The following is a 57,671-nucleotide window of genomic DNA, read 5'->3' as shown; positions in this document are numbered from 1 at the left end:
CGGCTGCACGACCGCTACGGCATCACGCTCCGCCGGGCCCTCGGCCGGGAGAGCGTACGAGGGTGAAGACCGCGCCCTCCGGATCGGCGACCGTGGCCACCCGGCCGCCGATCCCGTCGCGGGGCGGGTCGATGATCCGTCCGCCCAGGTCGATGACCCGGCCTGCGGCCTCGTCGGTGTTCTCGACCTCGAAGTAGGTCATCCAGTGCGGCCCCCGGTCGTGGGGCAGCGAGCGGCCGACGCCGTGCACGGCCGCCACCGGGCGGTCCTGCAGACGGAGCGTCACGTAGTCGAAGTCGTCGGAGGCCGTCGCGTGGGTCTGCGCCTCGTGGCCGAAGACGTGCTCGTAGAACTTGACGACCGCCGAGGTGTCCTGGGTGAGCAGCTCGTTCCAGACCGGGGTGCCCGGCGCGCCGTGCAGCCGGGTCCCCATGTGGCTCTGCGCCTGCCACAGGCCGAAGATCGCGCCGAGCGGGTCGGAGCAGATCGCCACCCGCCCCGCGATGCCCGCGTCCAGCGGGCCCACCGCGACCGTCCCGCCGCACGAACGGATCGTCTCGGCCGTGGCGTCGGCGTCGTCGGTGGCGAGGTACGTGGTCCAGGCGACCGGAAGGTGCCGGTCCGGCGGCATCTCGCCGATGCCGGCCACCTCGCGGCCGTCCAGCAGGGCGCGTACGTACGGGCCCAGCTGCGCGGGCCCCGGTACGTACTCCCAGCCGAACAGGTCCGCGTAGAAGTCCTCGGTGGTCCCGAGGCCGTGGACCATCAGGCTCACCCAGCACGGGGTGCCGGGCGTGCGCCGCGTTGCTTCCGCTGCCTCGGTCATGTCAGCCGTCTCCTCCGTCGCCTCGGATGCCGGTGCTGATGCTTCCACTCCGGAGGGCTCGGCGCGCCCCGACCGCGCCGCATCGCGGGGCCCCGGGGAGAGATGACCGGATCGGTGCGGCCCGCCGATGACGGGCTTGTTACGCGGGTGCCGGGCGGGGAGGAAGATGGCCCGCATGACTGCGAATTCTGCGATCCTCTCCGTCGCCGATCTGAAGAGCGAGCTGGCCGGTTCCCGGCCGCCGGTGCTGCTGGACGTCCGCTGGCAGCTCGGCGGCCCCGACCAGCGGCCGGCGTACGAGGCCGGGCACCTGCCGGGCGCGGTGTACGTCGACCTCGACCGCGAACTGGCTGGTCCGCCCGGGTCGGGCGGGCGGCATCCGCTGCCGGACCCGGAGGCGTTCGGGGCGGCGATGCGCAGGGCCGGGGTTTCGGCGGACGTGCCGGTGGTCGTGTACGACGGCGGCCTGGGCTGGGCGGCCGCCCGGGCGTGGTGGCTGCTCAGCCGGACGGGGCACCCGGACGTGCGGGTGCTGGACGGCGGCCTGGCCGCGTGGACCGCCGAGGCGGGTCAGCTGTCGGCCGAGCGGGTGACTCCTGCGGAGGGCGATTTCAAGCCAACTTCGGCGCCGGTGGGGGTGCTCGACGCGGACGGGGCGGCCGCGCGGGCGCGCGCCGGGGTCCTGCTGGACGCCCGGGCGGGGGAGCGGTACCGCGGGGAGGTCGAGCCGATCGACCCGGTCGGGGGTCACATTCCGGGTGCGGTGTCCGCCCCGACCACCGAGAACGTGGGCCCGGACGGCCGCTTCCTGCCGGCGGACGCCCTGCGGGAGCGGTTCGCCGGGCTCGGCGTGTCCGGTGACGCCCCGGTGGGGGTCTACTGCGGGTCGGGGGTCTCCGGTGCGCACGAGGTGCTGGCGCTGGAGGTGGCGGGCATCGCCTCGGACCTCTACGCGGGCAGCTGGTCGGAGTGGTCCTCGGACCCGGACCGCCCGGTGGCCACGGGGCCGCTGCCGCAGTAGCGGCCCGGGAGGGCCCCCGGGCCGGGGGCCCTGGGGCTCAAACGCCAGCGGGGCTGGATGTGCCCGGCCTGAGTGCGCGGGTGTGGCTCCAAGACCGGGGCTTTGTCCTGCGCGGGGCTCGGACTCGGGCGGGCGTCGGTTACTCCTGCTTCTTGCGGCGGGTGCCGAAGACGATTTCGTCCCAGCTCGGGACCGCCGCGCGGCGGCCGGGGCGGACGCCGTCGGCCTCGGCCTGGCGGTCGGTGGTGCCGGTCAGGCGGTCGCGGTGGCCCGCCACGGTGCGCGGCATCAGTACGTCGGCGTACGCGGCGCCCGCGCCCGCCGAGGCGGCCGGGGCCGGCGGCTCCTCCGCCTCGGCTTCCTCCGCCGGGGGTTCGGTCCGGTCCGGTACCACCATGTCGCCGCGGAAGCTCGGGACCGCCTCCAGCAGGCTGGTCAGGGTGTCCCGTTCCTCCTCCGGCTCCGGCGGGGGCGGCGGCGCGGGCCGCTCCAGCTGCCGGTCGAGGGCGCGGTCCAGCGGCCGGTCGCGCGGCAGCCGCGCGATCCTCGGCACGAAGGGGAAGCTCGGTTCCGGCGCGGCCGGCAGGTCGTCGGCCTCGCCGATCAGGGAGCGGGCCTCGTCGTCCACGGCCACGACCAGCCGGCGCGGCGGGTCGTACGTCCAGCTCGCCGAGTGCGGTTCACCGGCGACCCGGTAGACGAGCAGGACCTCCCAGGTCCCGTCGTCGCGGCGCCAGGAGTCCCACTGGACGGATTCCTTCTCGGCCCCGCGCAGCGTCAGCCGCTCCTGCACCGCCTCGCCCAGCTGCGGACCGGTGTTCTCGCCGGGCCGGCGCACGGGGGTCTTGCGGGCCCGCTCGGCCATGAACGCGCGCTCGGCGAGCACGGGGCCCTCGAAGCGGCGTACGCGGTCGACGGGGATGCCGGCGAGTTGAGCGACCTCCTCCGCGGAGGCACCGGCCCGTATACGGGCCTGGATGTCGCGGGGGCGGAGGTGGCTCTCCACCTCGATCTCGATCTGGTTCAGGCGCGCGCGGTCGTTGCGCACGGCAGCCCGCAGCCGCTCATCGATCGGAAGCGTGTACTCCGTGCTGTCCCCAGCCTTGAGCACCAGTCGTGTGCCGTCATTTGAGACGGCCACGACACGCAGTTCGGGCATGGGGACCTCCCGGGTGGTGCCTGCCGACGTCACGTGCGTCGCTGCTTCCGCTAGTCGAGTGTGGCCTGCCCGGGTGCAGCCTGCCACAACCTTGCCGAGTTAAACCGGCGTGTCGGGCATGCGCCCTTGATCGCCGTTATGGCACGGTTACCTGTTGGGCACGCACAGTGACCGAACGATTACTGTGCGCAGCAGGAGCCCGTGCGATACCGCGGCATCACCGGTCTGCGAGTGCCGTTCTCCATCCGCCGGCCCCCTCTCCCGAGTCCGGACATCCGTAAGGAAGGACGGCCCCAGGGCTCGCCACAGTACTCCATTCGGGCCACCTGGGTGGACCGCCGCGCCGCCGAAGTTCTCCCGGACGGCGGGAGTTGGGCTGCCCTCCGACAGGGCCCACCAGCACCCGCGTCCGATTCATGGTGTCTTGCTTCACAGAATCCCCAGAAACGGAACTATCCGTTTCGCCCAGGTGTCAGTAACTGCAGGAGCGTCAGGCGCGCGAGAGGCAGGACACACAGGGGATGGCGATGGGTCAGAAGGCGACGCACGCGACGGACGGGGCCGAACCGGAGAAGAAGAGGCTCGACCTGAGCGCGGCTCAGGTGGCCGGCAGCTCCCTCGCGACGGTCGCGGCCGCCCTCCTCGCCTCGAAGATGGGCGTCTACGGGACCATCCTCGGCGCCGGTGTGGTCAGCGTCGTCGCCACCGCGGGCGGGCCCGTCATCCAGCACTTCTTCCGGCGCACCGGCGACCGGCTGCGCGGGACGGCCCGGCCGGGGGCCCGCCGGGCGCCGGTGCCCCCGCCGGGGGAGGCGCTTCCCGACGGGGAGTTCGGCGAGGCCACCGTGCACGGCACCCGCGTACGGGGGTGGAAGCGCACGGCCGTCGCCGCGGGGGCCGCCTTCGCCATCTCCCTGGGCGCCCTCGGAACGTACGAGGCGGTCGCCGACACCTCGGTCAGCAAGGGCGGCGGGACCATCTTCTCCGCCGGCACCCGCAAGGTGGGCCACGACGAGCGCGCCCCGTCGGGCAACGAGTCGGGGACCGGCGAGAAGGAGAACGGGAAGACCCCGGGGTCCGGAACCTCCCCGGCCCCCTCGGGCCCACCGAGCGGGGGCGGCGGCCGGAGCCCGAGTCAGGACCCGAGTGCCTCGGCCTCCGGGGACCCGTCGCCCGGCCCGTCCCCGTCGAAGCAGACCCCGACCCCGACCCCGACCCCGACGCCCACGCCCACGCCGACGTCGGCCCCGAGCACGGACGGGCCGACGCCGTCGGGGCGGCAGAACACCCCCTGAGGTCAGTCCCCCAGGACGCGCCGCAGGTAGTCGTTGCCGAACACCCGGTCCGGGTCCAGCCGGTCCCGGAGCGCGGTGAACTCGGCGAACCGCGGGTAGGCCTGCGCGAAGTACTCGGCGTCCCGCGTGTGCACCTTGCCCCAGTGCGGCCGGCCGCCCAGCTCGGTGAAGATGCGCTCGGCCGCCGTGAAGTAGGCCTGGTACGGGGTGCCCTTGTACATGTGCACCGCGATGTACGCCGTCTCGCGCCCCGAGGCGGTCGACAGCGTGATGTCGTCCGCCGGCGCCGTCCGCACCTCGACCGGGAAGCTGATCCGCAGCCGTGAGCGGTCGACCATCGCGCGCAGCTCCCGCAGCGCCTCGACGACCCGCTCGCGCGGGAGTGCGTACTCCATCTCCACGAACCGCACCCGGCGCGGGCTGGTGAACACCTTGTACGGGATGTCCGTGTAGGTGCGCGCCGACAGGGCGCGGCTGGCCACGCGGGCGATGGAGGGGATGGTGGCGGGGACCGCGCGGCCCAGCGAGTTGACCGCCTGGAAGAGCCCGTTGGACAGCAGCTCGTCCTCGATCCACGCGCTGACCGGTCCGGGTGGGGCGGCGGGGCCCTGGCTGCGGTTGTTCCGCTTGGTGTTGCAGTTGCCGGTGTGCGGGAACCAGTAGAACTCGAAGTGCTCGTTCTCCGCGAAGTGTTGGTCGAACTCGGCCGTCACCCGGTCGAAGCCCATGGGTTCCTCACGGGCGGTCAGGAAGAAGACCGGCTCCACCGCGAAGGTGAGGGAGGTGACGATGCCGAGCGCGCCGATGCCGACCCGGGCCGCCGCGAAGACCTCGGGATTCTCCTTCTCCGAGCACGTCAGCAGCCGGCCGTCGGCCGTGACCAGCTCCAGGGCGCGGATCTGGGCGGCTATGGAGGCCGAGTCGCGGCCGGTGCCGTGGGTGCCCGTGCTGGTGGCGCCGGAGACCGTCTGCTCCATGATGTCGCCCATGTTCGTGAGCGACAGGCCCTCCCGGGCCAGGGCCGTGTTCAGGTCCTTGAGGACCGTGCCCGCCGCCACGGTGACCGTGCCGGCGGCCCGGTCGATGGACCGGATCCCGGCCAGCGCCTGCGGGCGTACGAGCACCCCGTCGGTCGCGGCGGCCGCGGTGAACGAGTGGCCGGTGCCGACCGCCTTCACCCGCAGGCCCTGCTCGGCGGCCCGGCGGACCGCCTCCTGGAGCTCCCCGACCGAGGTCGGGGACACGGTCCGTACGGGCGTGGCGGTGACGTTGCCCGCCCAGTTACGCCACGCGGCCGGCGCGTTCTTCCCTGCTGTCCCCGCTGTCCCCGCTGTCGCCATCGGCATCGCTAGAGGGCTCCTCCCCTTGCGCCGGCCTCGTCAGCCGGCGGAATCCCGCGAACGCAACCGCCGCCGCGGCCGCCCCCGACGAGATCGCGACGACGTACCCGCTGCGCGCCCCGGCGGCGTCGATGACCAGGCCGGTCACCGAGGAGCCGACCGCGACGCCGACCGCGAGGCCGGTGCTGATCCAGGTCATGCCCTCGGTCAGCTTCGCGCGTGGTACGTGCGCCTCGATCAGGGCCATCGTGGTGATCATCGTGGGTGCGATGGCGAGGCCCGAGACGAAGAGCGCCACGGCCAGAAACGGAAGGTTCCCGGCCAGTAGGAGGGGGATCATACTCACGGCCATCGCACATACGCCCAGTATCCAACGGCGTTCGGTCCGGCCCTTGAGATGCAGCAGGCCGAAGACGATGCCCGCGAGGCAGGAGCCGAAGGCCCAGATCGCCAGGATGACCCCGGAAAGGTTCTTGTGGCCCTGCTCGTCGGCGAAGGCCAGCGTCGCCGCGTCGATGGACCCGAAGATCGCGCCGGTGGCCACGAACGTGGCGGTCAGCACCTGGAGGCCGGGAGAGCGCAGCGCCGAGGTCCGGTCGGCCTGCTGGTCGCGCGGATGCGGCTCCGGCTCGGTGGCGCGCTGCGCGGTCAGCGTCCACACGCCGACCAGCAGGCAGACGGCCGCGATCAGCGGGCCCGCCTCGGGGAACCAGGCGGTGGACAGGGTGATGGCGAGGATCGGGCCGAAGATGAAGCAGACCTCGTCGATCACGGATTCGAAGGAGTACGCCGTGTGCAGATGGGGGGTGTCCCGGTAGATCACGGTCCACCGGGCGCGGACCATCGAGCCGACGCTGGGGACGCAGCCCGCCACGGCCGCGCAGACGAAGAGGGTCCAGTCGGGCCAACCGTTGGCGGCGGCCACGAGGAGGAGGGCGACCGAGGCCACGGAGATCAGCGTGGCGGGCCGCAGCACGCGCCGCTGGCCGTACTGGTCCACCAGCCGGGACACCTGGGGGCCGATGACCGCGGCGGCCAGGGCGAGGGTGCCGGTGAGGGCGCTCGCCATCGCGTAGCGGCCGGTGATCTCGGAGATCATCGTGAGGATGCCGACGCCGACCATGGAGATCGGCAGTCGGCCTATGAGGCCGGCGGCGCTGAACCCCTTGGTGCCAGGGGCCGCGAAGATCGCGCGGTAGGGACTGGGCAAGGGCCCTCCGTAAGGGACGTCATCGGCCCATACAGGTTACGACCGCCGACCGGGCACCCGCACGGGGAAGATTCCGGACATCGGAACTTAGGGTCACCTTACCTGCGCTGCGGGGGGTGCTCACGGCCGGGCCGGTTCCCGCCGGCGGAAGCCGGGTGGCAGGATTCGATGCATGTCAGACCAGCTCCGCCCGCCCGCCGGCGGGCCCGCCGCCCCCTACGACGCCCTGCTGCTGCTCTCCTTCGGCGGCCCCGAGGGACCCGACGACGTCGTGCCGTTCCTGGAGAACGTCACGCGCGGGCGCGGGATCCCCCGCGAGCGGCTCAAGGAGGTCGGACAGCACTACTTCGGCTTCGGCGGGGTCAGCCCGATCAACGCGCAGAACCGCGAACTGCTGGACGCGCTGCGCAAGGACTTCGCCGAGCACGGGCTGGACCTGCCGGTCTACTGGGGCAACCGGAACTGGGCGCCCTACCTGACCGATGTCATGCGGGAGATGGCCGCCGACGGGCGCCGCCGGATCGCGGTGCTCGCGACCAGCGCCTACGCCTCGTACTCGGGCTGCCGCCAGTACCGCGAGAACCTCGCCGACGCGCTGGCCGCGCTCGCCGAGGAGGGGGTCGCGGAGCTGCCGAAGGTGGACAAGCTGCGGCACTACTTCAACCACCCCGGCTTCGTGCAGCCCATGATCGACGGCGTGCTCGCCTCGCTGGAGTCGCTGCCGCAGGAGGTGCGCGCCGGAGCGCACCTCGTCTTCACCACGCACTCCATCCCGAACGCCGCCGCCGACACCTCTGGGCCGGCCGAGGAGCACGGCGAGGGCGGGGCGTACGTCAAGCAGCACCTGGACGTCGCCAAGGTGATCGCGGACGCGGTGCGGGCGGAGACGGGCACGGAGCTGCCCTGGGAGCTCGTCTACCAGTCGCGCAGCGGCGCCCCGCACATCCCGTGGCTGGAGCCGGACATCTGCGACCACCTGGAGGCGCTGCACGGGGCCGGCGCCCCGGCGGCGGTCATGGTGCCGATCGGCTTCGTCTCGGACCACATGGAGGTCCTGTACGACCTCGACACCGAGGCGACGGCGAAGGCGGCCGAGCTCGGCCTGCCGATCGCCCGGTCGGCGACGGTCGGGGCCGACCCCCGGTTCGCCGCGGCGGTACGGGAACTCGTGCTGGAGCGGGCCGCGGCCGAACGCGGCGAGCCCGTCGAGCGGTGCGCGCTGGGGCTGCTCGGCGCGAGCCACGACCTGTGCGCGGTGGGCTGCTGCCCGGCGCGGGCGCCCCGGCCGGCGGCCGCGGGCATGGACAGTCCGTACGCGTAGCGAGGGGGCGGGACCGTGATCTCCGACGAGCTGAAGGCCGAGCTGCTGGAAGTGGGCCTGGAGGCCGCCCGGCAGGCCGGGGCGCTGCTGCGCGACGGCCGGCCGGCCGATCTGGCGGTGGCCGCGACCAAGAGCAGCCCGATCGACGTGGTGACCGAGATGGACATCGCGGCGGAGAAGCTGATCACCGGCATCCTCGCGCGGCGGCGGCCCGAGGACGGGCTGCTGGGCGAGGAGGGCGCGGACAGCCCCGGCACCAGCGGGGTGCGGTGGGTCGTGGACCCGCTGGACGGCACCGTGAACTACCTGTACGGGCTGCCGAGCTGGGGGGTGTCCATCGCGGCCGAGTACCGGGGCGAGACCGTGGTCGGGGTCGTGGCGGCGCCGATGCGCGGGGAGACGTACCACGCCGTGCTCGGGGGCGGGGCGTGGCTGGGGACGGCGCGGCTCGCCTGCCGGGGGCCCGCGCCGCTGGACCAGGCGCTGGTCGGGACCGGCTTCGCGTACGTCCAGGCGCGGCGGGCGCACCAGGCCGATGTCGCGCAGCGGATCATTCCGCTGGTGCGGGACATCCGGCGGGGCGGGTCGGCGGCGCTGGACCTGTGCGACGTGGCCGCGGGGCGGCTGGACGCGTACTACGAGCGGGGGCTGAACCCGTGGGACCTGGCGGCCGGGGAGCTGATCGCCCGGGAGGCCGGTGCCGTGACCGGCGGCCGGCCGGGCGAGGCGGCGTCGGGTGAGCTGGCGCTCGCGGCCGGCCCGGCGGTGTTCGCCTCGCTCCAGCCGCTGCTGGAGGAGGCCGGGGCCTGGCACGACTGACCCTCGGGCCGGTATGACGGAACCCCGGCCGCCCTCGGGGCGGCCGGGGTTCGGGGTGGGGTGGGTCAGCAGGCCGGGGCGGACACGGGGACACCGTGCTCGGCGGCGAGGCGCTGGAGGTCTTCCAGCTCCGCCTGTTCCACTTCCGCGAGGAAGTCGTCGCCCGACTCGCGGGCCTGCATGAGGTCCGACTGCGTGGCCCTGATGCGCTGCAGGAGACCCGCGGTGAATGCGTCCATGATGGGTTCGCCCCCTCTTCGTGGGTCGGCGGCGGCACGTGGCAGACCGCCGTCAGGGAGTGGATGGGGTGTCCTCACGTCCTCCCCGGCACCCTGGGCCCAGAAACCTCGGAAGGCCGGGGAATCCTCACTTCCGTCCCGCCCGACCCCTGCGAGCAGCGTCTTACAGCCGGTTTACGGCCGAAACGGGCAGGATGGACGACGCAACACACGTGCGCCCTGACGGGCTCGGAGGAAGGAAACGACGTGCGCGTACTCGTCGTCGAGGACGAGCAGCTGCTCGCCGATGCGGTGGCCACCGGCCTGCGCCGGGAGGCCATGGCGGTGGACGTCGTGTACGACGGCGCGGCCGCCCTGGAGCGCGTCGGGGTGAACGACTACGACGTGGTCGTCCTCGACCGGGACCTCCCGCTCGTGCACGGTGACGACGTCTGCCGGAAGATCGTCGAGCTCGGCATGCCCACCCGCGTGCTGATGCTGACCGCCTCCGGCGACGTCAGCGACCGGGTGGAGGGCCTGGAGCTGGGCGCCGACGACTACCTGCCCAAGCCGTTCGCCTTCACCGAGCTCACCGCCCGCGTGCGGGCGCTCGGCCGGCGCACCACGGTCGCACTGCCGCCCGTGCTGGAGCGGGCCGGCATCAAGCTGGACCCGAACCGGCGCGAGGTGTTCCGCGAGGGCCGTGAGGTGCAGCTGGCGCCCAAGGAGTTCGCGGTGCTGGAGGTCCTCATGCGGAGCGAGGGGACCGTCGTCTCCGCCGAGCAGCTGCTGGAGAAGGCATGGGACGAGAACACCGATCCCTTCACGAACGTGGTGCGGGTGACGGTCATGACCCTGCGGCGCAAGCTGGGGGAGCCGCCGGTCATCGTGACCGTCCCCGGCTCCGGGTACCGGATCTGACGCGCGTGGCCACGACCCCGGCGCCACCACCGGCGCCACCGAAACCGACCTGGGACCCCGGCCAGCCCGAGGGTCCCTTCCCTTGGCTGCGGCCGACCATCCGGATACGCCTCACGCTGCTGTACGGCGGGATGTTCCTGATCGCCGGGATCCTGCTGCTGTCGATCATCTACCTGCTGGCGGCGCAGGCCCTGCGCGAGGGCAACGCCCTCCCGTACAAGATCGTCAGCGGGCAGAACATCGAGGTCACCAGCACCACCTGCCCCGGTGTCCACGAGATCAGCCCGTCGCTGGAGCAGTTCAACGCGGCGATCAACCAGTGCGTGCTGGAGCAGCGCAAGCGGGCGCTGGACGACCTGCTGAGCCGGTCGCTGATGGCCCTGCTCGGCCTGAGCATCATCGCCTTCGCCTTCGGCTACGCGATGGCCGGCCGGGTGCTCTCCCCGCTGGGGAAGATCACCCGGACCGCCCGCCGGGTGGTCGGCTCCGACCTGACCCGGCGGATCGAGCTGGACGGGCCGGACGACGAGCTCAAGGAGCTCGCCGACACCTTCGACGAGATGCTCGACCGGCTGGAGCGGGCCTTCACGGCGCAGCAGCGGTTCGTCGCGAACGCCTCGCACGAGCTGCGGACACCGCTCGCGATCAACCGCACCCTGCTGGAGGTGCACCTCTCCGATCCGGGTGCCGCGGTCGAGCTCCAACAGCTCGGCAAGACGCTGCTGGCCACCAACGAGCGCAGCGAGCAGCTGGTCGAGGGCCTGCTGCTGCTGGCCCGCAGCGACAACCAGATCATCGAGCGCAAGCCCGTGGACCTGGCCGAGGTCGCCTCGCGCGCCGTCGACCAGGCGCGGGCCGAGGCCGAGGCGAAGGGCGTGGAGATCCGCGGCGAGCGGGCGCTCGCCGTGGTGCAGGGCAACGGGGTGCTGCTGGAGCGGATCGCCCTCAACCTGGTGCAGAACGCCGTCCGGTACAACGTGCCGGAGGACGGCTGGGTGGAGGTCACGACCGAGATCCAGCACGGCCAGGCGGTGCTCCTGGTGTCGAACACGGGTCCTGTCGTTCCGGCGTACGAGGTGGACAACCTCTTCGAGCCCTTCAGGCGGCTGCGTACGGAGCGAACGGGCAGCGACAAGGGTGTCGGGCTCGGCCTCTCCATCGCGCGCTCCGTGGCCCGCGCACACGGCGGAAGGATCCAGGCGATCCCGCGGGAAGGCGGTGGACTCGTGATGCGTGTCACTCTTCCTTTGTGAGACCAGGACCCCGTGTTCGCTCTTGGCTGAATGCTTGCCATGTGAAAACAGTCGCCCCTGTGTGATCGATCACAGTGGCCAGTGTCGGTGCATGTGCGTTCAGTGACCCCGGGGCGGCCGGAACGCCCGGGAAGTCCGGGTTTCCGGCCCCCCTGATGGCGGGAAATACACGGGGTGGCGTTTGTGCAAGACGGCCCCCGGACCGTGTACGGTCCCGGTCGTCATCCCAGCCAATCGCTCCTTCAGGCGTGCGGCTGGGTGTCGATTGAGTAACAGACCTTGATGTGAGGCAAAATCTCCGCCTCAGGTCGGGCACAAGTCCGGCCTCTCGCGCGTTACGTGCGCTGAGACACCGCTAACACCCAGAGGGGGAGAGCGAACAATGGCAACGGACTACGACACCCCACGCAAGACGGACGACGACGTCGACAACGACAGCATTGAAGAGCTGAAGGCCCGGCGTAACGAGAAGTCCACCTCGTCCGCGGACATGGACGAATTCGACTCGGTCGAGAGCATGGAGCTGCCCGGCGCGGACCTCTCCAATGAGGAGCTGGCCGTTCGGGTCCTGCCCAAGCAGGCCGACGAGTTCACCTGCATGAGCTGCTTCCTGGTGCACCACCGCAGCCAGCTGGCGCGCGAGAAGAACGGTCAGCCGATCTGCCGCGACTGCGACTGAGAGGCGTCGGCCGTGGCTGGCTCGACACCTTTCCGCAAGCGGCGCTTGCGGACATCGGGTGACCCGGCGGAGGCGCAGGCGGGAACCACGGACCCGGAAACGGGTCCTGGAGCTCCCGGCGGCCCCGCCATCGAGGAGAGTGCCGTGCCCTCCACAGAAGTCGACGAGGTGTCCCGGCAGCGGTCCGGGGCTCGTCGGCTGCAAGCCGTCAAGAACGGTGTACGCAAGGGCGGCGGAAGCGTCAGGGACGCCGCCCTGTACATCACCGACAGGATCATCGAGAACGCACCGCGCGTTCCGGTTCGGGACCTCGCGACCCTGCGGGCGCAGTTCCCGGGCCTCAATCCCGATCAGCTCGCCGACAAGCTGATCGCGGGCGCCACGAACGCCACGTCCGCCGTCGGTGCGGGCATCGGAGCGGCGGCCATGCTGCCCGTCCCACCCGCGATGCCGGCGGAGCTGGCCGCGGAGATCACCGGGGTCGCGGCGATCGAGCTGAAGCTCATCGCCGAGCTCCACGAGGTCTACGGCCTGCGCCCGCCCGGCACCCTCCGGGAGCGCAGCCTCTCCTACCTGACCGCGTGGACCGAGGAACGCGGGGTGGACCTGACCAAGCCGACGACGCTGAACGCGGCGCTCGGCGGTCAGATGAAGCGCGAATTGCGCCAGCAGATCATGAAGCGGATGTTCCGCAACCTGCCCAGCCTGATGCCGTTCATGGTGGGCGCGGCCGTGGGGGCGGTCATGAACCGCCGGGACACGCGGAAACTCGCCGAGAAGGTGCGTGGTGACCTGCGGGGGCGGGCGGTGGCGTGGGATGCCCTTCCGGCGCTGCCGGGCCTTGAGCAGCCTTCCCAGCCCCTTCCTGAGGCCGTCAGGGCCGCCCTTGAAGGGCCGGATCGTCGTTCGCAGGGCTGAGAGGCGGTCTGCCGGGGCTCGGCCCCGGACCCCGCGCCTCAAACGCCGGCGGGGCTGTTCTTCGCGGCGCGCACCGCTGCCGCCAGGGCCTCGGGCTCGCGGGTGGAGACGTACACGTACGGGGTCGGGTCCGAAGCGTCGGTGATCTCGATGCGGACGGCCGTCGGGACGTAGCTGCGCATCAGCATGAACGCGCGGGTGTCGGCCTTGTACGTGCGCCAGGCGCGCGATTCCTCGGCGTCCAGGACCTCGGGCTCGCCCAGGGCCGTCACCGGGATGCGGGCGTCGCCGGCGGCCAGGGCGCCGTTCACCACGCGCACGCGCGCGGAGCCGTACGAGCTCACCAGCATCCCGGCCAGCGCGGTGCCGCCGACCAGGCCGGCCAGCAGCGGCAGGGTGCCCAGCGGCAGCAGCGTCAGCGCGCACGCGAGACCGATGAGTACGGCGATGCCCCACCAGGAGCGGGGGGCGGTCAGACGTTCGTCGTGGTGCGCGGGGGAGAGCTGCATGGGTTCAAGCCTGCCACGAGGCGACCGGCGGGTAGCCGCGCGGGTAAGGTCTGCGCCTGTGAGTGGACGAAACACAGCGTTGACGCCCCCGGCCGATGCCACCGCGCCGGTCCGGCACCCCGATGCCCCGGCACCCGGTGAGCTCCTCGGCGCGCACTACGAGCACTGCGTCGGCTGCGGCGAGGGCCAGGCGCACGGACTCCACCTGGAGGCCCGGGCGGGCGAGGGCGTGCGCGTCACCGCCGAGTTCACCGTCAAGCCCGCGCACCAGGGCGCACCCGGTCTCGCGCACGGCGGCGTACTGGCCACCGCGCTCGACGAGACGCTCGGCTCGCTGAACTGGCTGCTGCGCGTCATCGCCGTGACGGGACGGCTGGAGACCGACTTCCTGCGGCCCGTCCCCGTGGACACCGTGCTCCACCTGGAGGCCGAGGTCACGGCCGTCGCCGGGCGGAAGATCTACTCCACCGCCGTCGGCCGGATAGGCGGGCCCGACGGCCCCGTCGCCGTGCGGGCGGACGCGCTCTTCATCGAGGTGAAGGTCGACCACTTCATCGACAACGGTCGGCCCGAGGAGATCCGGGCGGCGATGGCCGACCCGGACCAGGTCAGGCGCGCACGCGCCTTCGAGGTGAACCCCTGATGGCTCTGAACAACCACGCCCCGGTGGACGTGCTGATCCGCCGCATCGACCCCGAGGTTCCGCTGCCCGCCTACGGTCACCCCGGCGACGCCGGCTGCGACCTGGTCACCACGCAGGCCGCCGAGCTGGAGCCCGGCGAGCGCGCCGTGCTGCCCACCGGCGTATCCATCGCGCTGCCCGACGGGTACGCCGCGTTCGTGCACCCGCGCTCGGGCCTGGCCGCCCGCTGCGGGCTCGCGCTCGTGAATGCCCCGGGGACGGTGGATGCCGGGTACCGTGGGGAGATCAAGGTGATCGTGGTCAATCTCGACCCTCGCGAGAGCGTCCGGTTCGAGCGTTTCGACCGCATTGCCCAGCTGGTTGTCCAGCGGGTCGAGAAGGTGCGCTTCCACGAGGTGGCGGAACTTCCCGGCTCGGCCCGGGCCGAGGGGGGTTTCGGCTCCACCGGCGGTCATGCGGCCGTGGCCGGATCAGGCGCTGGTCAGCAGGGTGGGAATGGCTACGCTTCGGTCGTAACCGACCGGGAAGGACAGTGACGTGTTCGGACGTCGCAAGAAGAACGACTCCGCCAAGGACGGCGGCGCGGCCGAGCAGGTCGTTGACGGCGTCGGCGCCGAGGAGCTCGACGGTGCCGAGGAGCAGCCGCGCCGCGTGAACCTGCCTCCGGCCCCGCGTCCCGACGGCCCGTGGGACGTCTCCGAGGTGCTCGGCAACCCGGCCGACGGCCGGGTCGACCTGGGCGGCATCCTCGTACCGGGTGTCGAGGGCATGGAGCTGCGCGTCGAGGTCGCCGGTGACGCGATCGTCGCCGCGACCGTCGTGCTCGGCGACAGCGCCGTGCAGCTGCAGGCCTTCGCCGCGCCCCGCAAGGAAGGCATCTGGGGCGAGGTCCGCGAGGAGATCGCCGCGGGCATCACCCAGCAGGGCGGCATCATCGACGAGGCCGAGGGTCCGCTGGGCTGGGAGCTGCGCGCGCAGGTGCCCGTACCGCTCCCGGACGGGCAGACCGGCGCGCAGCTGGTCCGCTTCGTCGGCGTCGACGGCCCGCGCTGGTTCCTGCGCGGGGTCATCTCCGGCCAGGGCGCGGTGCGCCCCGAGTCGGCGGGTGTCCTCGAGCAGATCTTCCGCGACACCGTCGTGGTCCGCGGCGACGGTCCGATGGCCCCCCGCGACCCGATCGTCCTGAAGCTGCCGAACGACGCCCAGATGGTGCCGGACGGCGTGCAGACGGAGGAGCAGGAAGGCTCCCGCTTCGGCGGCGGCATGGGCCAGCTGGAGCGCGGCCCGGAGATCACCGAGGTCCGCTGACACAGGTCCGGCGCCCTCGCACAGGGGCCGTCGTACGTTTTCGGCCGGTGGGCCCCACTCCTTCGGGGTGGGGCCCACCGGCTTTTGCGCGGCCGCCCCGCGGCCGTCGCGTAGCCGCGTCAGGGATGCGCTAGGGATCTGCGCGCGGGCCCCCATCGGTGCGTGCACGGGACAAACGTCCCCGAGAATGGGCGCATGGGACGCGGCAGGCTAAGGATCTATCTCGGCGCGGCACCCGGTGTGGGCAAGACCTACGCGATGCTCTCCGAGGGCCACCGCAGGGTGGAGCGGGGCGCCGACTGCGTGGTCGGCTTCGTCGAGCACCACGGGCGGCCGCGCACCGAGGTCATGCTGCACGGCCTGGAACAGGTGGAGCGGCAGGAGCTGGCGTACCGCGGCGCGGCGTTCACCGAGATGGACGTGGACGCCGTCCTCGCCCGCAGACCCGCGATCGCCCTCGTGGACGAGCTCGCGCACACCAACGTGCCGGGCTCGCGCAACGCCAAGCGCTGGCAGGACGTGGAGGAGCTGCTGCGGGCCGGCATCGACGTCGTGTCCACCGTCAACATTCAGCACCTGGAATCGCTCGGGGACGTGGTCGAGTCGATCACCGGGGTGCGGCAGCGGGAGACCGTGCCGGACGAGGTGGTGCGGCGGGCCGACCAGATCGAGCTGGTCGACATGTCCCCGCAGGCGCTGCGCCGGCGGATGGCGCACGGGAACATATACAAGCCCGACAAGGTCGACGCGGCCCTGTCGAACTACTTCCGGCCCGGCAACCTCACCGCCCTGCGCGAGCTCGCGCTGCTGTGGGTGGCCGACCGCGCGGACGAGTACCTCCAGCAGTACCGCGGGGAGCACGGCATCCGCTCCACCTGGCAGGCACGGGAGCGGATCGTCGTCGGGCTCACCGGCGGGCCGGAGGGGCGCACCCTCATCCGGCGCGCCTCGCGGATGGCGGCCAAGGGCTCGGGCAGCGAGATCCTCGCCGTCTACATCGCGCGCAGCGACGGCCTGACCGCCGCCTCGCCGAAGGAGCTCGCGATCCAGCGGACCCTGGTCGAAGACCTGGGCGGAACGTTTCACCATGTGATCGGCGACAACGTTCCCGAGGCCCTGCTGGAGTTCGCGCGCGGGGTCAACGCCACCCAGATCGTGCTCGGCTCCAGCCGCCGCAAGGCCTGGCAGTACGTCTTCGGCCCCGGGGTCGGCGCCACCGTGGCCCGCGATTCGGGCCCCGACCTCGACGTCCACATCGTCACGCACGAGGAGGTGGCCCGGGGGCGCGGCCTGCCCGTCGTCCGCTCGGCCGCCCGGCTCGGGCGCCCGCGGATCGTGGCCGGCTGGCTGGTGGGCGTGCTCCTCCCGGTGCTGCTGTGCCTGCTGCTCACGCACGTGGACGCCGACCCCGGCCTCGCCAACGACATGCTGCTCTTCCTGGCGCTGACGGTGGCGGCCGCGCTGCTCGGCGGGCTCTGGCCGGCCCTGGCGTCGGCCGCCTTCGGCTCACTGCTGCTGAACTACTACTTCGCGCCGCCCCTGCACCGGTTCACCATCTCCGACCCCAAGAACATCGTCGCCATCGCCATCTTCTTCTGGGTGGCGGTCTCGGTGGCCTCGGTGGTGGACCTGGCCGCCCGGCGCACCCACCAGGCGGCGCGGCTGCGCGCCGAGTCCGAGATCCTCTCCTTCCTGGCGGGCAGCGTGCTGCGCGGCGAGACCACGCTGGACGCGCTGCTGGAGCGGGTCCGCGAGACCTTCGCCATGGAGTCCGTGGCCCTGCTGGAACGCGCGGGCGAGGTCGAGCCCTGGAAACCGGCCGGCAGCGTCGGCCCCCGGCCCGTCGCAAGGCCCGAGGACGCCGACGTGGACATGCCGATCGGGGACCACATGGCGCTCGCCCTCTCCGGGCGGGTGCTGCCCGCGGAGGACCGCCGGGTGCTCGGCGCCTTCGCCGCCCAGGCCGCCGTGGTCCTGGACCGGCAGCGGCTGGTCGGGGAGGCCGAGGAAGCCCGCCGGCTGGCCGAGGGCAACCGGATCCGGACCGCCCTGCTGGCCGCCGTCAGCCACGACCTGCGTACGCCGCTGGCCTCCATCAAGGCCTCCGTCAGCTCCCTGCGCTCCGATGACGTGGAGTGGTCCGAGGAGGACCGGGCCGAGCTGCTCGAAGGCATCGAGGACGGCGCCGACCGCCTCGACCACCTGGTGGGCAACCTGCTGGACATGTCCCGGCTCCAGACCGGCACCGTCACCCCGCTGATCCGCGAGATCGACCTCGACGAGGTGATCCCGATGGCGCTGGGCGGCGTACCGGAGGACAGCGTGGCGATGGAGGTGCCCGAGTCGCTCCCGATGGTGTCGGTGGATCCGGGGCTGCTGGAGCGGGCCGTGGCCAACGTGGTGGAGAACGCCGTCAAGTACAGCCCGCGGGGGGAGCGGGTGCTGGTCGCGGCCAGCTACCTCGGCGACCGGGTCGAGGTGCGCGTCGTCGACCGCGGACCCGGCGTGCCCGACGAGGCCAAGGAGCGGATCTTCGCCCCCTTCCAGCGGCACGGGGACGCGCCCCGCGGAGCCGGGGTGGGCCTCGGGCTCGCGGTGGCCCGCGGCTTCGCCGAGGCCATGGACGGCACCCTGGCCGCCGAGGACACCCCAGGAGGCGGCCTGACCATGGTCCTCACCCTGCGCGCGGCGACCCGCGGCGCGGCACCCGTGGATTTCGATCGTGACCGGATACGACAGAAGGCAGGACCTCAATGACCCGGGTGCTCGTGGTGGAAGACGAGCCGCAGATCGTCCGAGCCCTCGTGATCAATCTGAAGGCACGCAAGTACGAGGTCGACGCGGCCGCCGACGGAGCGAGCGCCCTGGAGCTGGCCGCCGCCCGCCACCCCGACGTGGTCGTCCTGGACCTCGGCCTCCCCGACATGGACGGGGTCGAGGTGATCAGGGGCCTGCGCGGCTGGACCAGGGTGCCCATCCTGGTGCTCTCCGCCCGGCACAGCTCCGACGAGAAGGTCGAGGCCCTGGACGCGGGCGCCGACGACTACGTCACCAAGCCCTTCGGCATGGACGAGCTGCTGGCCAGGCTGCGCGCCGCCGTCCGCCGGGCCGAGCCGGCCGCCGGCGCGGGCGGGGACGAGGTGATCGTGACGACCGAGAACTTCTCGGTGGACCTGGCCGCCAAGAAGGCCGTGCGCGAGGGCCGCGACGTACGGCTCACGCCCACCGAGTGGCACCTCCTGGAGGTCCTGGTCCGCAACGGCGGCAAGCTGGTCAGCCAGAAGCAGCTGCTGCAGGAGGTGTGGGGGCCCTCGTACGGCACCGAGACCAACTACCTGCGGGTCTACATGGCGCAGCTGCGCCGCAAGCTGGAGGCGGACCCCTCGCGTCCGCGGCACTTCATCACCGAACCGGGCATGGGATACCGCTTCGAGAGGTAGTGGGGGCGCCGGTACGCTTCTTGGTATGAGTGCTGAACCGCGTCCCGAGAAGTCCGCCAAGCCGGCCCGGCCGGCGGGCCGGTTCCGCCGGATGATCGAGCGGCTGTCCACCTCGCAGGAGGAGCTGCATTCGGCGGAGCTGCAGGAGGACGCAGAAGCCGCGGGCTGTACGCGGATCTGCGACTGTCACGACCGGCAGATAGTCAAGGTGACCGGGACGCTGCGTACCGTGACCCTGCGGCCGCGTGCGGGCGTGCCCGCTCTGGAGGCGGAGCTGTTCGACGGCTCCGCCGCGCTGGACGTGGTGTGGCTCGGGCGTCGCTCGATCGTGGGAATCGAGCCCGGTCGCCGCATGATCGCCTCGGGGCGCATCTCCCTGACCCACGGCCGTCGGGTCCTCTTCAACCCGAAGTACGAACTCCGCCCGCTCGGACAGGAGCACTGAACCGGTGACGTCATTCGACAAACCGACCACCCCGCCGGACCCCGCCCCGGCTCCGCCGCCGGCGCCCTCCGAGGTCGTCGCCGACGACCAGAGGGCGGTGACGCAGGCGGCGCTGTTCGACGCCTTCGGGGGCATCCGGGGCACCGTGGAGACGATGCTCCCCGGGCTGCTCTTCGTCATGATCTACACGATCAACAAGGACGTGAAGATGTCCGCCCTCGCGGCGGGCGCGGTCGCGGTCCTGCTGGTGATCGTGCGGCTGCTGCGCAAGGACACGGTGAAGCACGCCTTCAGCGGGGTGTTCGGCGTGGGCGTCGGCGTGGCCTTCGCGCTGTTCACGGGCACCGCGAAGGGCTTCTACCTGCCGGGCATGATCTACGGCGCGGGCCTGGGCGTGGCCTTCACGGTCTCGGCGCTGGTGGGCTTCCCGCTGCTGGGCGTGATCCTGGGGCCGGTGTTCAAGGAGAACCTGTCCTGGCGGACGCGCAATCCCGGGCGCAAGAAGGCGTACACCAAGGCCAGCCTGGCGTGGGGGATCATCTTCCTCGCCAAGTACGCGATCCTCTTCCCGCTGTACTGGTGGGGTGACGCGACGCAGCTGGGCTGGGTGCTGATCGCGCTGAAGCTGCCGCCGATGGTGCTCGCGGTGTACTTCACGTGGGTGTTCCTGGCGAAGGCGCCGCCGCCGATCGATGTGATCGCGGAATGGGAGGCCGAGGAGGCCGCCGAGGCTGCCGCCGGCGAGCGGAAGCCCTGACCGGAGCGACCGAGGGGCGGGGGTGACCGGTTGGTCACCCCCGCCCCTCGTGTTGTGCCTGTGCGGCGCCGCTGCCGGGGGCTCTGCCCCCGGACCCCCGCGCCTCAAACGCCGGCGAGGCTGGGGTTGCCCGCAGGGCCTAGCGGCGGGACTGGAGGAGGTCCTCCAGTTGTTCCTCGCGGGCCTGGGCGGCCACGAAGAGGAGTTCGTCGCCCGGTTCCAGGGTTTCCTCCGCGTGCGGGGTGAGGACCCGGTTGCCGCGGATGATGGTGACCAGGGAGGTGTCCTCCGGCCAGCTGATCTCGCTGATCTGGGTGCCCGCGACCGAGGAGTCGGCCGGGAGCGTCAGCTCCACGAGGTTGGCGTCGCCGTGGCTGAAGCGCAGCAGCCGCACCAGGTCGCCGACGCTGACGGCCTCCTCGACCAGCGCCGACATCAGGCGCGGCGTGGAGACCGCGACGTCGACGCCCCAGGACTCGTTGAAGAGCCACTCGTTCTTCGGGTTGTTGACCCGGGCGACGACGCGCGGGACCCCGTACTCCGTCTTGGCCAGCAGGGAGACGACCAGGTTGACCTTGTCGTCGCCCGTGGCTGCGATGACCACGTTGCAGCGCTGGAGCGCCGCCTCGTCCAGCGAGGTGATCTCGCAGGCGTCGGCCAGCAGCCATTCGGCCTGCGGCACCCGCTCCACCGAGATGGCGGTCGGAGCCTTGTCGACCAGGAGCACCTCGTGCCCGTTCTCGAGCAGCTCGCCCGCGATGGAGCGTCCCACCGCGCCTGCCCCGGCGATCGCGACCCTCATGCGTGTGCCTCCTCGGGCCCCTCGGCGAACGCCGCTTCCACCTTGTCGATCTCGTCCGTGCGCATCATCACGTGGACGAGGTCGCCCTCCTGCAGGACCGTCGCCGACGTGGGCAGCATGGCCTCGCCCAAGCGGGTGAGGAAGGCGACCCGGACGCCCGTCTCCTCCTGGAGCTTGCTGACCTTGTGCCCGATCCAGGCCGCGGAGGTGTGCACCTCGGCGAGCTGGACGCCGCCGCTCGGGTCGCGCCACAGCGGCTCGGCGCCCGAGGGCAGGAGCCGGCGCAGCATCTGGTCGGCGGTCCAGCGCACGGTGGCGACCGTCGGGATGCCGAGGCGCTGGTAGACCTCGGCGCGCTTGGGGTCGTAGATACGGGCGGCGACGTTCTCGACTCCGAACATCTCGCGGGCCACCCGGGCGGCGATGATGTTGGAATTGTCACCGCTGCTGACGGCGGCGAATGCGCCCGCGTCCTCGATCCCGGCTTCCCGCAGGGTGTCCTGGTCGAAGCCGACCCCGGTGACGCGGCGCCCGCCGAATCCGGCTCCCAGCCGCCGGAACGCGGTGGGGTCCTGGTCGACGACGGCGACTGTATGCCCCTGCTGTTCCAGGGTCTGGGCGAGGGCGGAGCCCACTCTTCCGCAGCCCATGATGACGATGTGCACGGCCGTCCTTCCGGCTGTCAGCGACTCGCTGGTTCCCAGCCTCATTGCATGCTCTGGCTTAACAGGGTCTCAGACCATGGCCCAAGCTACACACGGGCGGTCACCAGTGTGACCTCTTGTGGTGCTCCAGAGGTCCAGTCGGGGTCCAGTCGGGGAGGAATTGCGGCGGGATTGCAGTGTGAAGGGGTGGGGGGTTCGTCAGCCTGATTTCGAACGCTTACGATCCTCTGCGTGTCCAAACTGACCGACGTGCCCAAACGGATCCTGATCGGCAGGGCGCTGCGCAGCGACCGCCTCGGAGAAACACTCCTCCCCAAGCGGATCGCCCTTCCCGTCTTCGCCTCCGACCCACTCTCCTCTGTGGCATATGCCCCTGGCGAGGTCCTGCTGGTCCTGTCGATCGCGGGTGTGTCGGCGTACCACTTCAGCCCGTGGATCGCCGTCGCGGTCGTCGTGCTGATGTTCACGGTGGTCGCCTCCTACCGGCAGAACGTCCACGCCTATCCGAGCGGCGGCGGTGACTACGAGGTCGCCAACACCAACCTCGGACCCAAGGCCGGTCTCACCGTGGCGAGCGCCCTGCTCGTCGACTACGTCCTGACCGTCGCGGTCTCCATCGCGTCCGGAGTCGAGAATCTCGGCTCGGCCGTGGACTTCGTCGTCGAGCACAAGGTGCTCTCGGCCGTCGCCATGATCCTTCTCCTGACGCTGATGAATCTGCGCGGCGTGAAGGAATCCGGAAAGCTCTTCGCCATTCCGACGTACGTGTTCGTCGCGGGCGTGTTCATCATGATCGCCTGGGGTGCCTACCGGGGAATCGTCCTCGACGACACCATGAAGGCCCCCACGGCCGATTTGGAGATCAAGGCCGAACACCAGGGCCTGGCCGGCTTCGCGCTGGTCTTCCTGCTGCTCAGGGCGTTCTCCTCGGGCTGTGCCGCACTCACCGGCGTCGAGGCGATCAGCAACGGCGTCCCCGCGTTCCGCAAGCCCAAGAGCAAGAACGCGGCGACCACCCTCGCCCTCATGGGCGCCCTGGCCGTCACCATGTTCTGCGGCATCATCGGCCTGGCCATGACCACCAACGTGCGCATGGCGGAGAAGCCGGCCACCGACCTCCTGCGGAACGGCACCCCGGTCGGTGACGGATACGTCCAGAACCCCGTGATCTCGCAGGTCGCCGAGGCCGTCTTCGGAAACGGCAGCTTCCTCTTCGTGGTCCTGGCGACCGCCACCGCGCTCGTCCTGTTCCTGGCCGCCAACACGGCGTACAACGGCTTCCCGCTGCTCGGCTCGATCCTCGCCCAGGACCGCTACCTGCCGCGCCAGCTGCACACGCGCGGCGACCGGCTCGCCTTCTCCAACGGCATCGTGCTGCTGGCGGGCGCGGCCATCCTGCTCGTCTGGATCTACGACGCGGACTCGACCAAGCTGATCCAGCTCTACATCGTCGGCGTCTTCGTCTCCTTCACCCTGAGCCAGATCGGCATGGTCCGGCACTGGAACCGGCACCTGAAGGCCGAGCAGGACCAGGCGGTGCGCCGCAAGATGTTCCGCTCGCGGGCCATCAACGCCTTCGGCGCCTTCTTCACCGGCCTCGTCCTGGTCGTCGTCCTCGCCACCAAGTTCACGCACGGCGCGTGGGTCGCCCTGCTCGGCATGGTGATCTTCTACGGCACGATGACGGCGATCCGTAAGCACTACGACCGGGTCGCCTCCGAGATCGCCGCCGCCGAGGGCCCCTCCGAGGACAGCATCCGCCCCTCCCGGGTCCACTCCATCGTCCTGGTCTCCAAGGTCCACAAGCCCACCCTGCGGGCCCTGGCCTTCGCCAAGCTGACCCGCTCCGACACCCTGGAGGCGCTGAGCATCAGCGTCGACCCGGCGGAGACCAAGGCCCTCAGGGACGAGTGGGAGCGGCGCGGGATCAACGTCCCCCTCAAGATCCTCGACTCGCCCTACCGCGAGATCACCCGCCCGGTGATCGAGTACGTCAAGGGCCTGCGCAGCGAGAACCCGCGCGACGCGGTCAGCGTCTACATCCCCGAGTACGTCGTCGGACGCTGGTACGAGCACGTCCTGCACAACCAGAGCGCGCTGCGCCTCAAGGGCAGGCTGCTCTTCACCCCCGGTGTGATGGTCACCTCGGTGCCCTACCAGCTGGAGTCCTCGGAGATCGCGAAGAAGCGGGCCAAGAAGCGCCAGGAGTGGAACGCCCCGGGCGCGGTGCGCCGCGGTCCGGTGACCACCCCGCGCGCCCCCAAGGACCCCGCCGCGAAGGGCTGACCCGGTTGGTGAACGGCCGGACGAGATCCACGTAAACTGGTGGGTCGGCCGTCCGGCCGTTCTTTGCCTCTTCCCTTTCCCTTCCCTTTCTCTTCCCTTCCGTGACTTTGGAGTCTCCCCACCATGACCGAGCAGAACGAGAAGCAGTCACTGGTCGGGGAGGAGTACGAGGTCGAGGTCGGCCCCGTGGCACACGGCGGTCACTGCATCGCCCGGACCGCCGACGGCCGGGTGCTCTTCGTCCGCCACACCCTCCCCGGGGAGAAGGTGATCGCGAAGGTCACCGAGGGCGACGTCGACTCCCGCTTCCTGCGCGCCGACGCCATCACCGTCCTCACGGCCTCCAAGGACCGCGTCGAGGCCCCGTGCCCGTACGCCGGCCCCGGCAAGTGCGGCGGCTGCGACTGGCAGCACGCCAAGCCCGGCGCCCAGCGCCGGCTCAAGGGCGAGGTCGTCGCCGAGCAGCTGAAGCGGCTCGCCGGGCTCACCCCGGAAGAGGCCGGCTGGGACGGCACCGTCATGCCGGCCGAAGGGGACAAGCTGCCGGCGGGCCAGGTCCCGCAGTGGCGCACCCGCGTCCAGTACGCGATCGACGAGGACGGCAACGCGGGCCTGCGCAAGCACCGCTCGCACGACATCGAACTGATCGACCACTGCATGATCGCGGCGCCTGGCGTCAGCGAGCTCGGCATCGAGAAGCAGGACTGGCCCCAGATGGCCACGGTCGAGGCGATCGCCGCGACCGGCTCTCAGGACCGCCAGGTGGTCCTCACCCCGCGCCCCGGCGGCCGCCTCCCGCTCGTGGAGCTGGACAAGCCGGTCTCCGTCCTGCGCGTCGAGGAGAAGGACGGCGGCGTCCACCGCGTCCACGGCCGCCCCTTCGTCCGCGAACGCGCGGACGGCCGCACCTACCGGGTCGGCATGGGCGGCTTCTGGCAGGTCCACCCGCAGGCCGCCGACACCCTGATCAAGGCCGTCATGCAGGGCCTGATGCCGCGCAAGGGCGAGATGGCCCTCGACCTCTACTGCGGCGTCGGCATCTTCGCGGGCGCCTTGGCGGAGCGCCTCGGCGACACGGGCGCGGTCCTCGGCATCGAGACGACGAAGCGCGCGGTGGAGGACGCCCGCCACAACCTGGCGGACTTCTCCCGGGTCCGCATCGAGCAGGGCAAGGTCGAGCAGATCCTCCCGAAGACCGGCATCACCGAGTGCGACCTGGTCGTCCTGGACCCGCCCCGCGCGGGCGCCGGCAAGCAGACGGTCCGCCACATCGCCGGCCTCTCCGCCCGCCGCATCGCCTACGTGGCCTGCGACCCGGCGGCCCTCGCCCGCGACCTCGGCTACTTCAAGGAGAACGGCTACAAGGTCCGCACCCTCCGCGTCTTCGACCTCTTCCCGATGACGCATCACGTGGAGTGCGTGGCGATCCTGGAGCCCGTCGCGAAGGGCGACTGAGCCCGTGGGGGGTCAGGCGAGGGTCAGGGGGAGGGTCGTCAGGCCGCGGGTGAGGCGGGAGCGGTGCCGGGGCGGGGGTTCCTCGGGGGCGGTCAGGCGCGTGTTCGGGTAGCGGGTCAGGAGGGCGCGGAGGGCGATTTCCGCCTCGGCCCGGGCCAGGGGGGCGCCCGGGCAGCGGTGGATGCCGTGGCCGAAGGACAGGTGGCCGCCGGCGTCGCGGCCGAGGTCGAGGCGGTGCGGGTCGGGGAACGCCGCCGGGTCGTGGTTCGCGGCACCGGGGGCGATGAGCACCGGGAAGCCCGCAGGGATGTCGACGCCGCCGACGCGCAGGTCCTGCGTGCTGTGGCGGAAGGTGGCCACGCTCAGCGGTGAGTCGTAGCGGAGCAGTTCGTCGAGTGCGCCGGGGATCAGGTCCGGGTCCCGGCGCAGGCGGTCGAACGCCTCCGGGTGGCGGAGCAGGGCCAGGACGGCGTTGCCGATGAAGTGGGTCGTGGTCTCGTGCCCGGCGACCAGCAGGAGGGCGGCCAGGGAGACGGTCTCGTCCCGGTCCAGGCCGGCCTCGTCGCAGTCGCGCAGGAGGGAATGGAGCGGGCCGTCGCCGGGGGTGGCGCGGGCCGAGTCGATCAGGTGGGTGAGGTAGTCGCCGATGTGGTGCGACGCGGCGTCGATGCGGTCGGTGCCGGTCGCGTCGAAGAGGTCGTGGGATCGGGCGGCGAGGGTGGCGCGGTCGGGTTCAGGGACGCACAGGAGTTCGCAGACGACGGTGACCGGCAGGGGGACCGCCAGGTCCGCCACGAGGTCGATGTCCGTGCCCGGTCGCCACGTGGTCATGAGGTCGTCCACGACCCGGGTGATGTACGGGCGCAGTTCCCGGACGCGGCCGGTCGTGAACAGGCGGGTTGCCACGCGGCGGTGGCGGGTGTGTGCCGGGGGGTCGCTCGCCAGCATGTTGCGGGAGAGCGCCGGGTGCAGGTCGCGGTTCGAGGGCCGGTCGGCGAAGAAGCGGGCCGTGTCCTTGGACAGGCGGGGGTCCGTGAACGCCTCGCGGGCCTCGGGGTGACCGGTGATCAGGTACGCGTGGTGTCCGCCCGAGCCGGTGGGGATCCGCTGGACCGGGCAGCCTTCGCGCAGCCGGTCGTAGGTGGGGTGGGGATCGGCGAAGAAGCGTGGGTCGCGCAGGGGGTCCTGTCGCCGGGCGGTCACGATGCCGCGCCCGCGCGGTGGGGGAGTCCGGCGCGCCTCGCTTCGACGGGCGGCGCGATTCGACCTGTTGCTTCCTCGGCGTGCTTCGTTCTCATTCCTCAACGATGACCCATTGCGCCCTGGTTCAGTGGTCGATGACCACCGATGTGGTGAGCAGGGACCTCGCGACGAGCCAGCGGCCCGTCATCGAGGTGAGCGGGCGGCCCCGCAGGGTGGGGCCCGTGCGGTGGAGCGTCGCGTGGAAGGTCCGGGTGGAGCGGTCGAACTCCAGGGTGGCCTCGAGGAAGTCGAGGCGGCGGCGGGCCAGGGGGAACCAGGCCTTGTAGACCGATTCCTTGGCGCTGAACAGCAGGCGGTCCCAGTGGACTTCGGGCGCCGATGCACGGAGAGACGCGAGGTGGGCGAGTTCCTCGGGGCGGGCCACGGCCTCTAGGACGCCTTCGGGCAGCGGGAGATGGGGCTCGGCGTCGATGCCGAGGGAGGCGATGTGGTCGGCGCGGGCCACGGCCGCGGCGCGGTAGCCGGAGCAGTGCGTCAGGGTGCCGAGGACGCCCTCGGGCCAGACGGGTTCGCCCTTGTCGCCGGTCGGGATCGCGACGGGCTCGTGGCCCAGGTCCCGTAACGCCAGCCGGGCGCAGTGCCGGGCCGTGGTGTACTCGCGGCGCCGGCTTTCCACGGCCCGGGCGACGACCGCCTCCTCGCCGGGGTACAGGGCTGCCTCGGGCGGGTCCCCGAACGCCTCGGCGGACGCCGCGCCGCGGGGCAGGATCACCTCGATCACGACGTCAGCCGTCGGTGCGGCAGGGGTGCGGCCATCGGCGGACCTCTCTTCTCGGGTGGGAGGGGGAGGCGGCCGCCGCGGCGCCCGCACGCGCGGCCCGTATCGCTCCGGATGCCGGCGGCACACCGGCGTGTTCACGCCCCGCTCAACACCACCATGAAGATCCTTCTTCCGGGATGCCAGTAGGGATTCGGCCGGTTCCCGACGGCCTCGCCAGCCTGGTCCAGGGCCGGTTGAGGCTCACTCGCACATGTTTGGACCGCCTCGTGACAACCGTGTTGACTGTGTAGTACACGAAGAATCGATCACCGGGAACCGGAGTGTCAGCCATGCAGTTCAACCTCATCGGCCCGTTCGAGATCATCACTGATGACGGCAGAGCACACATGCCCCAGGCCCCGAAAATTTGCCAAATGCTTGCGGTTCTCGCCTTACAACCCCGCGAACTGGTACCGGCGGACCTCCTGATCCAGGAACTGTGGGGGGACGGGCCCCCGCCACGCAGCGCGCGCAAGACGTTGCAGACGCACGTCTACCACGCGCGCAGGATGCTCGAGGAGGAGAACCTGACGGCTCCCGGGCGGGAGCTGCTCGTCACCAAGGCGCCCGGATACGAGTTCCGGGTCAACGACGACGAGGTCGACGCCGGCCGGTTCGAGCGACTGGTCCGGCAGGCCCGCCGGGAGGTGGAGGACGGGCAACTGGAGGGCGCGGCCCGCCTGGTGAGCCGCGCCCTGGCCCTGTGGCGCGGCCCGGTGCTGAGCGGTGTGCCGGTCGGTTCGGTGCTCGTCAGCCGGATCGCGCGGCTGGAGGAACTGCGGATCAGCGCGCTCGAACTGCGCATCGAGATCGAGTGCTGGCTCGGCAGGCTGCGCGAGGTGCTGCCCGATCTGCGCTGCCTGGTCGAGGAGTTCCCCCTCCACGAGCGCTTCCACGGCCAGCTCATCATGGCGCTGAACCACGCGGGACGCCGCAGCGAGGCCCTGGAGGCGTACCGCACGCTCTACCGGCTCCTCAAGCGGGAGCTGGGCCTCGAACCCTCCGAGGACCTGCAGCGCCTCCACTCCGAGATCCTCAACCCCACCCGGTGCGACGAGCCCTTGAAGGTCCTTCACCTCCCCGATGCCGGCCGCGGCCTGCACACCCACCCGGACAGACCCGTGGTCGCCTGATGCCCGGCCAGTGGGGCGCGAGTGGGGGCGGCGGGTGCTCGGGAGTGACGCGGGTGTTGACGGTCGGCGCGCAGCATGGGGCGTAGGGGCGGCCGGGCCGGCCGCACGGTGTGACGGTGATCGGGGAGTGGCATGGGCAGTGAGTGGTTCCGCAGGTTCGCCCCGGCGGACGGGGAGCACCGGGCCGGGCGGGGCGGTGTGCGGCTGTTCTGCTTCCCGCACGCGGGCGGCGCGGCCAGCACCTTCACCCCCCTGTCCAGAGAGCTGTCGGGGAGCGTCGACGTCCTGGCCGCCCAGTATCCGGGCCGCCAGGACCGCCGGCGCGAGGAGCCCGTCGCCGACATCGGACGGCTCGCCGACGCCCTCGCCGACGCCGTGCTCGTGCAGGCCGAGGAGGAGCCGTACGCCTTCTTCGGGCACAGCATGGGCGCGGTGCTCGCCTACGAGACGGCCCGCCGCATCGTGCGGCGCCAGGCGGCCGGCCCCCTCCGGCTGTTCCTCTCGGGCAGGGGCGCACCCGCCGCCACCCCCGACGCGCGTGACCGGCTGCGGACGGACGCCGACATCATCGCCGCCATACGCAGCCTGGGCGGAACCGCGCCCAAGGCCGTCGAGGACCCCGAGCTGCGGGCCATGGTCATGCCCGCGCTGCGCGCCGACTACCGGGCGATCGGCGCGTACGCCTGGGAGCCGGGCGAGCCGCTCGACATCCCGTTCACCGTGCTGATCGGGGACAGCGACCCCGTGGTCGGCGTGGCCGAGGCCGACGCCTGGCGGGACTTCACCACCGCCCCCGCGTCGACGAAGGTCTTCGCCGGGGGGCACTTCTACCTCGACGCGCACATCGAGGAGGTGGCGAGGACCGTCACCGAGGCCCTGGGGGTGCAGATTCCCGTACGGACCTGACGGCGGCCGGACGGGCCCTCCCCCGGCCCGTCCACGCGCAATGGTCCGGTCCAAAGGGCACAGTCGAACAACGTTGCAGGTGGTCGGGCCCTTCCGGCCGACTGATTTGTCTGCGCTTGGACCGCCCCCGTGCACCATAGTGACCGGATCTTGGCCGATATGGCAGGCGGCTGTGGCGCCGGCGCCGGCGCGCATCACGGGCCGCCCAGAGGTCCGTTCATTGCTCGGATCATCGAGTTGGGGGAATTGATGCAGTTCCGGATGCTGGGGCCGCTGGAAGTCGTCGACAAGGGGAGAACGGTCGGACTGGGGGGTACCAAGCAGCGGGCCACGCTCGGCTTCCTGCTGCTCCAGGCGAACAAGGTGGTGGCCACGAGCCAGCTGATGAACGCCCTGTGGGGGGTCGACGACGCCCCCACCACGGCGCGCAAGATCCTGCAGAACGCGGTCTACGGCCTGCGGGGGGCCCTGTTCTTAGGACAGACGGAGCGAGATCCGGGTGCCACGGCACTCCTGACACAGCCGCCGGGCTACATGATGCGGGTGGACCCTGACCAGGTGGACCTGTACCTGTTCCAGAAGTGGGTGACCCAGGGCCGCGAGCAACTCGCCATCGGGGCCGCCGAGTCCGCCTCGGCGCTGCTGAGCGACGCGCTCGCGCTGTGGCGCGGGCCCGCCCTCGCCGACCTGGTGGAGGCGGGCATCCAGTGGCCCGAGCTGGCCGCCGTCGAGAACACCCGGCTGGAGGTCATGGAGGACTACTTCGACGCGCAGCTGGCCAGCGGCGGCCACCACTCTGTCCTCGTGGAACTGGAGACGATGGTCCAGGCCGAGCCGCTGCGGGAGCGGTCGTGCGGTCAGCTGATGCTCGCCCTGTACCGGTGCGGGCGGCAGGCGGACGCCCTCAACGCGTACAGCAGGGTCAGGGCCGTCCTCGTCGAGAGCCTGGGCCTGGAACCGGGCCACGCCCTGCAGCAGTTGCAGCAGGCGATCCTCGTCCAGGACCCCGCCCTCACCCTGGCCGAGACCGGCACGCGCGGCCCCGTCACCGCGGCGGCCGAGGCGCCGCCGGCCCTGCGGGAGAAGGGGTCCTCCGGCGGACCGGCCGGCCCGCCGCGGGGCGCCGAGACCACCGTGCCCGAGCAGCGCACCGGCTCCGAACGCCGCAGGGTCAGCGTGGTCTCCGTACGCACCCGGCTCGCCCCCTCGCTCGCCGACGGTGCGACCCCGGACCTCGACGCCCTGCTGGAGGGCGCGGGCCAGCTGGTCAAGGAGCAGATCGAGCGGTTCGGCGGCACCGTGATGGCCACGATCGGCTCCGTCTCCCTCGCCCTGTTCGGGCTCCAGGCGCCCGGTGACGACGACGCGCGGCAGGCGGTCCTCGCGGCGCTCGCGATCCGCGACGTACTCGACGTCTCCGCGGGGGCCGGCCCCGAGGCGGCCCAGCTGACCGTGCACTGCTCGGTGACCAACGGCGAGGTGCTGCTGCGCCGCAGGGGCCCCGAGGACGCCCCGACCGTGGTCGGCACGGTGCTCGACGAATCCCAGGCGCTGCTGTCCGAAGTGCCCGCCGGAGCGGTCCGGGTCAGTGACGCCGTACGCCGGGCCAGCGAGGACGCCGTACTGTACTGGCTCGCCGACCCGGCGGCCGCGGGCTGGCAGGCGCTGGGCGGGCGCGACGAGGAGCACACCGAGGCCGGTGGTGGCGAGGCGTACGAACTCGACATCCTGCGCGGGCTCGTGAAGCGCGGCCAGCACCGGGGCGTGCCCCACCTGGCGACGGTCCTGGGCGAGGGCGGTACGGGGAAGAGCAGGCTGCTGCGGGAGTTCGGGCGCTGGGTCACGGTGCGGGGCGCCGGTTCCCGGGTCCTCACCGCACGCGTTCCGGCGCCCGCGGAGGACGCCTGCCTCCTGCGGGCCCCGGCCCAGATCCTGGACGCCTACTGCGGCATCCGTGCCGGCGACGACGAGGCGGCGGCGCACGGCGCGCTCGTCCGCGCCGTGCGGTCGCTGTTCCAGTCCGAACGGACCTCGGAGCTGTTGATCTCCCGGCTGCGCCCGCTGGTGGCCTCGGGCGACTCCAATGCCGACATCCACTTCGGGGAGCTGTGTCCGACCGAAGTGCTCGACGCCTGGGGGCAGTTCCTCCAGGAGGCCGCGCGGCAGGAGCCCCTCGTGCTGTGCATCGACGACCTCCACCGCGCCGACGACGTGGTCCTCGACGCCGTCGAGGAACTCGCGGAGACCGCCGGCTCCGGGCCGCTGCTGGTGGTCGCCGCAGCCGGCCCCGAGCTGCTGCTGCGCCGTCCGAGCTGGTCCGGGGGCAAGAGCCACGCCACCACGGTCACCCTGGGCCGGCCGGAGCGCGTCAGCAACGAGCAGCTCGTGGAGCTCCTCCTGTCGGCCGCGCGCAGCGAGGGCACCGAGAGCGTCACCGGATGACCGGCGGCGCGGTAATGCCGTGTGCCCGGTCCGCGTCCGGCACCAGGGAACTCACCTTCCGGTAATCGCCCCGCGTCCGGGCGCCGCGTGTTCACCTTCGGGTAATCGCCGCCCATCGGGAGAGCGGACGCACACCCCTTTTCCGTACGTGAATGAACCGGGACCGGGCGCCTCCCCGCCCGCCCCTTGCAAGGCCCCACTGCCCGGTCCGCGCCCCCGCGCGGACCGGGCAGTGTGCGTGTACGGGCCGGTGGGCGGGCCGTTTTCCAGTTACCGGCCCGTGGCCCGGCATTGGGGAATGGGTTCCCGGGCGCTGCGTAGGGTCGGATTTCTGGGATTGCGTCACATTCGCCTCAGGAGTGAATGGGGCTTGTGCCATGGGGAACCCGGTTACGAAAGGGCAGCGGAAATTCATGAAGAGTGAGCATGCTCCGGCGGTCGACGGCCGTACCGAAAAGAGTGAGCCGATCGCTGTCGTCGGACTGGCCTGCCGGCTTCCCGGCGCGCAGAGCCCCGCGGCCTTCTGGGAGCTGCTCAGCGGCGGTACGAGTGCCATCACGGACGTCCCGGCGGACCGGTGGGGCCCCGACGCCCCGGCCGCGATCAGGCGCGGCGGATTCCTCGACGCGGTGGGCGACTTCGACGCGGCCTTCTTCGCGGTCTCGCCCCGCGAGGCGGCCACCATGGACCCCCAGCAGCGTCTCGTCCTCGAACTCGCCTGGGAGGCCCTGGAGGACGCGGGGATGGTGCCGGCGTCCCTGCGGTCCACCGCCACCGCGGTGTTCGTGGGCACGCTGCGGGACGACTACACCAACCTGCTGTACCAGCAGGGCGCCGAAGCCGTCACCCAGCACACGATGACCGGCGTGAACCGCGGCGTCATCGCCAACCGCGTCTCCTACCACCTGGGCCTGAGCGGCCCCAGCATGACCGTCGACGCCGCCCAGTCCTCCTCGCTCGTGGCCGTGCACCTGGCCTGCGAGAGCCTGCGCAACGGGGAGTCCACCGCCGCGATCGCCGCCGGCGTGAACCTCAACCTCCTCGCCGAGAACACCGTGACCGAGGAGCGGTTCGGCGCGCTGTCCCCCGACGGGGTCACCTACACCTTCGACGCCCGCGCCAACGGCTTCGTACCCGGCGAGGGCAGCGGCGTCGTCGTCCTCAAGCCGCTGCGGCAGGCCCTCGCCGACGGCGACCGCGTCTACGGCGTCATCCGCGGCAGCGCCGTGAACAACGACGGGGCCACGGACGGGCTCACCGTGCCCAGCGCCCGGGCGCAGGAGCAGGTCCTGCGGACCGCCTACGAACGGGCGGGGCTCGACGCCGACGCCGTGCAGTACGTGGAACTCCACGGCACCGGGACACCCGTGGGCGACCCCATCGAGGCCGCCGCCCTGGGAGCCGTGCTCGGCGCCGGACGGCCGCAGGACGCGCCGCTGCGCGTCGGATCGGTCAAGACCAACATCGGTCACCTGGAAGGCGCGGCGGGCATCGCCGGCCTCATCAAGACCCTGCTCGGCATCCACCACCGGCAGCTGCCCGCCACCCTCAACTTCGAGACGCCGAACCCGGCCATCCCGCTCGCGGAGCTCGGGCTCGCCATGCAGCGCGAACTGACCGACTGGCCCCGCCCGGACCGCCCGCTGGTCGCGGGCGTCAGCTCCTTCGGCATGGGCGGCACCAACTGCCACGTCGTGCTCTCCGAGGCCCCGCCGGCGGCGCGGCCGCAACCCGCCGAGGAAGCGGCCCCCGCCCCCGCCGTGGTCCCGTGGGTGCTCTCCGGAGCGGGCGGCGCGGCACTGCGGGGGCAGGCAGAGCGCCTGCACGCCCACCTGACCGCCGGCGCCCCGCCGTCGGCGGTGGACGTCGGCTGGACCCTGGCCGCGCACCGGACCTCCTTCCGGCACCGTGCCGTGGTCCTGGCCCCCGACGCACCGGGGCTCCTCGACGGCATCGACGCACTCGCCACGGGCCGTCCCGCCTCCGGGCTGGTGACGGGCGCCGCGGTCACACCCGGCCGCACCGCCTTCCTGTTCACCGGGCAGGGTGCCCAGCGCCCCGGCATGGGCCAGGAGCTGTACGAGGCGTTCCCCGCCTACGCGGCCGCCTTCGACGCCGTGGCGGCGGCCTTCGACCCGTACCTGGACCGGCCGCTCGCCCAGACCATCGCCACCGGCCACGGCCTCGACGACACCGTGCGCACCCAGCCCGCGCTGTTCGCCGTGGAAGTGGCCCTCTACCGGCTGCTCGAATCCTTCGGGGTACGTCCCGACATCGTGGCGGGCCACTCCATCGGCGAACTGGCCGCCGCCCACGTCGCCGGGGTCCTCGACCTGCCGGACGCGGCCTCGCTGGTCGCGGCCCGGGGCCGCCTCATGCAGTCGGCACGGGCCGACGGCGCCATGATCGCCGTGCAGGCGGGGGAGGACGAGGTCGCCCCGCTGCTCGTCGGCCGCGAGCGGCAGGTGGCCATCGCCGCCCTCAACTCGCCGTACTCCACCGTGATATCCGGCGACGCGGACGCGGTGGAGGAGGTGGCGGAGCAGCTGCGCCGGCGGGGCCGCAAGACCAAGCGGCTCACGGTCAGCCACGCCTTCCACTCGCCGCACATGGAGGAGGTGCTCGACGAGTTCCGGCAGGTGGCCGCCCGGCTCACCTACCACCCGGCGCGCATCCCGGTCGTCTCCGACGTGACGGGCACCCTCGCCACCGACGAGCAGCTCACCTCCCCCGACTACTGGGCGCGTCACATCCGCGAGGCCGTCCGCTTCACCGACACCGTGCGCCACCTGGAGGCCCACGGCGTCACCACCCTCCTCGAGGTCGGCCCCGACGGCGTGCTGTCCGCGCTGGCCGAGGACACCCTCGCCGACCCCGGCGCGGTGACGGCCGTACCCGCCCTGCGACGCGAGCGGCCCGAGGCGCAGTCGGTGCTCACCGCGCTCGCCACGGCGTACACCCGGGGCGCCGAGGTGGACTGGGCCGCGCTCTACGGGGGCCTCGGCGCCCGGCGCGTCGACCTGCCCACCTACGCCTTCCAGCGCAGGCGGTACTGGCTGGACGGCCCGGCGCGCACGGCCGGGGAGCGGCCGCACCCCGCGGACGCGGCCGTCGCCGAAGCCCCGTACACCACCGACGAGCCGGCCTCCGTACTGCCGCACGGCGAGCTGGGGGCGCGCCTCGCCGGCCTGTCCGACACCGCCCGCCGGCATGCCGTGGCGGAGCTCGTCGACGGGCACGTCGCCGCGGTCCTGGAGTACGGGCAGGGCGAGCGCGTCGACCCGCACACGACCTTCCAGGAGCTGGGCTTCAGCTCCCTGATGACCACCGAGCTCCGCTCCGCCCTCGCCCGGGCGACCGGGCTGAGCCTGTCGGTCGGGCTGCTCTTCGACCATCCGACCCCGCGGGCCCTCACCGAGTTCGTCGAGGCCGCGCTGCTCGGCGAGGACGGCGCGGGACCCGACGCCGGGGCCGCCACGGCCCAGGACGGCGAGCCGATCGCCATCATCGGCATGGCCTGCCGCTACCCCGGCGGCGTCACCTCCCCCGAGGACCTGTGGCGCCTGGTGGCCGAGGGGACCGACGCCGTCTCCGCCTTCCCCGTCGACCGCGGCTGGGGCGAGGACCTGTACGACCCCGACCCCGAGCGGCAGGGCACGAGCTCGGTGCGGCACGGCGGATTCCTGCACGAGGCCGGCGAGTTCGACGCCGCCTTCTTCGGGATCTCGCCCCGCGAGGCCCTCGCCATGGACCCCCAGCAGCGGCTGCTCCTCGAAACCTCCTGGGAGGCCGTCGAGCGCGCGGGCGTGCTCCCCGAGACGCTGCGCGGCAGCCGTACCGGCGTCTTCGTCGGGGCCACCTCGCTCGAATACGGGCCCCGGATGCAGGACGCGCCGCCGAGCGTGCAGGGCAACGTGCTCACCGGCTCCACCGCCAGCGTGATGTCGGGACGCATCGCCTACCAGCTCGGGCTCATCGGGCCCGCCGTGACGGCGGACACCGCCTGCTCCTCCTCCCTCGTCGCCCTGCACCTGGCGATCCGCTCCCTGCGGTCGGGCGAGACGAACCTGGCCCTGGCGGGCGGCGCGGCCGTGATGTCCTCGCCCGGCATGTTCGTCGAGTTCTCCCGGCAGCGCGGGCTCTCCCCGGACGGCCGGTGCAAGTCGTTCGCGGCCGGCGCCGACGGCACCGGCTGGGGCGAGGGCGTCGGCATGCTGCTCGTGGAGCGCCTCTCGGACGCCCGCCGCAACGGCCACCGGGTCCTCGCGGTCATCCGCGGCTCCGCGATCAACCAGGACGGCGCGAGCAACGGCCTGACCGCGCCCAGCGGCCTCGCCCAGCAGCGGGTCATCCGCCAGGCCCTGGCCGACTCCCGGCTGACCGCCGCCGATGTCGACGCGGTGGAGGCGCACGGCACCGGCACCAGGCTCGGCGACCCCATCGAGGCGGAGGCGATCATCGCCACCTACGGCAGCGGCCGCGAGGGCGCGCAGCCGGTCTACCTGGGCTCGCTCAAGTCCAACATCGGGCACGCCCAGGCCGCCGCAGGCGTGGGCGGCGTCATCAAGATGGTGCAGGCGATGCGCCACGGCACCCTGCCCAGGACCCTGCACGTCGACGAGCCGTCGCCCCACGTGGACTGGTCCGCGGGCGCCGTCGAACTGCTCACCGAGTCCCGGGACTGGCCCGCGGACGGGCGGCTGCGGCGCTCCGCCGTCTCCTCGTTCGGCATCAGCGGCACCAACGCCCATGTGGTCCTGGAGTACGACCCCGCCACCGCCGAGGCCCTTGAGGACGCGGCTGTGGAGGGCCGGGCCGGCGTGCCCGCCCCCTGGCTGCTGTCGGCCCGGGACGAGCAGGCCCTGCGCGCCCAGGCGGCACGGCTGCGCGCCCACCTCGCCGAAGCCGCGGACCCCGCCGCCACGGTGGAGTCCGTGGGGCTCGCCCTCGCCACCCAGCGCACCGCCTTCGAGGAGCGGGCCGCGGTCTTCGGCAGCAGTACGGCCGAGCGCCTCGCCGCACTGGACGCGCTGGCCGCGGGCGCCCCGTACGGCGACATCCCGGACGTGGTGGCCGGCGCGACCGGCGCCGGCGGCCGCACCGCCTTCCTCTTCACCGGCCAGGGCGCCCAGCGCCTGGGCATGGGCCGCGGGCTGTACGCCTCCTCGGCCGTCTTCGCCACCGCGCTCGACGCCGTGTTCGCGGCCTTCGACGGCCTGCTGGAGCGCCCGCTGCGTGAGGTGGTGTTCGCCGAGCCGGACGGCCCCGACGCCGAGCTGCTCCACCAGACCCGGTACGCCCAGCCCGCCCTGTTCGCCGTGGAGGTCGCGCTGTTCCGGCTGCTCGCCCACCACGGCACGACCCCCGACCTGCTCGCCGGGCACTCGATCGGCGAGCTGGCCGCCGCGCACGCCGCGGGCGTGCTCTCGCTCGCGGACGCGGCGACGCTGGTGGCCGCCCGCGCCCGGCTGATGCAGGCGGCCCGCCCCGGCGGCGCCATGATCGCCGTACAGGGCGAGGAGGAGGAGGTCCGCCGCTCGCTGGCGGGCCACGAGGAGGCCGTGGACATCGCGGCCGTCAACGGGCCGCGCGCGGTGGTCGTCTCGGGCGACGCGTCCGCGGCGCAGGAGATCGCCGCCGGCTGGCGCGACCGGGGGCGCAAGACCACCACGCTCAAGGTCAGCCACGCCTTCCACTCGCCGCACATGGACGGCATCCTCGACGAGTTCCGCGCGGTCGCGGCCACCCTGCGGTTCAACCCGCCGGCCATCCCCCTCGTCTCCACGGTGACCGGCCGGCTCGCCACCACCGAGGAACTCACCTCCCCCGACTACTGGAGCGGACAGATCCGCGCGACCGTCCGCTTCCTGGACGCCGTACGGGAGCTGGAACACCAGGGCGCCACCGTCCTCGTCGAGGTCGGCCCCGACGCCGTCCTCACCGCCCTCGCCCAGAGCTCCGCGGAGGACGTCACGGCCGTGGCGCTGCTGCGCGCGGGCCGCCCCGAGCCCGACACCTTCGCCCGGGGCATCGCCCGCGCCCACACGGCCGGCGCCCCCCTCGACGGGGCGAGCCTCTTCCCCGGCGCCACCCCCGCCGCGCTGCCGACGTACGCCTTCCAGCGGGAGCACTACTGGCTGGCCCCGCAGCCCGCGACGGACGTACGGAGCCTGGGACTCGACACCGCCGACCACCCGCTGCTCGCCACCGCGGTCGAGCTCGCGGAGCGCGAGGACACGGTCCTCACCAGCCGCATCTCGCTGCGCAGCCACCCGTGGCTGGCCGACCACACCATCGCGGGCACCGTGCTGCTGCCCGCCACCGCCTTCCTCGAACTGGCCATGGCCGCGGGCATCCACCTCGGTGTCCCGTACGTCGAGGACCTCACGCTGGAGGCGCCCCTCACCCTCGCGGCGGACGAGGCCGTGCGCATCCAGGTGGCCGTCGGCGCACCCGACGCCACCGGCGCCAGGACCTTCACCGTCCACGCCGGGCCGGACTTCGCCGACGACCGGGCACGCCGGTGGACCCGGCACACCTCGGGCACCCTCGGCGCGGCGCCGCCCGCCGCGGCGGAGGCCCGACAGCCGGCCGAGTGGCCGCCCGCCGGCGCCGAGCCGGAGCCGGCCGAGGACGCGTACGACCGCCTGTCCGCGCTGGGTTACGGCTACGGGCCCGCCTTCCAGGGGCTGGGCCGGGCCTGGCGCGACGGCGACGACCTCTACGCCGAGGTGCGGCTGCCCGCCGCGGCCGGCGAGGACGGCGCCCGCTTCGGCCTGCACCCTGCCCTCCTCGACGCGGTCCTGCACCCGCTGGTCCTCGCCGCGGCCGCGCCGGACGAGCACGACAGCATCCGGCTGCCGTTCGCCTGGTCCGGCATCACCCTGCACGCCTCCGGCGCCACGGAGCTGCGGGTCCGGATCAGCCCGCGGGGCACGGACACCTTCGGCATCACCCTCACCGACGGGACCGGTGCGCCCGTCGCCGACGTGGAGTCCCTGACCCTGCGCCCGGTCGCCAAGGAGAAACTGGCCACGGCGGGCCGCGGCTCCGCGGCCGACGCGCTGTACGCACTGCGGTGGCCTGCCGTCACCGCGCCCCGGGAGGACTCCGCGCCGACCTTCGCGGAGGCCGGGGACGGCCTGGCCGGCGTGGACGCGGCCGATGTGATCACCGTCCGCCAGTACGGCACGCACGCCGGCTCCCCGGCCGACGGGCGGTACGCCGGGACCCTGCGCGTCCTGCGCCTGGTCCAGGAGTTCCTCTCCGACGGGCGGTTCGCCGACTCCCGGATGGCCGTGGTGACCTCGGGCGCGGTCGCCGCCCTGCCCGGCGAGGACGTCACCGACCTCGACGCCGCCCCCGTGTGGGGACTGGTCCGCTCGGTGCAGTCCGAGCACCCGGACCGCCTGGTCCTCATCGACCTCGACGCCGCCGCCGCGGCCGATCCGCAGGGCACCGACGACCTGCTGACCGCGGCCATGGCCACGCGGGAGCAGCAGCTGGCCGTGCGCGCCGGAGAGCTGAGGGCGCCGCTCCTCGCCGCCGCGGACACCGGCCGTACGGAAGGCGGGCCGGCCGGCGGGCTCGACCCCGACGGGACCGTCCTCGTCACCGGAGGCACCGGCGGACTCGGCGCGCTGTTCGCCCGCCACCTGGTGGCCGCACACGGTGTCAGGCACCTGCTGCTGACCAGCCGCAGGGGCCCCGACGCCCCCGGCGCACGGGAACTGGCCGCCGAACTCGCCGCGTCGGGCGCCGAGGTGCGCGTCGAGGCGGCCGACGTCTCCGACCGGGAGGCCGTCGCCGCGCTCCTCGGCTCCGTCCCCGAAGCCCACCCGCTGACCGCCGTCGTCCACACCGCCGGCGTCCTCGACGACGCGACCGTGCTGTCGCTGACCCCCGAGCGCCTGCACGCCGTGCTCCGGCCGAAGGCGGACGCGGCCCGGCACCTGCACGAGCTGACCGGCGGGCTCGACCTGAAGGCCTTCGTCCTGTTCTCCTCGGTCTCCGGCCTCATGGGCACCGCCGGCCAGGCGAACTACGCCGCCGCCAACACCTACCTGGACGCGCTGGCCCAGCACCGCCGCGCCCAGGGCCTCCCGGCGACCTCGCTCGCCTGGGGCCTGTGGGACGTGGCCGACGGCATGGGCGGCACGCTCACCGCCGCCGAGACGGCCCGCTGGGAGCGGGCCGGGATGCCGCCGCTCGCCGCGGAGCAGGGCCTCGCCCTGTTCGACCGGGCGCTCGGCACCGACGCCGCGCTGCTCGTCCCCGTACCGCTGAAGCCGTCCAGGACCGGGCCCGACGAGCCGCACCCGCTGCTGAAGGGCCTCGTACCCGCCCGGGTCCGGCGCGCCGCGCAGGCAGGACGGGACGCGGGCCAGGGCTCCGCCTGGGCGCGGCAGATCGCCGCGCTCCCCGAGGACAAGCGGAAGGAGGCCGTGCTCGACCTCGTCCGCGCCAAGGCCGCCGCCGTCCTCGGGCACGCCGGCGCCGCCGCCGTCGCCCCCGACCGGGCGTTCAGCGACATCGGCTTCGACTCGATGAGCAGCGTCGAGCTGCGCAACCAGCTGACCCGGGCCACCGGTGTGAAGCTGCCCGCCACCCTCGTCTTCGACCACCCGGCGCCCTCCGCGCTCGCGGCCTACCTGCTGACCCGGGTGGTCGCGGAGGAGGCCCCCGCGGCCGCGGTGACCCGGCGCAGGGTCAGGGCGGACGAGCCGATGGCGATCGTGGGGATGGCCTGCCGCTACCCGGGCGGGGTGTCCTCGCCGGAGGACCTGTGGCGGCTCGTCGCCGACGGCGTGGACGCGGTGAGCGAGTTCCCGTCGAACCGCGGCTGGGACCTGGAGGCCCTGTACGACCCGGACCCGGAGAGCGCGGGCACCAGTTACACGCGGCACGGCGGGTTCCTGCACGACGCGGACCTGTTCGACCCGGAGTTCTTCGGGATGTCGCCGCGGGAGGCGACCGCGGCGGACCCCCAGCAGCGGCTCCTGCTGGAGACCGCCTGGGAGACCTTCGAGAGCGCGGGCATCGACCCCGCATCGGTGCGCGGCAGCGCCACGGGCGTCTACGTGGGCGCCATGTACGACGACTACGCGGCCCGCGCGGTCGCCTCGCCCGGCGAGTACGAAGGCTTCCTGCTCGCGGGCAACCTCTCCAGCGTCATCTCCGGCCGCGTCGCCTACACCTACGGCCTGGAGGGGCCGGCCGTCACGGTCGACACCGCCTGCTCGTCCTCGCTCGTCGCCCTGCACCTGGCGGCCAACGCCCTGCGTTCGGGCGACTGCGACCTGGCCCTGGTGGGCGGTGTGACCGTCATGTCGCAGCCGACGACGTTCGTGGAGTTCTCCCGGCAGCGCGGTCTGTCGGCCGACGGCCGGTGCAAGGCGTTCTCCGCGTCGGCCGACGGCACCGGCTGGTCGGAGGGCGTGGGCCTGCTGCTGGTGGAACGGCTGTCGGACGCCCGGCGCAACGGCCACCGCGTCCTCGCGGTAGTACGGGGCACGGCCGTCAACCAGGACGGCGCGAGCAACGGCCTGACGGCGCCCAACGGCCCCTCGCAGGAGCGGGTGATCCGCCAGGCCCTGGCGAACGCGGGGCTCGGCGCGGCGGACGTGGACGCGGTCGAGGCGCACGGCACCGGCACGAAGCTGGGCGACCCGATCGAGGCGCAGGCGCTGCTGAACACGTACGGGCAGGAGCGGCGCGACGGACAGCCGCTGTGGCTGGGCTCGCTGAAGTCGAACATCGGGCACTCCCAGGCCGCGGCGGGTGTCGGCGGCATCATCAAGATGGTCCGGGCGATGGAGCACGGTGTGCTGCCGCGCACGCTGCACGCCGAGGAGCCGTCGGGGCACGTCGACTGGGAGCCGGGCGCGATCTCGCTGCTGACCGAGGCGCGGGAGTGGCCCGCCGCGGGCCGTCCGCGGCGCGCGGGCGTCTCCTCCTTCGGCATCAGCGGCACCAACGCCCACGTCATCATCGAGCAGGCGCCGGCCGCACCGGCGCCCGCGCCCGCCGCCCCCGAAGGGGCCGCGGTGCCGTGGATCGTGTCGGCCCGCACCGAGGAGGCGGTACGCGACCAGGCCGCACGGCTGCACGCGTACGTGGAGCGGAACCCGGACCTCACCCCGGCCGGTGTCGGCTACTCGCTCGCGACCGGACGCGCCCTCCTGGAGCACGGCGCGGCCGTCGTCGGCACCGGCAGGGCCGCCCTCCTGGAAGGGCTGCAGGTCCTGGCCCGCGGCGGTTCGGCCCCGGCCGTCGTCCGCGGCCGCAGCGACAGGCCGGGCAAGACGGCCTTCCTGTTCACCGGGCAGGGCAGCCAGCGCCTGGGCATGGGCCGCGAACTGTACGCGTCCTCGCCGGTCTTCGCCCGCGCCCTGGACGAGGTGTGCGCCCACCTCGACACCGCCCTGGCACGCCCCCTCAAGGAGGTGCTCTTCGCCGCGGAGGGCTCGGACGGGGCCGCGCTCCTCGACCGTACGGTCTTCACGCAGGCGGCACTCTTCGCCGTCGAGGTGGCACTGTTCCGGTGGTTCGAGCACCACGGCCTGACACCCGACTTCCTCCTGGGGCACTCCATCGGCGAGGTGAGCGCCGCGCACGTGGCCGGCGTACTCGATCTGGCCGATGCCGCGGCGCTGGTGGCGGCGCGCGGCCGGCTGATGGAGGCGGCGCCCGCCGGGGGCGCCATGGCGGCGGTCGAGGCGAGCGAGGAGGAGGTACGGAAGGTCCTGGACGCCCGCGGCGAGGACGGCGGGGTCGTCGCCGTCGCCGGAGTCAACGGGCCCCGGGCCGTGGTGATCTCCGGGGACGCGGATGCCGTCGGGGAACTGGCCGCCTTCTGGAAGGAGCAGGGCGTCCGGACCAAGAGGCTCACGGTCAGCCACGCCTTCCACTCCCCGCACATGGAGGGGGTGCTGGACGAGTTCCGGGAGATCGCCGGGAAGCTCGCCTTCCGGGCGCCGCGCATCCCGGTCGTCTCCAACGTCACGGGCACCCTGGCCACGGACGACGAGCTGACCTCGCCCGACTACTGGGCCCGGCACATCCGCCAGGCCGTCCGCTTCCACGACGGCGTGCGCCACCTGGAGGAGCAGGGCGTCAACCGGTTCGTCGAACTGGGCCCCGACGGCGTGCTGACGGCCCTGGTGCAGAACTCGCTCACCGGGGAGGCCGGAGCCCTCACACCGGCCCTGCGCCGCGGCAGGCCGGAGGACGAGACCGTCATGGCGGCGCTCGCCCTGCTGCGGACGCACGGCGCCGCACCCGACTGGGCGGCGGTCTTCCCCGGCGCCGCTGCGGTGCCGCTGCCCGCCTACGCCTTCCGGCACCGGCGCTACTGGCTCGACGCGCCCGCCGCGGACGCCGACGCCGGCGGTCTCGGCCTGACCGCGGTGGAACACCCCTTCATCGGCGCCTCCGTGGGCCGGGCGGGCCGGGACGAGTACCTGTTCACCGGCAGCCTGTCCCTGCGGACGCACCCGTGGCTCGCGGACCACGCCGTGGCCGGGACGGTGCTCCTGCCTGCTACCGGGCTCCTGGAGCTCGCGGCCCTGGCCGGCGAGCGGGCGGGCAGCGAACGGATCGAGGACCTGACGCTCGCCGCGCCGCTGGTGCTGCCCGAACGCGGCGGCGTGCAGGTGCAGGTGGCCGTCGGCGCCGCCGACGACCGCGGGATCCGCACCGTCGAGATCCACTCGCGGGCCGGCGAGGAGCCGGAACAGGAGTGGCTGCTCAACGCCCACGGAACCCTGGCACCCGCCGAACCGGATGCGGCGGGCGCGGGCCTGGTGGTGTGGCCGCCCGCGGGTGCGCAGGAGGTCGACCTCGAAGGCGCCTACGAGCGGCTCGCGGATCAGGGCTACGCCTACGGCGCGGCCTTCCGGGGGCTGCGCCGGGTGTGGCGCGGCGCCGGCGAGGTCTTCGCCGAGGTCGCCCTGCCGGACGGGCCGCGGGACGAGGCGGGCCGGTTCCTGCTCCACCCGGCCCTGCTCGACGCGGCGCTGCACACGCTCCTGCCGGGGGTGAGCGAGGCGACCGGACTGGCCCGCCTGCCGTTCTCCTGGACGGGCGTGCAGCTCCACGCGGTCGGCGCGCCGGTGCTGCGGGTGCGCCTGGCCCTGTCGGACCCGCAGGCGCAGACGCTGGAGGCCGCCCTGCTGGTGGCCGACGGCTCCGGTGTGCCGGTCGCCTCGGTGGAGTCCCTGGTGCTGCGCCCGCTGTCGAAGGACGCTGTACGTGCCGCGGCCGGCGCGGGCCGCGACGGCCTGTTCCCGGTGGAGTGGTCGCAGGTGCCGTCGCCGGACGGGCCGGTGGACACCTCGCGCTGGGCCGCCCTGGGCGCGGCGCCGGTGGAGTCGGTGGCCTCGTACGCGGATCTGGAGGCGGCGGCGGAGGCCGGTGCGGACACCGTCCTGTGGCCGCTGACACCGCAGGCCCCCGCGGCCGGCCGCGACGGCGCCGACGTCGCCGTGGCCGCCCGGGCCGCCCTCGGCCGGGTGCTGGAGCGGGTGCAGGTGTTCCTGGCCGACGAGCGGCTGGCCGCGGCGCGGCTCGTGGTCGTGACGCGGGGTGCCGTCGGCGCGGTCGCCGGTGACGGCGTACCGGATCTGGAGCATGCGGGCGTCTGGGGGCTGCTGCGCGTGGCGCAGACCGAGAACCCGGGCCGCATCGTCCTGGCCGACGTGGACGAGGAGGGCTACGCGAAGCTGCCCGGGGCGCTGGCGGGCGGGGAGCCCCAACTGGCCGTGCGCCAGGGCCAGGTGCTCGTACCGCGCCTCACGCGGGGCGGCGCGGCGGACGATGCGGAGCTGCCGCGCTGGGACGAGGGCACGGTCCTGATCACGGGCGCGACCGGGACGCTGGGGCAGGTCCTGGCCCGGCACCTGGTCGCGGAGCGCGGTGCGCGGCGGCTGCTGCTGCTGAGCCGCCGCGGCGAGGCCGCTCCGGGAGCCGGCGAGCTGCGTGCCGAACTGGAGGCGCTGGGCGCCGAGGTGGTGTTCGCGGCGTGCGACGCGGCGGACCGCGAGGCCCTCGCCGAGGTGCTCGCCGGGGTGCCGGCGCGGTTCCCCGTCTCGGCGGTGGTGCACACGGCCGGCGTGCTCGACGACACCGTGGTCGGCGAACTGACGGCGGACCGGCTGGACGCCGTGGTGCGGCCGAAGATCGACGCGGCGTGGAACCTGCACGAGCTGACGCGGGAGTCGCCCCTGTCGGCGTTCGTCCTGTACTCGTCGGTCGCCGGTCTGATCGGGAACGCGGGCCAGGCGAACTACGCGGCGGGCAACACGTTCCTGGACGCCCTGGCGCAGCACCGCCGGGCCCTGGGGCTCCCGGGGACGTCGTTGGCGTGGGGGCTCTGGTCGCAGGCCAGCACGATCAGCGGGCAGCTGAACGACACGGACCTGCGCCGGCTCGCCCGCCTCGGCCTGCGGCCGCTGCCCTCCGACGAGGCCCTGGGCCTCTTCGACGCGGCGTTCACGACCGGACGGCCGGTCCTGGCCGCGACGTACCTGGACACCAAGGTGCTGCGCCGGCAGGGCGAGGAGATCCTGCCGGTCCTGCGCGACCTCGCACCCGCCGCCGCACGGCGCAAGGCGGCGGGCACGGAATCCGGTTCCGGTGCCGGGCTGGTGGAACAGCTGGCCCTGATGGACCGGGCCGGGCGGGAGGAAGCCCTGACCGGGCTGGTCCGGGGTCAGGTCGCCGCCGTGCTCGGGCACGCCGATCACGGTGCCGTGGACGCCGACCGGTCCTTCCAGGACCTGGGCTTCGACTCGCTGACGGCGGTCGAGCTGCGCAACCAGCTGGGCCAGGCCACCGGCCTGCGGCTGCCGGCCACCCTCGTCTTCGACTACCCCAACCCCGCCGCTCTCGCGCAGTACTTGGCGGAGCGCATCGAGGAGGGACAGGGGGCGGCGGCGGCCGATCCGGTGCTGGCCGGCCTGGACCGCATGAAGTCGGCGATCCAGGCCGTGACCTCGGACGCATCGGCCCGGACACAGGTCGCGGCCAGGCTGCGGGAGCTGCTCCTGCTCGCCGAGGGCCGCGACAAGGACGGTGCCGACGGGCCCGACGCGGACGCGGACCTCGACTCCGCCAGCGACGAGGAACTCTTCGCGCTTCTCGACGACCTCGATTGATTCACCATCGAATGAGGAGAAACCAATGGCCATGGGAAGGGGCCCGGACGATGAGGCCGACCTCTGGGAGACCGCCGTCGTCGGGCGCAGGTTCGTCGACGTGCTCAACGAGGGCCTGATCCGCTCCGCGGGACTGCTCACCCGCACTCCGGCCCGAGGGCAGGCGCCCGGATGGCAGCGCGCCGGGCACGAGCCCTCCGATCCCTTCGCCGCAGCGGTGCTGTCGGGATACGAGGAAGCCCTGGGGGCGGCGCTCGCCCCCGGGGAACGGCACGACCGGGAGCTGCGCGCGGTACTGCTGCGCCGGGGCCGCGAGGTCCTCGCGCAGGCGCAGCTCCTGGCCGGCCGGCCCGCCGGGGACGGGGAAACCCCCGTGCCCCGGCGCCTGTCGCCGGAACAGGAGTCGATGGTGCTCAGCCTGCTCACGGGCTGCGCCGTACTCGCCGCGCTCAGGGACGAACCGCCGTGGCCTCCGGAGTGCCGGCCCGCCGATCTCATCAAGACGCTGGGGCGCCTGGCCGGGCAGGCGCCGGCGACCGCGGGAACGGGCTGAGCCTTTTACCCGGCCGGATATCGCATTACTTCGTAATGGGTGGGCGGTGGACGTCGCCCGGATATTCTCCCGGGAGTTGCCTTCGCAACAAAAAACGACGTGCGTATTCCGGCAGGCGGGAAAAGGGAGAATTCTCATCATGGCGAAACTCACCAGTGACGTCGCACAGCACACCGCGATCTATGTGGAGGCGTTCAACAGGGGTGACGCGGACGCCGTCAACGCGATGTACACGGAAGAGGCCGTCGCGGTCTGGGAGCCCGGAGTTCCGCTGACCGGGCAGGACCGCATCGACGCGGTCAAGGAGTTCCTCGCCCGCGGTCCGAAGATGACGGCCGTGCCGCGGCAGTCCTTCGTCACGGGGGACACCGCGCTGCTGATCGTCGACTGGTCCATCGACACCAAGGACGAGGACGGCAACCCGGAGCACCTGGAGGGCGTCGGCGTCGACGTCCTGCGCCTGAACGCCGACGGCCACTGGCTCTACGCCATCGACGACCCGTACGGCGAGGACAAGTAAACCGTTGCCGACAACAAAGAAAGTGGGAGGGGACATTTCCATGGCCATCACCGTTGACATCGACTACGACAAGCCGGACCTGACCGACGACACCGACCAGCAGAACGAGATATTCCTGCAGGTGTTCAACTCGGGCGACGGTGAGCTCTTCGACCGGCTGTACCGCGAGGACGCGATCTCGAACTTCTCGGGCACGCCGCTCACCGGCGCCGAACGCCTCAAGTTCTTCAAGGACTTCCTCGCCCTGAAGCCGTCCCTGCAGGCGAAGGTCACCCATTCCTACGTCGCCGGCGACGTGGCGCTGATCGGTGTGGAGTTCAGCATCGACGGTACCGGCGAGGACGGCAAGCCGCTGCACATCGAGGGCAAGTGCACCGACGTCCTGCGCCGCGTGGAGGACGGCCGCTGGCTCATGGCGGTCGACCGTCCGGTCGCGGGCAGCCTGCTCCCCGAATAGCCGCGCACGGACACGTGCCCCCGTACCGATCGGTACGGGGGCACGCGTCTGTGGTGGTCAGGAGGCGGGGTCGAGCAGCAGCACGGCTCCGCCGGGGCAACAGTCGGCGACGTCCTGCGCCGACTCGATGTCACCGGGATCGGTGAGTTCGCGGACGAGGACCTCGCCGCGGCCGTCTTTCGCCAGCCGGAACAGCTGCGGGTTCATGGCGACGCAGAGCCCGGAGCCCATACATGCCATCTTGTCGACCTTGAGGGGCGTCGTCACGTGAATTCCTTCGGTTTACGGGTGCCGTCGGTCCAACCTAGCCCCGCGCCTTCCATCTCCCGGTCATCGCCGGGTACTCCGGGGCGGATACGGGGAGCGGTTACCCGGTGATGAGTGGCCAAGGAATTGCGAAGCATATGTTCGGTACATGAGTCTCTCGAAGGGTTCGGCATGAAATCTGCGTCCGCTGAGGAAACCATCAACCGAATCCCGATGGACTCGGTTGAATTGCGCGAGGCGATGTCCCGCTTCGCGACCGGCGTCATCGTGATCAGCGTCGGTGGGGAGCACATCCACGGGATGACCGCCAACGCGTTCAGTTCGGTCTCCCTCAACCCGCCCACCGTGCTGTGTTCCGTGTCCCACAGCGCCGTCATGCACCAGGCGATCACGGCGGGGCGCCGCTTCGGGATCTCCGTGCTGGACGCGGAGCAGGAGCAGCTGGCCCGCTACTTCGCCGACAAGAACAGGCCCCTGGGGCCCGAGCAGTTCACCGGAGTGGAGTGGGAGCCGGGGCCGCTGACGCAGGCACCGCTGCTGCGCGGCGCGCTCGCCTGGCTGGAGTGCGAACTGGAGCAGTCCCACGACAGCGGCGACCACTCCATATTCATCGGCCGGGTGGTGCGCGCCGCCACCTCACGCGCCTCGTCCCCGCTGCTCTTCTTCAACGGGAAGTTCCAGCAGATCTGACAACGGGAAGGGGGGCCGGCGGATACCGCCGGCCCCCCTTCCCGTATCCGCCCCCGGATCACGCGGGCGGCGCGAGACGCGCTCCGTCCTGGTCGCGCAGGAGGGTGCACACCTCGCGCAGAGCCGCCCCCAGCCGGTCGATCTCGGCGTCGGAGAGCTCCACGGACGGCTCGAACCGCAGGGTGGTCACGGCGCTGGCCGTCGGGAACGTCCGTACGTGGTGCTCCCGCAGCAGGAACCCGGCGACGACGTAGCCGAAGAAGCCGCCGCGCGCGATCTCCCGGATCACCGGCGATTCGGCATCCGACTGGTCCCGGAACTCCAGCCCCAGCATCAGCCCCCTGCCCCGTACCTCCTTGACCACGGTGGGGAATTCGGCCCGGACGGATTCGAGCGTCGCGGCCAGCCGCTCGCCGCGCTCGGCGGCCAGCCGGTAGACGCGGCCGCCGTCGGCCTCCAGCATGTCGAGCACCTTGAGGGCGATGAGGGACGAGAAGCTGTCCTTCGCGAAGGTGGAGCTGTGGACGATCTCGAACTCCCGCCGGTAGCGGGCCTGGCGGACCAGCATCACGGCCGTCTTGGCGATTCCGCCGCCCAGGCTCTTGGCCAGGGTGTAGTAGTCGCCCCGCAGGCCGATGAACGAGCTGGCGAGGAACGCCCCGGACCGGCCCATCCCGCTCTGGATCTCGTCCACGACGATCGGGCAGTCGATCTCGGCGCACACCGCCTGGATCTCCTGCGCGAACTCACGGGTGAGCACCTTGATGCCGCCCTCGCCCTGGATGGGCTCCAGGACGAAGGCGCAGAAGAGCGGCATGCTCCGCTCCACGACCCGAACCGCACCGTCGACGACGTGCAGGTCGAACAGGACGGCGCGTTCCTCGTCGACGATCCTCTTGAGCTCTCCCGGCTGATCGCACGGCACGAACCTGGCCTGCGCGGCCAGCGAGCGGAACGGGGCCCGGTAGCCCTCGTTGTGCGTCAGCTGGACACTGCCCACCAGCTTGCCGTGGAACGAGCCCTCGGGGGCGAGGAACAGCGGCGGCCGGGAGAACTGCTCCGCGTTCTTCCCCTCGATCTCCGCGGCCAGCTGCTCGAAACCGCCGGCGCCGGCGCCGGGCAGGACCGCGGCGCCGCTGCGCACCGCGGCCCGCGCACCCTCGACGTGCGCGGCGACCTCCGCCCTGATCTCCGCGAGACGCATCCCGCGGTCGAGCTCGGCGTGCTTGACCGCGGCCTCGACGGCCTCCGCCCCGCTGTTGGCGAAGATCGCGAAGTAGGGCTCGTCGTCGCCGAGTTCACGCTGGACGATCGTGTTCAGCGCCCGCGCGACGTCGTTGGCGTAGGGATGGCGGGAGAACTGGGCGTGGATCGGCGTCCCGGCGTCCAGGAGCGACTTCGCGTGGGCGACGATCTCGGGATTGTTGTGCCCGAGCAGCACCGAACCGTATCCGCCGGCGAAATCCGCCACCGGAATCTCCCGGCCCCGATCGTCCAGCCGGTAGAGCGTGTTTCCTTCGGACCGTACGTATTCGACGTCGAGCCCGGCACTGGCCAGCACTTCGCGCAGATGCGGCTCGGCAAGTTCGAGCCGGGCGGATGCGGTATTCATGTCGCCTCCTTGTCGGCCGGGCGGGCGAAGCCGCCCGGCGATTCCGCTGCATTCTTGATTCGCCCACGCACCCTAAACTCATCCGACTTCCGCGCATTCCAGCGCGCGTTAACCGCCGGGTCATTACCATTCGGGGCCGGGCCGTGGGCGGCCCGGCCGCCGATGCGGCTCAGCCGGCCGCGGGGAAGTGCTTCTGCTCGACGAAGAAGGCCACGTACTTCTCGAAGAGTTCACGGCTCAGAGGAGGGCAGACGATGCCGCTGCCCGCCAGCGCCCGGTCCGTCTCCGTCGTGTCGATCGGCGGATAGAAGGCGTCGGTGTCCGACGTCATCATCTCGAAGGCGTGCAGCAGCGGCTGGACCGCGTTCGACCGGTCGTTCCTGACCCCCTCGCTCCACGTGTCCCAGTCCTGCTCGTCCAGCCGGTACCCGAGCGTGCGCAGGTACTCGGCGCAGCGACTCAGGCTGAGCGAGGTGTTGTTGAAGAGCTGGTACGTCCCCCCGGCCATCTCGGGCATCCGGGAGATGCCGGTGATGGCCGCGCTGACGTAGTCCACCGGCAGCAGGTGGAAGCGGCCCCCGACGCCCGTGGGCACCCCCTCGGCCTGGATCAGCCCCTTGAGGCTCAGCCAGACGAAGTCCCGGGTCTGGCAGGCCCCGTTGACCTGGTCGCCGGAGATCACGTCGACGCGGTAGACGGAGACCGGCAGCCCGCGGTCGCGGGCCAGGCCGATCATCTGCTCCGCCACCCACTTGCTCTGCAGGTAGCCGCTCGGAAGGCTCTCGGCGGGACCGGTGGGATCGGTCGCCTTCAGCGGTACGCCTTCCTCCAGCACACCGTTGAACACGCCGACGGTCGACACGTAGTGCACCGGGACCGTGCGGTGCAGGGCCGCGAGGCGCAGCACCTCCTCGGTACCGGAGACGTTGGCCGCCTTCAGGGCCGTGTACGGGTGCAGCCAGTGCACCTGGGCGCCGTTGTGGTAGACGACGTCGACGGTCCGGGCCAGCCGGTCGAAGTCCGCGGCCGTCAGGCCGAGGCGCGGCGAGGCGAGGTCGCCGACCACGATGGCGAGCCGGTCGGGATCGATGTCCTCCCACACCCGGTACCAGAGCAGGTTCTCCTGGAGCCGCTCCCAGGCCTCCGTCTCGTCGGCACCGCGGACGAGGCAGTGCACGCGCGCCCGCGTCGTCCGCATCAGGTCGCGCAGGAGGAAGGCGCCCAGGAACCCGGTGGCGCCGGTCAGCAGGATCTCCTCCGGATCGACCGCCGCCCCGACGGTCACAGCGGCGGGCCGTACGTCGTCGGCGAGCCGGACCTCGGCCGCGAAGTCCACCCCCGTCCCCTGCGCGGCGCCGCTGCCCGCCGAAAGCACCTCGGCGTGCAGGTGCGCGGCGAGATCCGCCGGGGTCGGATGGTCGAAGACCAGCGTTGCGGCGAGCCGCAGTCCCGTGGCCGCCGCCAGCCGGTTGCGCAGTTCGACGGAGGTCAGCGAGTCGAAGCCCACCGAGGCGAGGGGCTGGTCGGCGCCGAACCTGCCCGCCCCCGTGTGCCCCAGCACCCCGGCCATCTCGTGGAACACCACGTCGAGGGTGACGCGCCGCTGTTCCTCCTCCGAAAGGCCGGCGAGCCGCTCGGCGAGCGAGCCGGCGCCGGTGTCCGCGTTCTGGGCCGAACGGCGGGCGGGGGAGCGGACGAGCCCGGTCAGCAGCGCCGGGACCTGCCGCTGCCTTCGTACGGCGGCCAGGTCGAGCGGCGTGGCGACCACGGCCGCCCGGCCCAGGCCGAGGGCCCCGTCGAGCAGCTCCGGACCCTGCTCCGTCCCGACCGGCTTGAAGCCGCTGCGCGCGATCCGCCTGCGGTCCGCCTCCGTCAGCTCCGCGGTGATGCCGCTGGCCTGCGCCCAGAGACCCCAGGCGATGGAGGTAGCGGGGAGGCCGTGGTGGTTGCGGTGGTGGGCGAGGGCGTCGAGGTAGGCGTTTGCGGCGGCGTAGTTGGCCTGGCCGGGGCCGCCGATGACGCCGGCGATGGAGGAGAAGAGGACGAAGGCGGAGAGGTCGAGGTCCCGGGTCAGCTCGTGGAGATGCCACGCGGTGTCGACCTTGGGGCGCATCACGGTGCTGATCCGGTCGGGGGTGAGCGTGGTGATCAGTGCGTCGTCGATCGTTCCGGCCGTGTGGACGACGTTGGTGAGGGGCCGGTCCGCGGGGATGGAGGCCAGCAGGGCGGCGAGTGCGTGGCGGTCGGCGGTGTCGCAGGCGGTGATGGTGACCTGGGCGCCGAGGGCGGTGAGTTCGGTCTGGAGGTCTTGTGCTCCGGGGGCGGTGGGTCCGCGTCGGCTGGTGAGGAGGAGGTTGCGTATGCCGTGTTCGGTGATGAGGTGGCGGGCGATGGTGGCGCCGAGGGTGCCGGTGCCGCCGGTGATGAGGGTGGTGCCGTCGGGGTTCCAGGGTCGGGTGGGGGTGGTTTCGGGGGTGCGGTGGAGTCGGGGGGTGTGGAGTTGGCCGTTGCGGAGGGCGAGTTGGGGTTCGTCGAGGGTGAGTGCGGTGGCGAGGGTGTCGGGGTGGAGGTCGTCGGTGTCGGTGTCGGTGTCGATGAGGACGATGCGGTCGGGTGCTTCTGTTTGTGCGGAGCGCAGGAGGCCCCATACGGCGGCTGCCGCGAGGTCGGTGGTGTCTTCGCCGTCGGTGGTTGCGAGGGCGCCGCGGGTGATGACCACGAGGGGGGTGTCGGTGAGCGTCTCGTCGGTGAGGTGGTCCTGGACCCGGGCCAGCACCCGCCGAACCGCCGCGTGGACGGCTTCGGCGCCGGGAACCGACGGCTCCAGCCGCAGCAGTACGGCGTCCGGCTCGCTCAGCGGCCCTTCCACCGGACGCACCGGCGCCCAGTCGACGTGGTACAGGGCGTCGTGGTTGCGTAGCCGCGCCTCGGCGAGTTCCGCGGCCTCGACCGTACGGAACGCCAACGCGTCGATGCTCGCCACCGGTTGCCCGGCCCGGTCGGCCAGCCGCAGCGAGAACGTGCCGTCGGCGGTGCCGGGCACCGTCCACACCTTCAGCGACGTGGCCCCGCCCGCGTAGAGGCGGACCCCGCTCCACTGCGCGGCCAGCGGCTTCGGGCCGCCGTCCGCGTCCGCCGCCACCGCGGCGGTGCGCACCGCCGCGTCGAGCAGGAGCGGATGCAGCCCGTAGCCCGTCACCTCCGCCGCGAGCTCGTCGGGCAGGTGCACCTCCGTGACGGGGGCGCCGCCCGGCTCGAACGGGACCTCGCCGCCCTGGGGTCCGAGCATGCCCTCCGCGATGAGGGTCCAGGGCGCGTCGGTTCCGTCGGGGCGGGCGTGCACGCTCAGGGGACGGCGGCCGGTGCCGTCGGCCGAGCCGACGCCGACCTGCACCTGCGTCCCGCCCTGTGCGGGGAGCACGAGCGGAGCGCGTACGGACAACTCGTCGAGGACCGGGGTGCCGGCCTCGTCCCCGGCCCGGATCGCCAGCTCCACGAGCACGGACTCCGGCACCATCGCCCCCGCGGCCCAGGGGTGCGCGGAGGCCAGGAGACGGCCGCTGAACAGCAGCTCGTCCGCATCGGCCACCGACAGCGCAGCGCCCAGCAGCGGGTGGCCGGTGCCGGCCAGGCCCAGACCGGCGGCGTCGCCGGGGGCGGTCGCCTCCACCCAGTAGCGCTCGCTCTGGAACGCGTAGGTGGGCAGATCGACCCGCCGGGCTCCCGTCCCGGCGAAGAAGGCCTCCCAGTCCAGGAAGCCGCCGCCGGTGTACAGCTCGGAGAGGCCCGCGACCAGCGTGTCGGGTTCGGGCTGCGTCCGGCGCAGCAGCGGGACGGCGGTGTACCCGTCGCCGTCGAGCGTGGCCCGCGTCAGGGCGGTGAGCACGTCGTCGGGGCCGATCTCGACGAACTTCGTCACCCGCTGCTCGGCGAGGGACCGCAGGGCATCCGCGAAGCGGACCGGGCGGCGGACCTGGTCCACCCAGTAGTCGGGGGAGCCCAGCTGCTCGGCCGTGGCCGGCTCACCGGACAGCGTGGAGACGATGGGGATGGCCGGCGCGTGGTAGGTCAGCCCGGCGGCGACCTCGCGGAACGCGCCGAGCATGGCGTCCATGTGCGGTGAGTGGAAGGCGTGGCTCACCGTGAGCGGCCTGGTCTTGCGGCCCTGGGCGGCGAGCCGGGCGGCCACCTCGGCGGCGGCTTCCGCATCGCCGGAGATCACGACCGACTGGGGGGCGTTGACGGCGGCGATGGCGACGCCGTCGGTGAGGTGGGGGACGACCTCGTCCTCGGTGGCCTGGATGGCGACCATGACGCCGCCTTCGGGGAGCGCCTGCATGAGGCGGGCCCGGGCGGTGACGAGTCTGGCGGCGTCCGGCAGGGTGAGGACCCCGGACACGTGCGCGGCGGCGAGTTCCCCGATGGAGTGTCCCGCCAGGTAGTCGGGGCGTACGCCCCAGGACTCCACCAGGCGGAACAGTGCCACCTCCAGCGCGAACAGCGCGGGCTGCGTGAACCCGGTACGGTCCAGCCGCTCCCCGGTGCGGATCACCTCCGCGACCGGCTCGTCGAGGTACGGATCCAGCTCTGCGGCCACCGCGTCGAACGCGGCGGCGAAGGCCGGGTAGGCCTCGTACAACTCCCGTCCCATGCCCGCACGCTGGGCGCCCTGCCCGGTGAACAGGAACGCGGTCCTGCCGTCCCGGCGCACCCCGCGCACGCTGCCCGGCCCCGGCACCCCTTCGGCCAGCGAGCGCAGCCCGGCGAGGAGGCCCTCGCGGTCCCGGCCGGTCACCGCCGCCCGGTGGTCCATCGAGGAGCGGCTGGTGGCCAGCGCGTACGCCACGTCGGCGGGGGCGAGGCCCGGGTCGTCCTCGACCCGGGACAGCAGCCGCCCGGCCTGCGCGGCCAGCGCCTCCGGGGTCTTGCCGGAGAGCACCCACGGGATGACGGGCAGCGCCGGCGGCGCGACGCCCTCCTCCCCGGCCGCCACGGCCTCGGGCGCGGGCGGCTGTTCGAGCACCACATGGGCGTTGGTGCCGCTCACGCCGAACGCGGACACCGCGGCGCGGTACGGCGCGCCCGTACTCGGCCACGGCCGCGCCTCGGTGAGCAGTTCGACCGCTCCCGAGTCCCAGTCGACCATCGGGGTGGGACCGTCGACGTGCAGGGTCTTCGGCAGGACCCCGTACCGCATCGCCTGGACCATCTTGATGACGCCGCCGACGCCCGCCGCGGCGACCGTGTGCCCGATGTTGGACTTCAGCGAGCCCAGGTACAGCGGCCGGCCCTCCGGCCGGTTCTGGCCGTAGGTGGCGAGCAGCGCCTGCGCCTCGATCGGGTCGCCGAGCCGCGTGCCCGTTCCGTGCGCCTCGACCACGTCCACATCGGCGGGATCGAGCCGGGCATTGGCGAGCGCCTGCCGGATCACCCGCTCCTGGGACGGGCCGTTCGGCGCCGTCAGACCGTTGCTCGCGCCGTCCTGGTTCACCGCGGAGCCGCGGATCACCGCGAGCACGGTGTGCCCGTTGCGCCGCGCGTCCGACAGCTTCTCCACCAGGACGAGACCGACGCCCTCGGACCAGGCGGTGCCGTCCGCCGCCGCGGCGAAGGACTTGATCCGCCCGTCGGCCGCCAGACCGCTCTGCCGGGAGAAGTCGACGAAGCCGCCCGGGGTCGCCGTCACGGTGACGCCGCCGGCCAGGGCGAGCGTCGACTCGCCCAGGCGCACCGACTGCACCGCCTGGTGCAGGGCCACGAGCGAGGAGGAACAGGCCGTGTCCACCGAGACGGCGGGGCCCTCGAGACCGAAGGCGTAGGCGATGCGGCCGGAGACGACACTGCTGAGCTTGCCCGTCATCAGGTAGCCCTCGAACTCCTCGGGCCCCTCCAGACCGAGGTAGCTCTGCTCCACCACCCCGGCGAACACGCCCGTCCTGCTGCCCTTCAGAGCGGCCGGGTCGATGCCGGCCTGCTCGAACGTCTCCCACGCCACCTCCAGCAGGAGGCGCTGCTGCGGATCCATCGACTGGGCCTCGCGCGGGGAGATCCCGAAGAACGCCGCGTCGAACCGGTCCGCGTCGTGCAGGAAGCCGCCTTCCCTGGTGTACGAGGTCCCGGGCTGGTCCGGGTCGGGGTCGTAGAGCCGCTCGAGGTCCCAGCCGCGGTTGGTGGGGAACGGCGTGATCGCGTCACGCCCCTCCCGGACCAGCTGCCACAGGTCCTCGGGCGAGTGCACCGAGCCCGGGAACCGGCAGGCCATCCCGACGATGGCGACGGGCTCGGTGCTGTCCGCCTCCATCTCGGCGATGCGCTGCCGGGCCTTCTGCAGGTCGGCCGTCACCCATTTGAGGTACTCGACGAGCTTCTCTTCTTTGTCTGCCGTGGCCATGCGGAAATCAATCTCCCCTGAAGGTGTGGACGTGTGCGGAGCGGTCAGCCGGCAGCGCGGCCCAGCGCGGTGTCGATGAAGTCGAAGAGCTCGTCCGTCGAAGCCGACTCGATGCGGTCGGACAGCCCGTCGTCGCCCCCGGCGGGGGTCAGCTTCGCCGCGAGCGCCTGGAGCCGGCCGGACAGCGTGCCGCGCAGGCCCTCGTCCTCCGGGAGGGACTCCAGGAGCGTTTCGAGCCTGCCGAGCTCGGCGAGCAGGGGCTGGGCGGCGTCCGGCGCCTCGGGCGTGATCCGCATCCGCAGATGGGCGGCGAGGACGGCCGGCGACGGATGGTCGAAGACCAGGGTGGCGGGCAGCCGGGTCCCCGCGGCGGCGTTGAGCCGGTTGCGCAACTCGACGGCGGTCATGGAGTCGAAGCCCAGCTCCTGGAAGGCCCGCTCGGGATCGACCGCCTGCGCGTCGGCGTAGCCGAGCACCCCCGCCACCTCGGTCCGTACGAGGGACAGCAGCAGCTCCTGCTGGTCCTGCTCGGTGAGTCCGGCGAGCCGCTGCGCCAGCGATTCACCGGCGGCCTGCTGGGCCCTGCGGCGTACGGGAGCCGCGACGAGGCCACGCAGGATCGCGGGGACGCGCCCCGAGGCCCGTACGGCGGCGACGTCGAGGGGAGTCGCCACCACTGCGGCCTCGCCCGAGGCGAGCGCCGCGTCGAACAGGGCGACTCCTTCCTGCTCGGAGACCGGCCGCAGCCCTTCGCGGGCGAACCGCCTCAGGTCGCCCTCGGCGAGTCGGCCACCTGCCTCCCACAGGCCCCAGGCGATGGAGGTGGCGGGGAGGCCGTGGTGGTGGCGGTGGTGGGCGAGGGCGTCGAGGTAGGCGTTGGCGGCGGCGTAGTTGGCCTGGCCGGGGCCGCCGATGACGCCGGCGATGGAGGAGAAGAGGACGAAGGCGGTGAGGTCGAGGTCCCGGGTGAGCTCGTGGAGGTGCCGTGCGGTGTCGACCTTGGGGCGCATGACGGTGTCGAGCTGGTCCGGAGTGAGGGTGGTGATCAGTGCGTCGTCGAGGGTTCCGGCGGTGTGGACGACGGCGGTGAGCGGGTGCTCGGCCGGGACGTCGGCCAGCAGTGCGGCGAGTGCGTCGCGGTCGGCGGTGTCGCAGGCGGTGATGGTGACCTGGGCGCCGAGGGCGGTGAGTTCGGTCTGGAGGTCTTGTGCTCCGGGGGCGGTGGGTCCGC

General features: G+C 72.9%; 40 protein-coding genes (1 of these 40 only partly in view). 26 read left to right on the top strand and 14 right to left on the bottom strand.

The window, feature by feature from the left end; genetic code table 11:
• Positions 1–66: the 3' portion of a hypothetical protein gene (locus tag ACFTXQ_RS05555; RefSeq protein WP_382636127.1), read on the top strand. The gene continues 708 nt to the left of window position 1, outside the view; 66 of the gene's 774 nt are visible here — the last part of the coding sequence; the start codon falls outside the window, past its left edge; the stop codon is at positions 64–66.
• Here the strand turns inward: ACFTXQ_RS05555 and ACFTXQ_RS05550 are convergent.
• A complete protein-coding gene (locus tag ACFTXQ_RS05550; RefSeq protein ID WP_382636125.1) occupies positions 23–826 on the bottom strand; it encodes a VOC family protein in 804 nt (267 codons plus the stop codon). The two genes, ACFTXQ_RS05555 and ACFTXQ_RS05550, sit on opposite strands and share 44 nt — an antisense overlap.
• Positions 827–1,001: 175 nt before the next feature.
• Between ACFTXQ_RS05550 and ACFTXQ_RS05545 the strand changes: the two genes are divergently transcribed.
• Positions 1,002–1,847, top strand: a complete 846-nt coding sequence (locus ACFTXQ_RS05545; protein WP_382636123.1) for a sulfurtransferase — start codon at positions 1,002–1,004, stop codon at positions 1,845–1,847.
• Between the two features lie 139 nt (positions 1,848–1,986).
• On the opposite strand, the gene sepH is transcribed toward ACFTXQ_RS05545, so the two are convergent.
• Complete coding sequence (gene sepH, locus ACFTXQ_RS05540) at positions 1,987–3,006, bottom strand: septation protein SepH (protein ID WP_382636121.1); 1,020 nt, start codon at positions 3,004–3,006, stop codon at positions 1,987–1,989.
• 527 nt (positions 3,007–3,533) lie between these two features.
• Here sepH and ACFTXQ_RS05535 point away from each other — a divergent pair.
• Positions 3,534–4,301, top strand: coding sequence for a hypothetical protein (locus ACFTXQ_RS05535; protein WP_382636120.1), 768 nt, complete (start codon positions 3,534–3,536; stop codon positions 4,299–4,301).
• A 2-nt stretch (positions 4,302–4,303) separates the two neighbouring features.
• On the opposite strand, the gene ACFTXQ_RS05530 is transcribed toward ACFTXQ_RS05535, so the two are convergent.
• Positions 4,304–5,641 (bottom strand): D-arabinono-1,4-lactone oxidase, encoded by a 1,338-nt coding sequence (locus tag ACFTXQ_RS05530; RefSeq protein WP_382636266.1) that lies wholly within the window; start codon positions 5,639–5,641, stop codon positions 4,304–4,306.
• A complete protein-coding gene (locus ACFTXQ_RS05525) occupies positions 5,583–6,851 on the bottom strand; it encodes an MFS transporter (protein ID WP_382636118.1) in 1,269 nt (422 codons plus the stop codon). The genes ACFTXQ_RS05530 and ACFTXQ_RS05525 overlap by 59 nt, the downstream gene beginning before the upstream one ends.
• A 172-nt stretch (positions 6,852–7,023) precedes the next feature.
• Between ACFTXQ_RS05525 and ACFTXQ_RS05520 the strand changes: the two genes are divergently transcribed.
• Both ACFTXQ_RS05520 and ACFTXQ_RS05515 read left to right on the top strand, forming a co-directional pair.
• Positions 7,024–8,172, top strand: a complete 1,149-nt coding sequence (locus ACFTXQ_RS05520) for a ferrochelatase (RefSeq protein WP_382636116.1) — start codon at positions 7,024–7,026, stop codon at positions 8,170–8,172.
• Positions 8,173–8,190: 18 nt separating this feature from the next.
• Positions 8,191–8,991 carry an inositol monophosphatase family protein gene (locus ACFTXQ_RS05515; protein ID WP_382636264.1) on the top strand — a complete coding sequence of 267 codons (801 nt, stop codon included), beginning with the start codon at positions 8,191–8,193 and terminating at the stop codon, positions 8,989–8,991.
• 65 nt (positions 8,992–9,056) lie between these two features.
• On the opposite strand, the gene ACFTXQ_RS05510 is transcribed toward ACFTXQ_RS05515, so the two are convergent.
• Positions 9,057–9,230 (bottom strand): hypothetical protein, encoded by a 174-nt coding sequence (locus ACFTXQ_RS05510; RefSeq protein ID WP_382636114.1) that lies wholly within the window; start codon positions 9,228–9,230, stop codon positions 9,057–9,059.
• Between the two features lie 246 nt (positions 9,231–9,476).
• Here ACFTXQ_RS05510 and ACFTXQ_RS05505 point away from each other — a divergent pair, with 246 nt between their 5' ends.
• The 4 genes from ACFTXQ_RS05505 to ACFTXQ_RS05490 all read left to right on the top strand — a co-directional run bounded on the left by ACFTXQ_RS05505 (position 9,477) and on the right by ACFTXQ_RS05490 (position 12,980).
• Positions 9,477–10,130 (top strand): response regulator transcription factor, encoded by a 654-nt coding sequence (locus ACFTXQ_RS05505; protein WP_030036265.1) that lies wholly within the window; start codon positions 9,477–9,479, stop codon positions 10,128–10,130.
• 5 nt (positions 10,131–10,135) lie between these two features.
• Complete coding sequence (locus tag ACFTXQ_RS05500; protein WP_382636112.1) at positions 10,136–11,383, top strand: sensor histidine kinase; 1,248 nt, start codon at positions 10,136–10,138, stop codon at positions 11,381–11,383.
• Positions 11,384–11,765: 382 nt separating this feature from the next.
• Positions 11,766–12,062, top strand: coding sequence for a DUF4193 domain-containing protein (locus tag ACFTXQ_RS05495; RefSeq protein WP_030008769.1), 297 nt, complete (start codon positions 11,766–11,768; stop codon positions 12,060–12,062).
• Between the two features lie 12 nt (positions 12,063–12,074).
• Positions 12,075–12,980, top strand: a complete 906-nt coding sequence (locus tag ACFTXQ_RS05490) for a hypothetical protein (protein ID WP_382636110.1) — start codon at positions 12,075–12,077, stop codon at positions 12,978–12,980.
• Between the two features lie 38 nt (positions 12,981–13,018).
• Here the strand turns inward: ACFTXQ_RS05490 and ACFTXQ_RS05485 are convergent, their stop codons facing one another.
• Positions 13,019–13,489 carry a DUF3093 domain-containing protein gene (locus ACFTXQ_RS05485; protein ID WP_382636108.1) on the bottom strand — a complete coding sequence of 157 codons (471 nt, stop codon included), beginning with the start codon at positions 13,487–13,489 and terminating at the stop codon, positions 13,019–13,021.
• A gap of 58 nt (positions 13,490–13,547) precedes the next feature.
• Between ACFTXQ_RS05485 and ACFTXQ_RS05480 the strand changes: the two genes are divergently transcribed.
• The 7 genes from ACFTXQ_RS05480 (at position 13,548) to ACFTXQ_RS05450 (ending at position 20,082) form a co-directional block, all read left to right on the top strand.
• Positions 13,548–14,132 (top strand): PaaI family thioesterase, encoded by a 585-nt coding sequence (locus ACFTXQ_RS05480; protein ID WP_382636107.1) that lies wholly within the window; start codon positions 13,548–13,550, stop codon positions 14,130–14,132.
• Positions 14,132–14,668 (top strand): dUTP diphosphatase, encoded by a 537-nt coding sequence (gene dut / locus ACFTXQ_RS05475; protein WP_382636106.1) that lies wholly within the window; start codon positions 14,132–14,134, stop codon positions 14,666–14,668. The genes ACFTXQ_RS05480 and dut overlap by 1 nt, the downstream gene beginning before the upstream one ends.
• A 1-nt stretch (position 14,669) precedes the next feature.
• Entirely contained in the window at positions 14,670–15,440 is a 771-nt protein-coding gene (locus ACFTXQ_RS05470) for a DUF3710 domain-containing protein (protein WP_382636104.1), read from the top strand.
• 195 nt (positions 15,441–15,635) lie between these two features.
• Positions 15,636–18,197, top strand: a complete 2,562-nt coding sequence (locus ACFTXQ_RS05465; protein WP_382636102.1) for a DUF4118 domain-containing protein — start codon at positions 15,636–15,638, stop codon at positions 18,195–18,197.
• Complete coding sequence (locus tag ACFTXQ_RS05460; RefSeq protein WP_382636100.1) at positions 18,194–18,880, top strand: response regulator; 687 nt, start codon at positions 18,194–18,196, stop codon at positions 18,878–18,880. The genes ACFTXQ_RS05465 and ACFTXQ_RS05460 overlap by 4 nt, the downstream gene beginning before the upstream one ends.
• 25 nt (positions 18,881–18,905) lie before the next feature.
• A complete protein-coding gene (locus ACFTXQ_RS05455) occupies positions 18,906–19,325 on the top strand; it encodes an OB-fold nucleic acid binding domain-containing protein (RefSeq protein WP_382636096.1) in 420 nt (139 codons plus the stop codon).
• A 4-nt stretch (positions 19,326–19,329) separates the two neighbouring features.
• Positions 19,330–20,082, top strand: coding sequence for a DUF3159 domain-containing protein (locus ACFTXQ_RS05450; RefSeq protein ID WP_382636095.1), 753 nt, complete (start codon positions 19,330–19,332; stop codon positions 20,080–20,082).
• A gap of 139 nt (positions 20,083–20,221) precedes the next feature.
• Here ACFTXQ_RS05450 and ACFTXQ_RS05445 read toward each other — a convergent pair whose 3' ends face one another.
• Together ACFTXQ_RS05445 and ACFTXQ_RS05440 are read right to left on the bottom strand one after the other, a co-directional pair.
• Positions 20,222–20,884 carry a potassium channel family protein gene (locus ACFTXQ_RS05445; RefSeq protein ID WP_382636093.1) on the bottom strand — a complete coding sequence of 221 codons (663 nt, stop codon included), beginning with the start codon at positions 20,882–20,884 and terminating at the stop codon, positions 20,222–20,224.
• Positions 20,881–21,549 (bottom strand): TrkA family potassium uptake protein, encoded by a 669-nt coding sequence (locus tag ACFTXQ_RS05440; protein WP_030385679.1) that lies wholly within the window; start codon positions 21,547–21,549, stop codon positions 20,881–20,883. The genes ACFTXQ_RS05445 and ACFTXQ_RS05440 overlap by 4 nt, the downstream gene beginning before the upstream one ends.
• Positions 21,550–21,780: 231 nt before the next feature.
• On the opposite strand from ACFTXQ_RS05440, the gene ACFTXQ_RS05435 reads away from it, so the two are divergent.
• Positions 21,781–23,835, top strand: coding sequence for an APC family permease (locus ACFTXQ_RS05435; RefSeq protein WP_382636092.1), 2,055 nt, complete (start codon positions 21,781–21,783; stop codon positions 23,833–23,835).
• A 123-nt stretch (positions 23,836–23,958) separates the two neighbouring features.
• Positions 23,959–25,290: a class I SAM-dependent RNA methyltransferase gene (locus ACFTXQ_RS05430; RefSeq protein ID WP_382636090.1), complete on the top strand. Its 1,332-nt coding sequence runs from the start codon at positions 23,959–23,961 to the stop codon at positions 25,288–25,290.
• Positions 25,291–25,302: 12 nt separating this feature from the next.
• On the opposite strand, the gene ACFTXQ_RS05425 is transcribed toward ACFTXQ_RS05430, so the two are convergent.
• On the bottom strand, positions 25,303–26,493 hold the full coding sequence (locus ACFTXQ_RS05425) for a cytochrome P450 (protein WP_382636088.1): 1,191 nt from the start codon (positions 26,491–26,493) through the stop codon (positions 25,303–25,305).
• A gap of 124 nt (positions 26,494–26,617) precedes the next feature.
• Positions 26,618–27,274, bottom strand: a complete 657-nt coding sequence (locus ACFTXQ_RS05420) for a 4'-phosphopantetheinyl transferase (RefSeq protein WP_382636086.1) — start codon at positions 27,272–27,274, stop codon at positions 26,618–26,620.
• A gap of 329 nt (positions 27,275–27,603) precedes the next feature.
• Here ACFTXQ_RS05420 and ACFTXQ_RS05415 point away from each other — a divergent pair, with 329 nt between their 5' ends.
• From ACFTXQ_RS05415 to ACFTXQ_RS05385, 7 genes are all read left to right on the top strand, one after another.
• Entirely contained in the window at positions 27,604–28,446 is an 843-nt protein-coding gene (locus ACFTXQ_RS05415; protein ID WP_382636084.1) for a BTAD domain-containing putative transcriptional regulator, read from the top strand.
• A 132-nt stretch (positions 28,447–28,578) separates the two neighbouring features.
• The gene (locus ACFTXQ_RS05410) at positions 28,579–29,352 is read left to right on the top strand and encodes a thioesterase II family protein (protein ID WP_382636082.1); all 774 of its coding nucleotides are present in this window, start codon (positions 28,579–28,581) and stop codon (positions 29,350–29,352) included.
• 249 nt (positions 29,353–29,601) lie between these two features.
• Positions 29,602–31,794: a BTAD domain-containing putative transcriptional regulator gene (locus ACFTXQ_RS05405; protein ID WP_382636080.1), complete on the top strand. Its 2,193-nt coding sequence runs from the start codon at positions 29,602–29,604 to the stop codon at positions 31,792–31,794.
• Positions 31,795–32,207: 413 nt separating this feature from the next.
• Positions 32,208–45,950 carry an SDR family NAD(P)-dependent oxidoreductase gene (locus ACFTXQ_RS05400; protein WP_382636078.1) on the top strand — a complete coding sequence of 4,581 codons (13,743 nt, stop codon included), beginning with the start codon at positions 32,208–32,210 and terminating at the stop codon, positions 45,948–45,950.
• A 25-nt stretch (positions 45,951–45,975) separates the two neighbouring features.
• Positions 45,976–46,503, top strand: coding sequence for a hypothetical protein (locus tag ACFTXQ_RS05395; RefSeq protein ID WP_382636076.1), 528 nt, complete (start codon positions 45,976–45,978; stop codon positions 46,501–46,503).
• A 139-nt stretch (positions 46,504–46,642) separates the two neighbouring features.
• Positions 46,643–47,023, top strand: a complete 381-nt coding sequence (locus tag ACFTXQ_RS05390; RefSeq protein ID WP_382636074.1) for a YybH family protein — start codon at positions 46,643–46,645, stop codon at positions 47,021–47,023.
• Positions 47,024–47,063: 40 nt separating this feature from the next.
• Entirely contained in the window at positions 47,064–47,480 is a 417-nt protein-coding gene (locus ACFTXQ_RS05385; RefSeq protein ID WP_382636073.1) for a YybH family protein, read from the top strand.
• 57 nt (positions 47,481–47,537) lie between these two features.
• Here the strand turns inward: ACFTXQ_RS05385 and ACFTXQ_RS05380 are convergent, their stop codons facing one another.
• Complete coding sequence (locus ACFTXQ_RS05380) at positions 47,538–47,720, bottom strand: ferredoxin (protein ID WP_382636071.1); 183 nt, start codon at positions 47,718–47,720, stop codon at positions 47,538–47,540.
• Between the two features lie 240 nt (positions 47,721–47,960).
• Here ACFTXQ_RS05380 and ACFTXQ_RS05375 point away from each other — a divergent pair, with 240 nt between their 5' ends.
• A complete protein-coding gene (locus ACFTXQ_RS05375; RefSeq protein WP_382636069.1) occupies positions 47,961–48,437 on the top strand; it encodes a flavin reductase family protein in 477 nt (158 codons plus the stop codon).
• A 58-nt stretch (positions 48,438–48,495) separates the two neighbouring features.
• Here the strand turns inward: ACFTXQ_RS05375 and ACFTXQ_RS05370 are convergent, their stop codons facing one another.
• The 3 genes from ACFTXQ_RS05370 to ACFTXQ_RS05360 form a co-directional block, all read right to left on the bottom strand.
• On the bottom strand, positions 48,496–50,049 hold the full coding sequence (locus ACFTXQ_RS05370; protein WP_382636067.1) for an aspartate aminotransferase family protein: 1,554 nt from the start codon (positions 50,047–50,049) through the stop codon (positions 48,496–48,498).
• A 169-nt stretch (positions 50,050–50,218) separates the two neighbouring features.
• Complete coding sequence (locus ACFTXQ_RS05365) at positions 50,219–56,440, bottom strand: type I polyketide synthase (protein ID WP_382636066.1); 6,222 nt, start codon at positions 56,438–56,440, stop codon at positions 50,219–50,221.
• Between the two features lie 44 nt (positions 56,441–56,484).
• Positions 56,485–57,671: beta-ketoacyl reductase (locus ACFTXQ_RS05360; RefSeq protein ID WP_382636064.1), on the bottom strand; the 1,187-nt coding region annotated here is incomplete at its 5' end.

Source organism: Streptomyces sp. NPDC057010, from assembly GCF_042673805.1.
GTDB lineage: Bacteria > Actinomycetota > Actinomycetes > Streptomycetales > Streptomycetaceae > Streptomyces.
Note: the sequence above shows the minus strand (reverse complement) of the source record. Positions and strands in the feature narration are given on the sequence as shown.

Excerpts from the sequence above, each read along its gene's own strand:
- ACFTXQ_RS05550 (WP_382636125.1), bottom strand. The coding sequence starts at position 826 with ATGACCGAGGCAGCGGAAGCAACGCGGCGCACGCCCGGCACCCCGTGC.
- ACFTXQ_RS05545 (WP_382636123.1), top strand. The coding sequence starts at position 1,002 with ATGACTGCGAATTCTGCGATCCTCTCCGTCGCCGATCTGAAGAGCGAG.
- sepH (WP_382636121.1), bottom strand. The coding sequence starts at position 3,006 with ATGCCCGAACTGCGTGTCGTGGCCGTCTCAAATGACGGCACACGACTG.
- ACFTXQ_RS05535 (WP_382636120.1), top strand. The coding sequence starts at position 3,534 with ATGGGTCAGAAGGCGACGCACGCGACGGACGGGGCCGAACCGGAGAAG.
- ACFTXQ_RS05530 (WP_382636266.1), bottom strand. The coding sequence starts at position 5,641 with ATGGCGACAGCGGGGACAGCGGGGACAGCAGGGAAGAACGCGCCGGCC.
- ACFTXQ_RS05520 (WP_382636116.1), top strand. The coding sequence starts at position 7,024 with ATGTCAGACCAGCTCCGCCCGCCCGCCGGCGGGCCCGCCGCCCCCTAC.
- ACFTXQ_RS05510 (WP_382636114.1), bottom strand. The coding sequence starts at position 9,230 with ATGGACGCATTCACCGCGGGTCTCCTGCAGCGCATCAGGGCCACGCAG.
- ACFTXQ_RS05495 (WP_030008769.1), top strand. The coding sequence starts at position 11,766 with ATGGCAACGGACTACGACACCCCACGCAAGACGGACGACGACGTCGAC.
- ACFTXQ_RS05485 (WP_382636108.1), bottom strand. The coding sequence starts at position 13,489 with ATGCAGCTCTCCCCCGCGCACCACGACGAACGTCTGACCGCCCCCCGC.
- dut (WP_382636106.1), top strand. The coding sequence starts at position 14,132 with ATGGCTCTGAACAACCACGCCCCGGTGGACGTGCTGATCCGCCGCATC.
- ACFTXQ_RS05465 (WP_382636102.1), top strand. The coding sequence starts at position 15,636 with ATGGGACGCGGCAGGCTAAGGATCTATCTCGGCGCGGCACCCGGTGTG.
- ACFTXQ_RS05460 (WP_382636100.1), top strand. The coding sequence starts at position 18,194 with ATGACCCGGGTGCTCGTGGTGGAAGACGAGCCGCAGATCGTCCGAGCC.
- ACFTXQ_RS05455 (WP_382636096.1), top strand. The coding sequence starts at position 18,906 with ATGAGTGCTGAACCGCGTCCCGAGAAGTCCGCCAAGCCGGCCCGGCCG.
- ACFTXQ_RS05445 (WP_382636093.1), bottom strand. The coding sequence starts at position 20,884 with ATGAGGGTCGCGATCGCCGGGGCAGGCGCGGTGGGACGCTCCATCGCG.
- ACFTXQ_RS05430 (WP_382636090.1), top strand. The coding sequence starts at position 23,959 with ATGACCGAGCAGAACGAGAAGCAGTCACTGGTCGGGGAGGAGTACGAG.
- ACFTXQ_RS05415 (WP_382636084.1), top strand. The coding sequence starts at position 27,604 with ATGCAGTTCAACCTCATCGGCCCGTTCGAGATCATCACTGATGACGGC.
- ACFTXQ_RS05410 (WP_382636082.1), top strand. The coding sequence starts at position 28,579 with ATGGGCAGTGAGTGGTTCCGCAGGTTCGCCCCGGCGGACGGGGAGCAC.
- ACFTXQ_RS05405 (WP_382636080.1), top strand. The coding sequence starts at position 29,602 with ATGCAGTTCCGGATGCTGGGGCCGCTGGAAGTCGTCGACAAGGGGAGA.
- ACFTXQ_RS05400 (WP_382636078.1), top strand. The coding sequence starts at position 32,208 with ATGAAGAGTGAGCATGCTCCGGCGGTCGACGGCCGTACCGAAAAGAGT.
- ACFTXQ_RS05395 (WP_382636076.1), top strand. The coding sequence starts at position 45,976 with ATGGCCATGGGAAGGGGCCCGGACGATGAGGCCGACCTCTGGGAGACC.
- ACFTXQ_RS05390 (WP_382636074.1), top strand. The coding sequence starts at position 46,643 with ATGGCGAAACTCACCAGTGACGTCGCACAGCACACCGCGATCTATGTG.
- ACFTXQ_RS05385 (WP_382636073.1), top strand. The coding sequence starts at position 47,064 with ATGGCCATCACCGTTGACATCGACTACGACAAGCCGGACCTGACCGAC.
- ACFTXQ_RS05380 (WP_382636071.1), bottom strand. The coding sequence starts at position 47,720 with ATGGCATGTATGGGCTCCGGGCTCTGCGTCGCCATGAACCCGCAGCTG.
- ACFTXQ_RS05375 (WP_382636069.1), top strand. The coding sequence starts at position 47,961 with ATGGACTCGGTTGAATTGCGCGAGGCGATGTCCCGCTTCGCGACCGGC.
- ACFTXQ_RS05370 (WP_382636067.1), bottom strand. The coding sequence starts at position 50,049 with ATGAATACCGCATCCGCCCGGCTCGAACTTGCCGAGCCGCATCTGCGC.
- ACFTXQ_RS05365 (WP_382636066.1), bottom strand. The coding sequence starts at position 56,440 with ATGGCCACGGCAGACAAAGAAGAGAAGCTCGTCGAGTACCTCAAATGG.